This window comes from Pseudomonas sp. NY8896 (genome assembly GCF_039634505.1).
Genome location: NZ_CP132350.1, coordinates 1233339 through 1288867, shown reverse-complemented (window position 1 = coordinate 1288867; position 55529 = coordinate 1233339). Strand labels below are relative to the sequence as shown.

At 61.6% G+C, this 55529-nt stretch carries 56 protein-coding genes and 1 pseudogene (2 of these 57 cut by a window edge); 27 read left to right on the top strand and 30 right to left on the bottom strand.

Going from position 1 to position 55529, the window contains the following annotated elements:
- Positions 1-596 carry the 5' portion of an acyl-CoA thioesterase II gene (gene tesB, locus Q9451_RS05765; protein WP_012274301.1) on the bottom strand. The gene continues 274 nt to the left of window position 1, outside the view, so only the first 596 of its 870 coding nucleotides appear in the window; the start codon lies at positions 594-596; its stop codon lies off the left edge, out of view.
- Between the two features lie 147 nt (positions 597-743).
- Entirely contained in the window at positions 744-1313 is a 570-nt protein-coding gene (locus Q9451_RS05760) for a GNAT family N-acetyltransferase (protein WP_012274302.1), read from the bottom strand.
- 179 nt (positions 1314-1492) lie between these two features.
- Between Q9451_RS05760 and Q9451_RS05755 the strand changes: the two genes are divergently transcribed.
- The 3 genes from Q9451_RS05755 to Q9451_RS05745 all read left to right on the top strand — a co-directional run bounded on the left by Q9451_RS05755 (position 1493) and on the right by Q9451_RS05745 (position 4522).
- Positions 1493-2179: a phosphohistidine phosphatase gene (locus Q9451_RS05755; RefSeq protein WP_012274303.1), complete on the top strand. Its 687-nt coding sequence runs from the start codon at positions 1493-1495 to the stop codon at positions 2177-2179.
- Positions 2180-2217: 38 nt separating this feature from the next.
- Positions 2218-3132: a histone deacetylase gene (locus tag Q9451_RS05750; protein WP_012274304.1), complete on the top strand. Its 915-nt coding sequence runs from the start codon at positions 2218-2220 to the stop codon at positions 3130-3132.
- Between the two features lie 148 nt (positions 3133-3280).
- Complete coding sequence (locus tag Q9451_RS05745) at positions 3281-4522, top strand: TIGR03862 family flavoprotein (protein ID WP_012274305.1); 1242 nt, start codon at positions 3281-3283, stop codon at positions 4520-4522.
- A 108-nt stretch (positions 4523-4630) separates the two neighbouring features.
- Here Q9451_RS05745 and Q9451_RS05740 read toward each other — a convergent pair whose 3' ends face one another.
- The 5 genes from Q9451_RS05740 to Q9451_RS05720 all read right to left on the bottom strand — a co-directional run bounded on the left by Q9451_RS05740 (position 4631) and on the right by Q9451_RS05720 (position 9098).
- Positions 4631-5962 (bottom strand): DEAD/DEAH box helicase, encoded by a 1332-nt coding sequence (locus tag Q9451_RS05740; RefSeq protein ID WP_012274306.1) that lies wholly within the window; start codon positions 5960-5962, stop codon positions 4631-4633.
- A 55-nt stretch (positions 5963-6017) separates the two neighbouring features.
- Complete coding sequence (gene yedA, locus Q9451_RS05735; RefSeq protein WP_012274307.1) at positions 6018-6932, bottom strand: drug/metabolite exporter YedA; 915 nt, start codon at positions 6930-6932, stop codon at positions 6018-6020.
- 133 nt (positions 6933-7065) lie between these two features.
- Positions 7066-7671: a 3'-5' exonuclease gene (locus Q9451_RS05730; RefSeq protein ID WP_012274308.1), complete on the bottom strand. Its 606-nt coding sequence runs from the start codon at positions 7669-7671 to the stop codon at positions 7066-7068.
- 8 nt (positions 7672-7679) lie between these two features.
- Positions 7680-8159 (bottom strand): NYN domain-containing protein, encoded by a 480-nt coding sequence (locus Q9451_RS05725; protein ID WP_012274309.1) that lies wholly within the window; start codon positions 8157-8159, stop codon positions 7680-7682.
- A 180-nt stretch (positions 8160-8339) separates the two neighbouring features.
- Positions 8340-9098 carry a DUF2076 domain-containing protein gene (locus Q9451_RS05720; protein WP_012274310.1) on the bottom strand — a complete coding sequence of 253 codons (759 nt, stop codon included), beginning with the start codon at positions 9096-9098 and terminating at the stop codon, positions 8340-8342.
- Positions 9099-9264: 166 nt separating this feature from the next.
- Here Q9451_RS05720 and Q9451_RS05715 point away from each other — a divergent pair, with 166 nt between their 5' ends.
- Both Q9451_RS05715 and Q9451_RS05710 read left to right on the top strand, forming a co-directional pair.
- On the top strand, positions 9265-9921 hold the full coding sequence (locus Q9451_RS05715) for a YciC family protein (protein WP_012274311.1): 657 nt from the start codon (positions 9265-9267) through the stop codon (positions 9919-9921).
- Positions 9922-10008: 87 nt separating this feature from the next.
- Positions 10009-10500 (top strand): hypothetical protein, encoded by a 492-nt coding sequence (locus Q9451_RS05710; protein ID WP_012274312.1) that lies wholly within the window; start codon positions 10009-10011, stop codon positions 10498-10500.
- A gap of 18 nt (positions 10501-10518) precedes the next feature.
- On the opposite strand, the gene hrpB is transcribed toward Q9451_RS05710, so the two are convergent.
- On the bottom strand, positions 10519-13047 hold the full coding sequence (hrpB, locus tag Q9451_RS05705; protein ID WP_238045883.1) for an ATP-dependent helicase HrpB: 2529 nt from the start codon (positions 13045-13047) through the stop codon (positions 10519-10521).
- Positions 13048-13163: 116 nt separating this feature from the next.
- Between hrpB and Q9451_RS05700 the strand changes: the two genes are divergently transcribed.
- Entirely contained in the window at positions 13164-13583 is a 420-nt protein-coding gene (locus Q9451_RS05700) for a hypothetical protein (RefSeq protein WP_012274348.1), read from the top strand.
- A gap of 22 nt (positions 13584-13605) precedes the next feature.
- On the top strand, positions 13606-14478 hold the full coding sequence (locus Q9451_RS05695) for a cation diffusion facilitator family transporter (RefSeq protein WP_012274349.1): 873 nt from the start codon (positions 13606-13608) through the stop codon (positions 14476-14478).
- 34 nt (positions 14479-14512) lie between these two features.
- On the opposite strand, the gene Q9451_RS05690 is transcribed toward Q9451_RS05695, so the two are convergent.
- Positions 14513-15349 (bottom strand): DUF6515 family protein, encoded by an 837-nt coding sequence (locus Q9451_RS05690; protein ID WP_012274350.1) that lies wholly within the window; start codon positions 15347-15349, stop codon positions 14513-14515.
- Between the two features lie 391 nt (positions 15350-15740).
- Here Q9451_RS05690 and Q9451_RS05685 point away from each other — a divergent pair, with 391 nt between their 5' ends.
- Together Q9451_RS05685 and Q9451_RS05680 are read left to right on the top strand one after the other, a co-directional pair.
- Complete coding sequence (locus Q9451_RS05685; RefSeq protein ID WP_003249795.1) at positions 15741-16217, top strand: Lrp/AsnC family transcriptional regulator; 477 nt, start codon at positions 15741-15743, stop codon at positions 16215-16217.
- A 54-nt stretch (positions 16218-16271) separates the two neighbouring features.
- The gene (locus tag Q9451_RS05680; RefSeq protein WP_003249787.1) at positions 16272-16475 is read left to right on the top strand and encodes a DUF2788 domain-containing protein; all 204 of its coding nucleotides are present in this window, start codon (positions 16272-16274) and stop codon (positions 16473-16475) included.
- Between the two features lie 35 nt (positions 16476-16510).
- Here the strand turns inward: Q9451_RS05680 and Q9451_RS05675 are convergent, their stop codons facing one another.
- The 4 genes from Q9451_RS05675 to Q9451_RS05660 all read right to left on the bottom strand — a co-directional run bounded on the left by Q9451_RS05675 (position 16511) and on the right by Q9451_RS05660 (position 22492).
- On the bottom strand, positions 16511-17149 hold the full coding sequence (locus Q9451_RS05675) for a pseudouridine synthase (protein ID WP_012274351.1): 639 nt from the start codon (positions 17147-17149) through the stop codon (positions 16511-16513).
- 6 nt (positions 17150-17155) lie between these two features.
- Positions 17156-18619 (bottom strand): AMP nucleosidase, encoded by a 1464-nt coding sequence (gene amn, locus Q9451_RS05670; RefSeq protein WP_012274352.1) that lies wholly within the window; start codon positions 18617-18619, stop codon positions 17156-17158.
- Between the two features lie 105 nt (positions 18620-18724).
- Positions 18725-20377, bottom strand: coding sequence for an acyl-CoA dehydrogenase family protein (locus Q9451_RS05665; RefSeq protein WP_012274353.1), 1653 nt, complete (start codon positions 20375-20377; stop codon positions 18725-18727).
- Positions 20378-20503: 126 nt separating this feature from the next.
- The gene (locus tag Q9451_RS05660; RefSeq protein ID WP_012274354.1) at positions 20504-22492 is read right to left on the bottom strand and encodes a hybrid sensor histidine kinase/response regulator; all 1989 of its coding nucleotides are present in this window, start codon (positions 22490-22492) and stop codon (positions 20504-20506) included.
- Between the two features lie 265 nt (positions 22493-22757).
- Between Q9451_RS05660 and Q9451_RS05655 the strand changes: the two genes are divergently transcribed.
- From Q9451_RS05655 to Q9451_RS05640, 4 genes are all read left to right on the top strand, one after another.
- Complete coding sequence (locus Q9451_RS05655) at positions 22758-23555, top strand: hydroxymethylpyrimidine/phosphomethylpyrimidine kinase (RefSeq protein ID WP_012274355.1); 798 nt, start codon at positions 22758-22760, stop codon at positions 23553-23555.
- Between the two features lie 13 nt (positions 23556-23568).
- On the top strand, positions 23569-24192 hold the full coding sequence (thiE, locus tag Q9451_RS05650) for a thiamine phosphate synthase (RefSeq protein ID WP_012274356.1): 624 nt from the start codon (positions 23569-23571) through the stop codon (positions 24190-24192).
- Positions 24193-24208: 16 nt separating this feature from the next.
- Complete coding sequence (gene hemL, locus Q9451_RS05645) at positions 24209-25492, top strand: glutamate-1-semialdehyde 2,1-aminomutase (RefSeq protein WP_012274357.1); 1284 nt, start codon at positions 24209-24211, stop codon at positions 25490-25492.
- Positions 25493-25779: 287 nt separating this feature from the next.
- Positions 25780-26325, top strand: coding sequence for a tetratricopeptide repeat protein (locus Q9451_RS05640; RefSeq protein WP_012274358.1), 546 nt, complete (start codon positions 25780-25782; stop codon positions 26323-26325).
- 3 nt (positions 26326-26328) lie between these two features.
- Here Q9451_RS05640 and Q9451_RS05635 read toward each other — a convergent pair whose 3' ends face one another.
- A complete protein-coding gene (locus Q9451_RS05635) occupies positions 26329-26655 on the bottom strand; it encodes a DUF1820 family protein (protein WP_041166798.1) in 327 nt (108 codons plus the stop codon).
- Between the two features lie 188 nt (positions 26656-26843).
- On the opposite strand from Q9451_RS05635, the gene Q9451_RS05630 reads away from it, so the two are divergent.
- Genes Q9451_RS05630 through lnt form a run of 4 tightly spaced genes read left to right on the top strand, consistent with a single transcriptional unit; the run spans position 26844 to position 30699 of the window.
- Positions 26844-27842 carry a PhoH family protein gene (locus Q9451_RS05630; RefSeq protein ID WP_012274360.1) on the top strand — a complete coding sequence of 333 codons (999 nt, stop codon included), beginning with the start codon at positions 26844-26846 and terminating at the stop codon, positions 27840-27842.
- Complete coding sequence (ybeY, locus tag Q9451_RS05625; protein WP_012274361.1) at positions 27835-28308, top strand: rRNA maturation RNase YbeY; 474 nt, start codon at positions 27835-27837, stop codon at positions 28306-28308. Before Q9451_RS05630 ends, ybeY begins: the two co-directional genes overlap by 8 nt.
- A 25-nt stretch (positions 28309-28333) precedes the next feature.
- The gene (locus Q9451_RS05620; protein ID WP_003249762.1) at positions 28334-29173 is read left to right on the top strand and encodes an HlyC/CorC family transporter; all 840 of its coding nucleotides are present in this window, start codon (positions 28334-28336) and stop codon (positions 29171-29173) included.
- Between the two features lie 8 nt (positions 29174-29181).
- Positions 29182-30699 (top strand): apolipoprotein N-acyltransferase, encoded by a 1518-nt coding sequence (gene lnt / locus Q9451_RS05615; protein WP_012274362.1) that lies wholly within the window; start codon positions 29182-29184, stop codon positions 30697-30699.
- A gap of 126 nt (positions 30700-30825) precedes the next feature.
- On the opposite strand, the gene Q9451_RS05610 is transcribed toward lnt, so the two are convergent.
- Positions 30826-31587, bottom strand: a complete 762-nt coding sequence (locus Q9451_RS05610) for a YdcF family protein (protein WP_012274363.1) — start codon at positions 31585-31587, stop codon at positions 30826-30828.
- 133 nt (positions 31588-31720) lie between these two features.
- Positions 31721-32035, bottom strand: a complete 315-nt coding sequence (locus Q9451_RS05605) for a hypothetical protein (protein ID WP_012274364.1) — start codon at positions 32033-32035, stop codon at positions 31721-31723.
- 228 nt (positions 32036-32263) lie between these two features.
- Here Q9451_RS05605 and leuS point away from each other — a divergent pair, with 228 nt between their 5' ends.
- From leuS to Q9451_RS05580, 5 genes are all read left to right on the top strand, one after another.
- A complete protein-coding gene (gene leuS / locus Q9451_RS05600) occupies positions 32264-34870 on the top strand; it encodes a leucine--tRNA ligase (RefSeq protein WP_012274365.1) in 2607 nt (868 codons plus the stop codon).
- A gap of 61 nt (positions 34871-34931) precedes the next feature.
- Positions 34932-35537 (top strand): LPS assembly lipoprotein LptE, encoded by a 606-nt coding sequence (gene lptE, locus Q9451_RS05595; RefSeq protein WP_012274366.1) that lies wholly within the window; start codon positions 34932-34934, stop codon positions 35535-35537.
- A 39-nt stretch (positions 35538-35576) separates the two neighbouring features.
- The gene (holA, locus tag Q9451_RS05590; RefSeq protein ID WP_041166601.1) at positions 35577-36614 is read left to right on the top strand and encodes a DNA polymerase III subunit delta; all 1038 of its coding nucleotides are present in this window, start codon (positions 35577-35579) and stop codon (positions 36612-36614) included.
- A 108-nt stretch (positions 36615-36722) separates the two neighbouring features.
- Complete coding sequence (gene arfA, locus Q9451_RS05585; RefSeq protein ID WP_012274368.1) at positions 36723-36887, top strand: alternative ribosome rescue factor ArfA; 165 nt, start codon at positions 36723-36725, stop codon at positions 36885-36887.
- A 60-nt stretch (positions 36888-36947) separates the two neighbouring features.
- A complete protein-coding gene (locus Q9451_RS05580) occupies positions 36948-38264 on the top strand; it encodes a lytic murein transglycosylase (protein ID WP_012274369.1) in 1317 nt (438 codons plus the stop codon).
- A 90-nt stretch (positions 38265-38354) separates the two neighbouring features.
- Here Q9451_RS05580 and Q9451_RS05575 read toward each other — a convergent pair whose 3' ends face one another.
- The 13 genes from Q9451_RS05575 to Q9451_RS05515 all read right to left on the bottom strand — a co-directional run bounded on the left by Q9451_RS05575 (position 38355) and on the right by Q9451_RS05515 (position 50729).
- Positions 38355-39293 carry an LD-carboxypeptidase gene (locus Q9451_RS05575; RefSeq protein WP_012274370.1) on the bottom strand — a complete coding sequence of 313 codons (939 nt, stop codon included), beginning with the start codon at positions 39291-39293 and terminating at the stop codon, positions 38355-38357.
- 87 nt (positions 39294-39380) lie between these two features.
- Positions 39381-40397 carry a lipoyl synthase gene (lipA, locus tag Q9451_RS05570; protein WP_012274371.1) on the bottom strand — a complete coding sequence of 339 codons (1017 nt, stop codon included), beginning with the start codon at positions 40395-40397 and terminating at the stop codon, positions 39381-39383.
- A 2-nt stretch (positions 40398-40399) separates the two neighbouring features.
- Positions 40400-41047 carry a lipoyl(octanoyl) transferase LipB gene (gene lipB, locus Q9451_RS05565; protein WP_012274372.1) on the bottom strand — a complete coding sequence of 216 codons (648 nt, stop codon included), beginning with the start codon at positions 41045-41047 and terminating at the stop codon, positions 40400-40402.
- Complete coding sequence (locus Q9451_RS05560; RefSeq protein ID WP_003249736.1) at positions 41047-41322, bottom strand: DUF493 domain-containing protein; 276 nt, start codon at positions 41320-41322, stop codon at positions 41047-41049. The genes lipB and Q9451_RS05560 overlap by 1 nt, the downstream gene beginning before the upstream one ends.
- Before the next feature lie 73 nt (positions 41323-41395).
- Entirely contained in the window at positions 41396-42556 is a 1161-nt protein-coding gene (locus Q9451_RS05555; protein WP_012274373.1) for a D-alanyl-D-alanine carboxypeptidase family protein, read from the bottom strand.
- A gap of 222 nt (positions 42557-42778) precedes the next feature.
- Positions 42779-43780 carry a septal ring lytic transglycosylase RlpA family protein gene (locus tag Q9451_RS05550; RefSeq protein ID WP_012274374.1) on the bottom strand — a complete coding sequence of 334 codons (1002 nt, stop codon included), beginning with the start codon at positions 43778-43780 and terminating at the stop codon, positions 42779-42781.
- On the bottom strand, positions 43780-44790 hold the full coding sequence (mltB, locus tag Q9451_RS05545; RefSeq protein ID WP_345960891.1) for a lytic murein transglycosylase B: 1011 nt from the start codon (positions 44788-44790) through the stop codon (positions 43780-43782). The genes Q9451_RS05550 and mltB overlap by 1 nt, the downstream gene beginning before the upstream one ends.
- A 17-nt stretch (positions 44791-44807) precedes the next feature.
- Positions 44808-45911: a rod shape-determining protein RodA gene (gene rodA / locus Q9451_RS05540; protein ID WP_049773313.1), complete on the bottom strand. Its 1104-nt coding sequence runs from the start codon at positions 45909-45911 to the stop codon at positions 44808-44810.
- Between the two features lie 38 nt (positions 45912-45949).
- Positions 45950-47839 (bottom strand): penicillin-binding protein 2, encoded by a 1890-nt coding sequence (gene mrdA, locus Q9451_RS05535; RefSeq protein WP_012274377.1) that lies wholly within the window; start codon positions 47837-47839, stop codon positions 45950-45952.
- 16 nt (positions 47840-47855) lie between these two features.
- Positions 47856-48323 carry a 23S rRNA (pseudouridine(1915)-N(3))-methyltransferase RlmH gene (gene rlmH, locus Q9451_RS05530; protein WP_012274378.1) on the bottom strand — a complete coding sequence of 156 codons (468 nt, stop codon included), beginning with the start codon at positions 48321-48323 and terminating at the stop codon, positions 47856-47858.
- A 10-nt stretch (positions 48324-48333) separates the two neighbouring features.
- The gene (gene rsfS / locus Q9451_RS05525; RefSeq protein ID WP_009685825.1) at positions 48334-48753 is read right to left on the bottom strand and encodes a ribosome silencing factor; all 420 of its coding nucleotides are present in this window, start codon (positions 48751-48753) and stop codon (positions 48334-48336) included.
- A 43-nt stretch (positions 48754-48796) separates the two neighbouring features.
- On the bottom strand, positions 48797-49456 hold the full coding sequence (nadD, locus tag Q9451_RS05520; protein WP_012274379.1) for a nicotinate-nucleotide adenylyltransferase: 660 nt from the start codon (positions 49454-49456) through the stop codon (positions 48797-48799).
- Position 49457: 1 nt separating this feature from the next.
- Complete coding sequence (locus Q9451_RS05515) at positions 49458-50729, bottom strand: glutamate-5-semialdehyde dehydrogenase (RefSeq protein WP_060493402.1); 1272 nt, start codon at positions 50727-50729, stop codon at positions 49458-49460.
- A 294-nt stretch (positions 50730-51023) separates the two neighbouring features.
- Between Q9451_RS05515 and Q9451_RS05510 the strand changes: the two are divergent.
- The 5 genes and pseudogenes from Q9451_RS05510 to Q9451_RS05490 form a co-directional block, all read left to right on the top strand.
- A pseudogene (locus Q9451_RS05510) lies at positions 51024-51314 on the top strand (DNA-3-methyladenine glycosylase); the annotation flags it as partial.
- A 724-nt stretch (positions 51315-52038) separates the two neighbouring features.
- Positions 52039-52272 carry a hypothetical protein gene (locus Q9451_RS05505; protein ID WP_131727727.1) on the top strand — a complete coding sequence of 78 codons (234 nt, stop codon included), beginning with the start codon at positions 52039-52041 and terminating at the stop codon, positions 52270-52272.
- Between the two features lie 207 nt (positions 52273-52479).
- The gene (locus tag Q9451_RS05500) at positions 52480-54063 is read left to right on the top strand and encodes a replication endonuclease (RefSeq protein ID WP_060498522.1); all 1584 of its coding nucleotides are present in this window, start codon (positions 52480-52482) and stop codon (positions 54061-54063) included.
- A 407-nt stretch (positions 54064-54470) separates the two neighbouring features.
- Positions 54471-54683, top strand: a complete 213-nt coding sequence (locus tag Q9451_RS05495; protein ID WP_156342111.1) for a hypothetical protein — start codon at positions 54471-54473, stop codon at positions 54681-54683.
- 7 nt (positions 54684-54690) lie between these two features.
- Entirely contained in the window at positions 54691-55188 is a 498-nt protein-coding gene (locus Q9451_RS05490; RefSeq protein WP_131727726.1) for a hypothetical protein, read from the top strand.
- 45 nt (positions 55189-55233) lie between these two features.
- Here Q9451_RS05490 and Q9451_RS05485 read toward each other — a convergent pair whose 3' ends face one another.
- Positions 55234-55529: the 3' portion of a relaxase/mobilization nuclease domain-containing protein gene (locus Q9451_RS05485; RefSeq protein ID WP_345960890.1), read on the bottom strand. 1534 nt of this gene lie beyond the right edge of the window; the window shows 296 of its 1830 coding nt (coding positions 1535-1830); the start codon falls outside the window, past its right edge; the stop codon is at positions 55234-55236.

Sequence of the window (55529 nt, the reverse complement as noted above, 5' to 3'; positions counted from 1 at the left end):
AGCAGGTACTTGTGCAGGGCGGGTACGTCAGGCAGGTTGCCGTCGGCGCGGAACCAGGCGTACTTCACCGGGTCGCCGGGCTTGGGGTTGAACGGGTCACGCTCGGTGACCGGGCGGATCTCGATCGGCTTGGCGCACAGCACTTTGTCGCGAATGCGCTCGGGCAACTGGTCGGCCATGGCGCGGGCCAGTTCGACTTCGGTCGGCAGGTTTTCCGGGCCGACCACCTCTGGCATCTGCGCCTGGTGCTCGAACCCTTCCTCGTCGTACTGGAACGATGCGCTGCAGGTGAAGATGGTCTGGCCTTTCTGGATCGCCGTCACCCGCCGGGTGCTGAAACTGCCGCCATCGCGCACGCGGTCCACCGAGTACACCACCGGCAGGCTGGCATCGCCCGGGCGCAGGAAGTAGCCGTGCAACGAATGCACATGGCGCGCGTCCTCGACCGTCTGGCTGGCTGCCGACAACGACTGCCCCAGCACTTGCCCACCGTAAAGCTGGCGGAAGCCCAGGTCCTGGCTGCGGCCACGGAACAGGTTCTCCTCGATGGCTTCGAGGCTCAACAGGTCGACCAGGTCGTCCAACACATGACTCATCGGGGGTTCTCCGTAGGAGCGAGCTTGCTCGCGATGCGCCGCCCGAGCGGCGCTCGATCTCACAGGCGCTGAACGTGCAACATGCAGCGCCTTCCAAGTGGGCAAATAATACAGGGTTTGTCATTCGTGCCGGGCATGGCCATGCATTCAGGGGCGCAGGGTGCGCTCCCAATGGGTGCGGTCGATGCGGTACAGCACATGCGGGCGTAGCGGGTGGCCCTCAGGCAGGCGGGGGTGCTCGAAACTGCCCTGCGCGTCCTGCTGCATACCGATGGCTTGCATGACCTTCTGCGACGGCAGGTTGCTCTCGCTAGTGAACGACACGACTTCCTCCAGGCGCAATTGGGCGAAAGCACAACGCAGGCAGGTCCACGCCGCCTCGCTGGCAAAACCCAGGCCCCAGTGACGGCGGGCCAGGCGCCAGCCAATCTCCACAGCGGGGGTGAAATCGGCCTCGAAGCCCACGTGCAGCAAACCGGTCATGCCGATGAACGCGCCGCTGTCCTTGCGCTCAAGGGCCCACAAACCAAAACCGTATTCATTGAAGTGCCCGCGCACCCGACCGATCAATGCAGCGGCTTCCAGACGCGTCAGGGGCGCCGGGAAGTAGCGCATCACCTGCGGGTCGGCGCACAGCGCGGCGAACTCGCGCAGGTCGTCGTCGTGCCATTGGCGCAGCACCAGCCGTGCGCTTTCCAGTTCAAGGATGGGGGTCATGGGGCCTGCTCCGGTTTTGCCGCCTTGCAGTGTACAGCGTAGGCGCGGGCTCGGCTTTCACCCAACCGGTAGCCGCCGAATGCAATTTTCACACGCCCTTCACCGGCCCCCGACAGGCCCCTCAGCACAATCCCGCCATCTCTGCCGCGCCAGACGCGGCCATGCCAACGGAGCTACGCATGCAATCGAGCAATACCCTGGGGCACGCTGCCATTCACACCCGGCGCAAGCGGCGCCTGTCTCGCAAAGCCCTCGGTGCCGCCCTTGGCCTGTGCATGGTCGTGGCGGCGTTGACCACCTGGCTGGCGACGAGGACGCATATCGTGGACCTTGGCAACGAGCAACAACTGAGTGACAGCGGTTTACTGCAAGACTGGGCCGAAGGCGCGGTGATCGTGATGATCCGCCACGCCGAACGCTGCGACAGCGCACCCGGCCCCTGCCTGGACGACCCCACCGGTATCACCGTAAGCGGTAGCCAGGCCGCAACCCGTGTTGGCCAAGGGCTGAACCGGCTGGGCCTGCACAACGCCGACCTGCTGACCAGCCCGAAACTGCGCACCCGGCAAACCGCGCACTTCATCCTCGGTCAGGCGGTGGCCAGCGAAGGCTGGCTGGAAACCTGCGACAGCCAGTTCGCCAGCGAGGCGCTGGCGCGCAAACGTGCGGGGCACAACCTGGTGCTGGTGACCCACAACGGCTGCATCGACCATTTCGCCCGCCAGCAGAGCGTTGCCGGTGGCGAACGTCAAAGCAGCTACGCCAGCGCTTTGTTCGTGTCGGTGGATGGCGATGGCAAGGCGCGCATCCTAGGGCGCCTGAACGAGCCGGACTGGCAACGCGTATTGGCCAGCGCAGGACGATAACTGGCAAGATCAGCACTGGCCCCGATTGTGAACACCCCATGCCGCTGCCGCTGATCTACCACGAAGACTACAGCCCGGAGTTCCCCGCCGAACACCGCTTCCCGATGGACAAGTTCCGCCTGCTGCGCGACCACTTGGTCGACAGCGGGCTGACCACCGACCAAGCCCTGCTGCGCCCGGACATCTGCCCCAACGACATCCTCGCCCTGGCCCACGACCGCAGCTACATCGAGCGCTACATGAACGGCGAGCTGTCGCGCGAGGACCAGCGCCGCCTCGGCCTGCCCTGGAGCGAGGCGCTGGCCCGGCGCACCGTGCGCGCCGTCGGCGGCTCGCTGCTCACGGCCGAAATGGCCCTGCAGCACGGCATCGCCTGCCACCTCGCCGGTGGCACCCACCATGCCCATTACGACCACCCCGCCGGCTTCTGCATCTTCAACGACCTCGCGGTGATCAGCCGTTACCTGCTGGCGGCTGGCCGGGTACACCGGGTGCTGATTTTCGACTGCGACGTGCACCAGGGCGATGGCACCGCGCGCATCCTGCACGACACGCCAGAGGCCATCACCGTGTCGCTGCACTGCGAGCAGAACTTCCCGGCCCGCAAGGCGCAAAGCGACTGGGATATCCCCCTGCCCCGTGGCATGGGCGATACCGCCTACCTGAAGGTGGTGGACGACGCCCTCAATTACCTGCTGCCGTTGTATCAGCCCGACCTGGTGCTGTATGACGCCGGCGTCGATGTGCACAAAGACGACGCCTTGGGCTACCTGCAACTGACCGATGCTGGCGTTGCCGCCCGTGACGAAGCCGTATTGCGCCACTGCCTGGGCCGCGATATCCCGGTGGTGGGCGTGATCGGCGGTGGTTACAGCAAGGACCGCGCAGCCTTGGCCAAACGCCACGGCATCCTTCACCACAGCGCAGCACGCGTCATCGGTTGTTCACAATGACTGTGGAACCGCTTGTGGATAACCTGCGGGAAAGGCGCTACAGCCCTTTGATGGCAAGGCCTGCAGACTTCTGAGCATTTTTTGACCAGTGCTTCCATGGCCAGCGCTGCGCTAGAATGCGCCTCTTTTCCACAGCCTGCTGCCCACCATGCCCGATCTGAACCCCGCATCCTCTCCCCTCGCTGTCGTCATCGGTGGCGGCCCTGCCGGCTTGATGGCTGCCGAAGCACTGGCCCAGGCAGGCCTGTCAGTCGAGGTGTTCGATGCCATGCCTTCGGTTGGGCGCAAGTTCCTGCTGGCAGGCGTCGGCGGCATGAACATCACCCATTCCGAGCCCTACTCGGCGTTCGTGGCCCGCTATGCCGAACGCCAGGGCGAGATCGAGGCGTTGCTGCGCGACTTCGATGCGGACGCATTACGCCAATGGATTCACGGCCTGGGCATCGAAACCTTCGTCGGCACCTCGGGCCGGGTGTTTCCGACCGACATGAAAGCCGCGCCGCTGCTACGTGCCTGGCTCAAGCGCCTGCGTGACAACGGGGTAGTTATCCACACCCGTCATCGCTGGCTGGGCTGGAACTCCGATGGCGCGTTGCGGATTGCTTATCCACAGGGCGAACGGCTGGTGAAAGCCGCCGTCGTGGTGCTGGCACTGGGTGGCGCCAGCTGGGCGCGACTGGGCTCCGACGGCAGTTGGCAAGCGCTGCTGGCCGAACGGGCTGTGGATATCTCGCCTTTGCAGCCGAGCAACTGCGGTTTTGAAGTGGACAGTTGGAGCGCCTTGCTCAAGGACAAGTTCGCCGGCGCGCCGCTGAAGAACATTGCCCTCAGCGTACCGGGCAGTGCACCGCGCAAAGGCGAGTTCATCCTCACCGCGCAAGGTGTGGAGGGCAGCCTGGTGTATGCCTGGTCGGCACCGCTGCGCGAGGCCATCAACCGTGACGGCCGTGGGCTGTTGTTGCTCGACCTGCTGCCGGACAAGCCTGTGGACAAAATTGCCCAGGCACTGGCCAAGCCACGCGGTTCACGCTCCATGGCCAAGCATCTGCACAGCCAGTTGGGTATCGATGGGGTCAAGGCGGCACTGCTGCGGGAGCTGACCGATCACGCGAGCTTTGCCGACCCGCAGGCGCTGGCCCGATCGATCAAGGCATTGCCGATCACGTTGGTGCGTACACGGCCGCTGGATGAAGCGATCAGTAGCGCCGGCGGGGTGCGTTTCGAGGGGCTGGATGAGGGGTTGATGGTCAAGGGCATGCCGGGGGTGTTCTGTGCCGGCGAAATGCTGGACTGGGAGGCGCCGACCGGGGGGTATTTGCTAACGGCGTGCTTTGCCAGCGGCTTGCGCGCCGGGCGAGCGGCGGCGGATTGGATTAAGCCGGTTTCCTGAAAGATTGCAGGGGCTGCTGCGCAGCCCTTTCGCGACACAAGGCCGCTGCCACAGGTACGGCGCGGGCCTGAACTGTGTCGCGATGGGCCGCAGAGCGGCCCCGAAATCTCAGGGCTTACGCTTGCGCGGCCCACCATTGAAACTCGGCACCTTGCGCACCGCCTTGACTGCCGGCTCGGAATTACCCGCCTCAGAACTGTCCATCCAACGGCCCAGCCCGCGCTTGGCGCTGTTTTCTTTCGGCTTCTTGGGCTTCTTCGGTTTCTTGATCACCTGGCCACTGGCATCGGTCAGCGGCACCCGGTGATCAGGGATAAAATCAGGCTCTTCATGACGCGGCAGGGTCTGCCGGGTCAGCACTTCGATAGCCGCCAGCAGTTGCACTTCATCCGCGCACACCAGCGAAATCGCCTCGCCCTTGTTGCCCGCCCGCCCGGTACGGCCGATGCGGTGCACGTAGTCCTCGGCAACGATCGGCAGGTCAAGGTTGACCACCAGCGGCAAATCATCGATGTCCAGGCCACGGGCTGCCACATCGGTGGCCACCAGCACCTGCACTTCGCGGGCCTTGAAGCTGTCCAGCGCGCGCTGACGGGTAGCCTGCGGGCGGTCCCCATGAATGCCGTCGGCGTTCACACCTTCGGCCAGCAAACGCTGCACCAGTTGGTCGACACCGTTACGGGTCTTGGCGAACACCAGCACCTGGGTCCAGCGCTGCTTGCGCAGCAGGTGGCAGAACAGGTCTTCCTTGCGCTTTTTATCCACAGGCACCAGCCACTGCTTGACGCTGGTCGCGGTGGCGTTGCGCGGGCTCACTTCGATACTGAGCGGGTCATTCAAGGCCAACCCCGCCAGCACGCGAATCTGATCGGAGAAGGTGGCGGAGAACAGCAGCGTCTGGCGCTTGCGGGGCAGCGCCGCGTAAACCGATTGCAGCTCCTCGGCAAAGCCCAGGTCGAGCATGCGGTCGGCTTCGTCCAGTACCAGGGTCTGCACCTGGTTGAACTTCACCGCGTTCTGCCGGAACAGGTCGAGCAAACGACCCGGGGTGGCCACCAGCAGGTCGACACCACGGCGCAGGCGCATCATCTGCGGGTTGATGCTGACGCCGCCATACACCGCGTAGGTGCTCAGCGGCAGGTTCTCGGCGTATTCGCGCACGTTGTTGTGCACCTGCTCGGCCAGTTCGCGGGTAGGTACCAGCACCAGCGCACGGATGGAGTTGCTGGCCACCTTTTCGCCTTCCAGCGCCAGGCGCTGCAGCACGGGCAAGGCAAAGCCTGCGGTCTTGCCGGTACCGGTCTGGGCTGCGGCCATCAGGTCGCGGCCGGCCAGCACGGCGGGGATGGCCTTGGCCTGCACCGGGGTCGGGGTGGTGTAGTCCAGCTGCTGCAGGGTACGCAGCAGCGGTTCGATCAGGCCGAGTTTGGCGAAATTCATGGCAATACCGTCGGGGGGTTCAGCGAAGGCGGCAAGTTTACCGCATCACCCCTGCCTACTTGCAGATTTCGCCTTTCAACGGCTGCGCAGGCGCCTTGCGCCACTGTGGAAGGCCAATCAGCACCACCGCACCGATAATCACCGCCATCGCCACGCACTCTTCGGCGCCAATCTGTTCGCCGGCGAAGACGATGCCCAACAGCACCGCCACCGCCGGGTTGACGTAGGCGTAGCTGGTGGCGGCTGCCGGGCGCACATGTTTGAGCAAATACATGTAGGCACTGAACGCCAGGATCGAGCCGAAGAACACCAGATAGGCCAACGCCCCCCAGCCGGCAGCGGTCGGCATCTGCGTCATACGCTCGCCCGACAGCACACTGCCCAGCAACAGTACCGCCCCCCCCACCAGCATTTCTGCCGCGCTGGCCATAGGCCCCTGGGGCAGCGGCAAGGTTTTGCTCCACACCGAGCCGAACGCCCAGGACGCCGCTGCGAACAGGATCAGCGCTGCACCCATCGGGCTTGCCTGCAGGTTGGAGCCCAGGTTCAGCAGGCCGATACCCACCAGCCCCAGGGCAATGCCCGCCCACTCCAGCTTCGAATTGCGGTGCCCGAACAACAGGCCGAACAGCAGGGTGAACAGTGGCACTGTCGCCACGGCCAGCGCCGCTACGCCCGACGCCACGCCAGCATGCTCGGCCACGGTCACACCACCGTTGCCACAGCTAAGCAGCAAAAAGCCAATCGCCCCTGCCGCCCGCCACTGCGGCCAGGTCGGCGCGGGCACACCGCGCCAGCGCAAAAAACCGTACAGCAGGCCGCCGGCAATCAGAAAGCGCACCCCGGCCATGAGCATCGGAGGCCAGCTCTCCACGCCGATACGAATGAACAGATAAGTGGAACCCCAAACCAGGTACAAGGCCAGGAAAGCACCAATGAGCAACAGCGGGAAGCGACGGGCGGCAGGCATGGGAAAACTCGAAATCCGTTTACGGGTGCTTCAGTTTAACGGCCTGCCTGGGCGAAGATACGTTACAGAACGGGCTCAAATGAGCGGCACACTTTTGGTGCGTTCGGCTTGAGCCCTGTATTGCCGGCCAGCCCTAACGGTACTTGGCCAGCGTGTCGCGCACCTTTGCAGCCGGGACTTTCTGCAACCGACAAAGCAGGCCGTGCGAAAGTTGCTGTAAACCGTGGTCCTGGCGCAACACGCCAGTCAGGTGTTGCAGCAGGTTGGCGGCCATTTCGGCATCGGCCATGGCCCGGTGCGCGGTCCCGGTGTCCGGCAACCCAGCCCAACGTGTCAGAGTACCCAGCTTGTGGTTCGGCGCCGCCGGCAGCAGGCGCCGTGACAGCAGCAGAGAGCAAGCGAACGGCTGGCTGCGGCTGCGACCGATGCGGCTCAGTTCGTAGTCCCAGAACTTCTGGTCGAAGGCCGCGTTGTGCGCCAGCAATGGGGTGCCACCGACAAACTCGGCCACCTCGTTCATCACTTTGTCCACCGGCGGCGCAGTGCGCAACATGGCGGTGGTGATGCCGGTCAGGCCGGCGACGAAGGCCGGCACTGGCACGCCCGCGTTCATCAGGCTCTGGTAGCGTTCGACAATGCGCCCGCCTTCGAGCATTACCACCGCCACCTCGGTGGCGCGGCAACCGGCACCGGGGGAAACACCGGTGGTTTCAAAGTCGATGACAGCGATACGTTCCATGAAAAACCTTAGTGTTTGAGCAACAGTGCGCCCTCGATGGGCACATAGCGGGTGGCGGCACGGATCAATGACAGCGCCGTCAGCCCCGGCACGCCATACACCACGGCTTCGGTGCCATGGCGCTGGATCACCCGCTCCAGCAGCAGGTCGAAATCACCATCGCCAGAAGCCAGCACTACCTGGTCGACCCTGCTTGCCGCGTCGATTACATCCAGGGTAATGCCCACATCCCAGTCGCCTTTGGCCGAGCCATCGCTGCGCTGGATGAAGGGTTTGAGACGCACGTCGAAACCGAGGTTGCGCAAAATCTGCTGGAACTGTTGCTGCTTGGCGTCGCCACGGTCGATGGCATAGGCCACGGCTTCGACGATCTGGCCTTCGCGGCTGACGTCGGCCCAAAGGGCGGTGTAGTTGAAATGGCAGCCATGGGCCTGGCGCACGGTGTAGTAGAGGTTCTGCACATCGGCGAACAGCGCGATCTTTTTCACCTGGGAACCTCGTGTCCGGTCTGGGATTTTGGGGCTGCGTTGCAGCCCTTTCACGACACAAGGCCGCTCCCACAGGTCGGGCAATGCGTGTGAAGCCTGCACTTTACCTGTGGGAGCGGCCTTGCGTCGCGAAAGGGGCGCACAGCGCCCCTCAAAAATGCCAGCAGTATGCCAGACCTGTCAGACGTACGAGTCGTCGTCCGAGAAGAACCCGCCATCATCGCTGCCATAATCGCTGTCGGCGTAACCACCCTGGTCACTGCCCCAACCGCCATTGTCAGCCACTTGCTGCTGACCGCCCTGGTCGTTCCAGCCGCCGCTGTCGCTGGCCGGTGTCGGTTCTTCCTTGATCACCTCGACCACTTCTTCCGGCTGCGAGTTGTGGTTGAACAGGCTGCTGATACCCTGCGCCAGCAACACACCACCGGCCACACCGGCAGCGGTCTGCATGGCCCCACCGAGGAAACTGCTGGCGCCGCCGCGCGCCGGCGCGGCGGCAAAGCCAGGTTGCTGTGTTGGCGGCTGGGAGAAGCCCGGTGCCGAAGGCTCGCGCCAGCCACCACCCGACGCCACCGGGGCAGCAGCGGGACGCTGCGGCTGCACCGCCGGGGCCGCGTTACGCCCACCCGAACCAAAGATGCTGGACAGGAAACCACCCCCGCCATTGCTTGGCGCGCTGCTGGCGGCTTGTGCGGCCTGGGCCTGGGCGCGGGCCTGCTGCAGTTCGGCCTCCAGCTGCTTGTTCTGCTCGTCGAGGCGCTTGATCGCAGCCTCCTGCACCAATATGGCTTGTGCCATGTAGTAAGGCGCCGCCGGCTGTTGACGCAGATGTTGCTCGATGCACGCCTGGGCCTGCGGATCGCGCGGCTGGCTCGGGTCTTCAGCTTGCTTGATGCGGCCGAACAGGCCGTCGATCAGGGTTTGTTCTTCAGTGTTCATGGGCGACCTCGTGGGGTAGCGGGACAACGGACAGCGTCAAAGATGGGGCGTACGGACGCGGGATTCAATCACCGGCGCGGTGAAACTTTTTTCAGCAAGTGACAGCCCCAGGCCTGCTTTGGGCTAAAGTTAGGCCCCTGTTTTTACTGCCATGCGATGTTGACTGATGAATCCGCTGAGCGTTCTGCGCGACTCCCTGTACTTCTTCCGCCGCCACCTGCCGAACATTGTCCAACTGTGCCTGCCGCTGGTGGTGCTGGAAGCCCTGCTCACTCAGTTGCTGTACCGGCAGTTGGGCGACCAGGCATCGCCTGCCTACGGCATGCTCGTCAGCCTGCTGCTCTACCCGCTGTACAGCGCCGCGCTGATCCTTTACCTCGATACCCGCAGCAAGGGCCAGGAAATCGCCAAGCGCGACCTGTTCGCCCGCGCCCTGCAGCTCTGGCCACAACTGGCCCTGCTGATTCTCATCAGTTCGCTGCTGATCATGGCGGGCCTTGCCTTGTTCGTCTTCCCGGGCGTATGGATCATGATCAATCTGGTGTTCGCCGAGTACCTGCTGGTGCTGCGCGGCCGCCCGGTGGTGCAGGCGATGCGCGAAAGTGCCAGCATGACCACCGGTCACTTCATGCGCATCATGTTCTGTGTGGTGGCTGTGCTGGCACCGATCTGGCTGATCGACGGGCTGCTGCTGATGGCTTTCCCAGAACCCTCGCCTGGCATGGAGCTGGCCATGGACAGCCTCAGCGGCTTCCTGCAGCTGTTCAGCACCGTGGTGCTGTACCGCCTGTTCATGCTGCTGGAAGGTGAAGCCGGCGCCTGAGGCAACCGGGGAAAGTCTTCGATCTGCCTGGGCGTCGCGCTTGGGCATTAGGGTGCGAAACCTTCAATGCCAACCGAGGAAAGCACCATGCACGAAGACATCAAAGCGGAATTTGCCAGGTCGTTTCGCGGCAGGCTGTACATGCGCGCCGTCAACCGGTACATCCCACTGCGCCTGAGCCGCAGCAGTGACAAGTTCAGCTGGGGGGTTACCCCTGAGGATGACTGGCTACAGGTTGGGGGAAAGCAGGACTCGCCGGTGATGGACTTTCATTACCACTCGCAGACCGACGATCGCCTGCATCACCACATCAGCATCCCTGGGCGACCACAAGCCAAGAAACTGGGCATCAGCCGCAATGGCTACCTGGGCTTCTACTGGCATGCCGACGTCACTGACTACTGGAAGATCGAGCCACTGGAGCTGACCGAGGACGGCCTGGTCTGCCATCTGCGCGACCACCGAGGCCACAGGGTTGGCATCATCAAGGATACGCCGCACAAAAGCGGCGACTGGGTGGCCTTGCTCAATGTCGAGGAAGGTGAAGTGTTCACCTTCCTGCTCGTACCGCTCGACTGACAGCCGCCCCGGCCACGCTCAGGTCCCCCGAGGTTTGGCTCGCGCCGTAGCCTCGGCCACCAAGGGGTCGTCAGGCCAGTAATGCTTCGGATACCGCCCCTTCAAATCCTTCTTCACCTCGGCGTAGGTGGTGCGCCAGAAGTTCGCCAAGTCCTGGGTCACCTGCACCGGCCGGCGTGCGGGTGACAGCAGGTGCAGCTTGACCTGCTGCCGGCCGTTGGCGATGCGTGGGGTGTCGGCAAGCCCGAACAGCTCTTGCAAGCGCACGGCGAGGACCGGCGGGCTCTCGCTGTAGTCCAGACGAATGTTCGAGCCGGACGGCACCGCCAGGTGCGCGGGGGCCTGTTCGTCCAGGCGCTGTGGCAGCGGCCAGGGCAACAGGTTGCGCAACAGCGACGGCAGGTCCAGCGCGGCAAAGTGGCTAAGGCGCGACACTTTGCCCAGGTAGGGCTGCAGCCAGTCTTCCAGGTTGGCGAGCAGGGCCTCGTCGCCCAGGTCGGGCCATTCGCTGTGGCCATCCTTTTCCAGGTCCAGCTGGCGCAGCAGTGCCACCCGTGCCTGCCACTGGCGCAGTTCCGGCGTCCAGGTCAGCAGGTTCAGGCCCTTGCGCCGAACCAGGCCAAGCAGCGCCCTGGCCTTGGCCTCGTCATCCAGGCCGGGTAGCGGCTCACGGCTGAGGACCAGTTCGCCAACCTTGACCTGCCGCTCGGCGCGCAACACCTGCTCGCGCTCGTCCCAATCAACGATATCGACCCGCTCGACCTGCTCGGCCAGCACGCCATCGAGCAACGCCGGATCGAATTCGGCGGCCAGGTAGATGCGCTCCTCACGCTGCCCCTGGCGGCTACCCAGGTCGGCGACTACCAACCAGGGGCACTTCATCAACGCGTCAACCTCGGCAAACAGCGCCGCACGGCCGTTGGCCAACCGATACTCCGCCCCGCCCTCGCGGCGCTGCAGGGCGACGCGGTCGGGATAGGCCAGCGCCAGAAGCGCGCCCAGCCAGCGCGCGTGGTCGGGGTCGGCGACCGGCGCACCGGCCTTGCCTCGCAACAGACCACGGTACTGGCGGGCCAGCTGACGCGCCCGCTGCACACCACCCTGGCCGCCACGCGCCGCCTTGCTTTCGCCACTGACCAGCGCCAGCCGGTTGTGCAAGTCCGCACCACCCCCACGCTGGATATCCCGCTCCCCCAGCAGCGCAGCCACATCGCAGGCCATCTGTGCCAGGCCCAGGTCCTGGCCACGCAGCAGCAAATGCGCGATGCGTGGGTGCGCCGGCAGTTCGGCCATGGCCTGGCCGTGTTCGCTGAGGTTGTCACGGCTACCAGGCTTGAAGGCATTGAGCCGCACCAACAGGTCTTGGGCCTGGGCGAACGCGGCAGCCGGCGGTTGGTCAAGCCAGCGCAACTGCTCGGGGGTAACGCCCCAGCGCGCCAGTTGCAGGGCCAACCCGGCCAGGTCGGCCTGGAGGATTTCGGCGCTGCCATGGGCGGCCAGTTGCTCATGCTGGGCTTCGGACCACAGGCGGTAGCACACGCCGGGCTCCAGGCGGCCGGCCCGGCCGGCGCGCTGAGTGGCGCTGGCGCGGGAGATACGCTGAGTGTCCAGGCGGGTCATACCGCTGCCAGGGTCGAAGCGCGGCACACGGGCCAGGCCGGCATCGATCACCACACGCACGCCATCGATGGTCAGGCTGGTTTCGGCGATGTTGGTGGCCAGCACCACCTTGCGCAGGCCCTTGGCCGGCGGGTCGATGGCGGCACGCTGGGCATTGAGATCCAGTTCGCCATGCAGTGGGCAGAGCAGAATTTCGGGCCGATCGCCCAAGGCCTCCTGCAGGCTCTGGTGCACCCGGCGGATCTCGGCCTGCCCAGGCAGGAATACCAGCACGCTGCCGGCTTGGTCTGCCAGCGCCTGCAGCACGCTGTCCACCACCCGTGGTTCGATGAACTCGCCCGGCTGGAACGCTCGCCCCCAACGGATATCCACCGGATGCATGCGGCCTTCGCTGCTGACCACCGGCGCATCGTCCAGCAACCGCGACAGGCGCTCGCCTTCCAGGGTGGCGGACATCAGGAGAATCTTCAGCGGCGGGTCGTCACGCAGCAACTCGCGGCCATTGAGGCTCAGCGCCAGGGCCAGGTCGGCATCCAGGCTGCGCTCTACGAATTCGTCGAAGATCAGCAAGCCCACACCCTCCAGTGCCGGGTCGGCCTGCAGGCGGCGGGTGAGGATGCCCTCGGTCACCACTTCGATACGGGTTTTAAGCCCGACCTTGCTGTCCAGGCGGATGCGGTAACCCACCGTTTCCCCCACCTGCTCGCCCAGCTCGCTGGCCAGCCGCTCGGCGGCCGCCCGCGCCGCCAGGCGCCGTGGCTCAAGCATCAGGATGGTCTGCCCGGCCAGCCACGGCTCGTGCAGCAGCGCCAACGGCACGCGGGTGGTCTTGCCAGCGCCGGGCGGCGCTTCAAGCACCGCTTCGTCACGGTTTGCCAGGGCCTGGCGCAAAGCGGGCAAGGCCGCATCAATGGGTAATGAAATCATGGTGGTCCTCGAACAGTCTGGCGAGTATAACGGCGAACCCAGCCTGCTCTATCATGGTCTTAGCATCAGGCGCAGGCGCTTCGCTTGCCCTGCTGAACACCTTCTCGGAGATTTACATGCGCATCTCGACCCGCGTCATCGGTGGCGCCCTCATTGCCACCCTGCTGACCCAACTGACGGCCTGCGGCACCATTTTCTACCCGGACCGGCGCGGCCAGATCGGCGGCAAGATCGACCCTGTGGTTGCCGCAATGGACGCCATTGGCATCCTGTTCTACGTGATCCCTGGGCTGATCGCCTTCGGCATCGACTTCGCCACGGGCGCCATCTACTACCCAGGTGGCCGCACCGCCCAGGTCGACCCAGCCAAACTGCAAGAAGCCGTCAAACCAGATGGCAAGGTCGACAACCTCAAGTTGCAGGCCATTCTCGAAAGCGAACTGGGCCAGCGCCTGCCATTGGACGACCCTCGGCTGATCCAGCACCGCGGCAGTGTCGAGCAGTTGGCCAGCCTGGGCCTGGTGCCAGCCGCCTGAGCCACAAGGACACCGACCACGGATGATCACCACCCCGGCTGAACACCAGCGCCTGCTACGCCTGGCCACGCGCGCGTCATTGGCGGTGGCCAGTATTCTGGTGCTGAGCAAGGCGCTGGCCTGGTGGCTGAGCGGTTCGGTGAGCCTGCTGGCCGGGCTGACCGATTCGGCACTGGACGCTGTGGCCTCGTTCCTCAACCTGCTGGCGGTGCATTATGCGCTGCGCCCGGCAGACGACGATCACCGGTTCGGCCATGGCAAGGCCGAGGCCCTGGCCGGCATGGCGCAGGCGCTGTTCATCGGGGTCAGTGCAGTGCTGATCGGCGTGCAGGCGGTCGAGCGCCTGCACACCCCGCAACCGCTGGGTGATACCGCCATCGGCATCGCGGTGATGCTGCTGTCGCTGGTGCTGACCGTCGCCCTGCTGGCCTTGCAGTACAAGGTCATCCGCCTGACCGGCTCTACCGCGGTGCGGGCCGACTCCCTGCACTACCGCTCGGACTTGCTGCTAAACAGCAGCATCCTGCTGGCCCTGCTGCTGGCGCGTTTCGGCTGGCCCCAGCTGGATGCGCTGTTCGGCCTGGGCATCGCCTTTTACATCCTCTGGAGTGCCTTGCAGATTGCCCGCGAAAGCACGGCAATCCTGATGGACAAGGAACTGCCCAGCGATGTCGGCGAAGACATGGCCACGCGGGTACTGGCCATTCCCGGCGTCAAGGGCGTGCACGACCTGCGTACGCGGGTGTCGGGCAACCAGTGGTTCGTGCAGTTGCACCTGGAGCTACCAGGGCAGCTACCACTGCATGAAGCACACGGATTGTGCGTGGAGGCCTCACGGGTGATCCGCCAGCGTTATCCACAGGCGGATGTGATGGTGCACGCCGACCCGGTATAGATATTCTTCAGGCTAACAGGCCGCGCCTACCGCTTTAGTTGATGCTGTATCCCCGGCCACTGAAGCAGGCACCCAGCGCCCGCCGATAATTGTCGAGCACATTGGCTGGCGGTGCGTATGTCGCCGTCGCCGGGTCGAAGCCGGATTGGCTCACTGCCCAGCGATGGCACTGGTAACGGTCCTGTTCCTGCTGTTCCTGCCCCTGGCCATACATCGGGTAAGCCACCACGTCATACCCACCGTTCGACGGTGCCACCGGTACGGGCGCCGGCACGCCGACCGGTGGGTTGACCACCACGTACTCCTGGCTGTCCGCCAGGTACTGGTAGTAGGTATCGGCTACCAGGAAGAACAGCCCACCCCCCAGCCACACTTCCCGCGCATAAGGCGGCAGGTAATTGACCCGCACGCCATAGGGCGGCCTCACCACGATGTAGCTGCCACCATGAGGGCGGTACCAGTAGCCGCCGGAGTAGAAGTAGTCAGCACCACGGTAAGGCACTTTCCAGTAGCGGTCGGGAAAATGGTCGACTGTGTGCCCGGGGCGATACTGCGGCCCAGGCCCCCAGCCATTGCCATGTCCATCTGGGCGCCCTTGCCAGTCACCACCGGGCCGTTGCCCAGGGCCACCGGCTTGCCAGTGATGGTCATCACCGTGGCGGCGGGGAATGTCCTGGTAATAACCCTGGCGCGGGGGCTGGGTCTGGCGCACTTCGTCGCGCGAGTTGAGCGAGCGGCCAGGCACGCCCTCACCTTGCACCTGCTGGCCGCGTTCGCCATGCCCCTCGCCCGGCCCTTCGGCCATGGCCCCGAGGCTGATGCTCAAACCCAGCAAACCAACACCTGCCAACTGCCAGATGCGCGACTTCATGGTATTCCTCTCGGTAGAAAACTGCGCCCGCAACCAGTCTACCGCGCCCATCACGCAGGCCAATTAAATTTCCGGACAGAAAAAAGGAGGCCACAAGGCCTCCCTTCAGGAATTGTCGTCCGTGCTCGGCACTTGTGGCGCCGGCTCACCTCACACCGTCTTCTGGAGGGTGTGTAGCCCGGGGGCCTGCAGATCCTGTTGGATGGCTGGCCGCGACCGCCCGCCTAGGGCGCGTCGCCGTGGACTGATGTCCGGGCAGTGATTCTGGTGATAAAGATACCGGACGGCTTGCGACAGATGATTGCGAAGATTGCTCAGATAAATAGCACTTGCGCAATTTTTCACCCTGGATTGATAATTCGCCGCAATACGAACAGAAAAGGCAAATGCCATGAGCAAACTTGACCGTTACGACCTGAGCATCCTCGCCGAATTGCAGCGCGATGCGCGCATTTCCAACCAGGAGCTGGCCGAACGCATCGGCCTGTCACCTTCGCCATGCTCGCGTCGGGTCAAGCAACTGGAGGACGATGGCTACATTTCGCGCCAGGTTGCGCTGCTCGACCGCAAGAAGCTGGGCCTGAGCCTGACGGCCTATGTGCTGATCGGCATGGACCGCCACACCCCTGAGCGTTTCGAAACGTTCGAGGCCGCCATCCGCAACCTGCCGCAGGTGCTGGAATGCAGCCTGGTCACCGGCATGGATGCCGACTACCAGCTCAAAGTGGTGGTGCCCGACATGGACCACTACCAGAAACTGCTTCTAGGCAGCCTGACCCGTATCGAAGGCGTCACCAGCGTGCGTTCGAGCTTCGTGCTCAACCAGGTACTGGCCAGCACCGAGCTGCCATTGACCCACCTGCGTTAAACCCTCACGCCAGCCAGCGTATAATCGGACGCTCAACCCGCCTGGAGAACACCGATGGATCCCGCCGTATTCGAAGAGTGGATGATGATCATCCTGGTCACCGTGCTGATCGGTTTCATGGGCTTCATCGTCTGGGACCTGGCAAAAAAATCCAAGGCGGGCAAGTTCGGGACGCTGATCCTGTTCTTCGTGCTGGGGCTCGGGGTGCTGGCCTTCATCATCAAGAGCGTGGTGGTGGGGTTTCTCGAAGGGGTGTAAGGCTCAAGGCTGCCGGGAGCGTGCTGCGGCCCCGGCTAGCGCTTTAATTTTGCCGGGACTTCGCGCCAGCAACCCTGCTCCAGCCCATCCAGCGCCCAATCGCCAATCCTCACCCGCACCAGGCGCAAGGTCGGCAACCCCACCGCTGCCGTCATCCGCCGCACCTGGCGGTTACGCCCCTCCCGGATCACAAGTTCCAGCCAGCTGGTCGGCACGCTCTTGCGAAAGCGTACAGGCGGGTTGCGCGGCCATAGCTCGGGTTCTTCCAGCCGCCGCGCCTCGGCCGGCAAGGTCGGCCCATCGTTCAGTTCCACACCGTCACGCAAGCGCTGCAACTGCTCGTCGCTCGGTTCGCCCTCCACCTGTACCCAGTAAGTCTTGGCCAACTTGTGCTTGGGGTCGGCAATCCGCGCCTGCAGCCCGCCATCGTTGGTCAGCAACAGCAGGCCTTCACTGTCGCGGTCCAGCCGACCGGCCGGGTACACGCCCGCGATGTCGATGAAGTCTTTGAGGGTCGCGCGCCCTTCGCAGTCGCTGAACTGGGTCAGCACGTCGAACGGCTTGTTGAACAGGATCAGGCGCGGCTCGGCCGGTGGCGCCTTGGCCTGGCGACGCGGGCCGGTGGCAGGCCGCGCCTGGGGACGGCGCGGCTTGTTACGGGGTGGCAGTGACATGAATCCTCAGCGGAACGGCGGCTCATCGAAGCTGCGCAGTTTACGCGAGTGCAGCGAGTTGAGCTCGGTGCGCAGCAGGTCGAGAGCAGCAATGCCGATTTTCAGGTGTTGGCTGACCGCGCGGTTGTAGAAGGCGTTGGCCGAACCCGGCAGCTTGATCTCGCTGTGCAGCGGCTTGTCGGACACACACAGCAAGGTGCCGTACGGCACGCGCAATCGGTAGCCCTGGGCAGCGATGGTGCCGCTTTCCATGTCCACCGCCACCGCACGCGACAGGTTGATCAGCGGGCGTTCCTGAGCCCAGCGCAGCTCCCAGTTGCGGTCGTCGTAGGTGAGCACGGTGCCGGTGCGCAGGCGCTTCTTCAGCTGTTCGCCACGCTCGCCAGTGACCTGCGCGGCGGCTTCCTGCAAGGCCATCTGCACTTCGGCCAAGGCCGGGATCGGGATATTCGGCGGCACAACCCGGTCGAGAATCCCGTCGCGGCGCATGTAGGCGTGGGCCAGCACATAGTCGCCAATGGTTTGCGACTGCCGCAGGCCACCGCAGTGGCCGATCATCAGCCAGCAGTGCGGGCGCAGTACCGCCAGGTGGTCGGTGATGTTCTTGGCGTTGGACGGGCCGACACCGATGTTGACCAACGTAACACCGTCGCCGTCGGCGGCGATCAGGTGGTAGGCCGGCATCTGGTAGCGGTGCCAGACCACGCTGGCCACCAGGGCCTGGGTTTCGCCGTGGTCCATGCCCTTTTCGATCACCACGTTGCCCGGTAGCACCATGCGCACGAAGCGCGGGTCGTCACGCAGTTGCTCCAAGCCATGGCTGATGAACTGGTCGACATAACGGTGGTAGTTGGTCAGCAGGATCCACGGCTGCACATGGCGCCAGTCGCTGCCCGTGTAGTGCACCAGGCGGCGCAGCGAGAAATCGACCCGCGCGGCATCGAACAGCGCCAGCGGCAGCACTTCGGCACGGTCCCAGTCGTACAGACCATCGGCGATATTGTCGGTGGCGGCCGACAGGTCGGTGCTGGGGAACACCCGCGCCAGCTGCGCGGCGGTAATGCCGCTGCCGGCCAGCTCGTCGCCCTGATCGACCACGTAGGGGTACGGGATGTTCTGTTCACTGACGCCGACTTCTACCGTGACGGTGTAGTCGTGCATCAGCGGGCGCAGTTGCTCCAGCAGGTAGCCACGAAATGCAGCAGGCTGGGTGACGGTAACGCTGTAGGTACCGGCTACCTGGACCTTGGCGTAGGCGCGCGTGGTGGCGGCGACCTCACCGTGGCTGATGTAGGTCAGGCGCAGTGCCGGGTAGCGGAACAGGTCGCGCTCCTCGGCGTTCGGCTCGGTACGGTCCTTCAGGTAACGCTTGAGGGCCTGGCTAAGGGCCCCGGTGGCCTGTTCATGCAGGGCCGCCAGACGGTCGACGGCCTGTTCGGGGGTATCAACGACTACAAAAGCTTGGCTCACACTGTGCTTCCTGTCTGGACATGCATGTGAACCATCTTGCCTGCCTTCTGGGTTAAATACACCCCCATTGATCGGTGCTGGATTCATTCGCGGGCAAGCCCGCGCCTACAGCGGCCAGGCGGGCGTAGCCCTTGTTACCAGCGCCTCGACATCAACCCCCCGCGGCAATGCCCCGTACGCCCTCCCGCTCCCGGCCAGGCGGCTGCCGATAAACGCATCGCTGACCACCGCATTCCCCGCCTCCAGCAACAGCTTGGCCTGCAACGCCAAGGCTATATCTTCGGTCAACTGCCGCGCCCGGTACTGCATGTCGCCGGTGTCGGCAAACGCACCCTTGAGGTTGCCGATGTGCGCCGCCAGGCGCGGGTCGCCATGGCCATCGCCCAGTTCGGTGAACAGCGCATCGAGCACACCCGGCTCCTTGGACAAGGCCCGCAGCACATCCAGGCACTGCACATTGCCCGAGCCCTCCCAGGTCGAGTTGACCGGCGCCTCGCGGTACAGCCTTGGCAGAATGCTGTCTTCCACATAACCGGCGCCACCCAGGCATTCGGCAGCCTCGTTGATCATGGCCGGCGCACGCTTGCAGATCCAGTACTTGCCCACCGCCGTGACCAGCCGGGCGAAATGCGCTTGCTGGGGGTCGTCCAATTGCTCCAGCGCCTGGCCCATGCGCAGGCTCAGGGCCAGTGCCGCCTCGCTTTCCAGGGCCAGGTCGGCCAGAACGTTCTGCATCAGTGGCTGCTCGTTCAGCACACGGCCACCGACCTTGCGGTGCGCACAGTGGTGGGCGGCTTGGGTCAACGCCTGGCGCATCAAGGCGCTGGAGCCGACCATGCAGTCGAAACGGGTCATGGCCACCATCTCGATGATGGTCGGTACGCCCCGCCCTTCTTCGCCAATCATCCACGCCAGCGCCCCACGGAACTCCACCTCGCTGGAGGCGTTGGAACTGTTGCCCAACTTGTTCTTCAGGCGCTGGATATAGAACTGGTTGCGGTTGTCATCCGGGCGGTGGCGCGGCAGCAGGAAGCAACTCAGGCCTTTTTCGGTTTGCGCCAGGGTGAGGAAAGCATCACACATGGGCGCCGAGCAGAACCACTTGTGGCCGACCAGCTCATAGGCCTGGCCAGGGCCTGGTGCACCGACAGGGTAGGCCCGCGTAGTGTTGGCGCGCACGTCGGTACCGCCCTGCTTTTCAGTCATGGCCATGCCCAGGGTGACCCCGGCCTTGTGCCGGTCGCCGACGTTGCGCGGGTCGTACTCGCAGGCAAGAATTTTTGGCAGCCAGTATTCGGCCAGCTCAGGTTGCAAGCGCAGCGCCGGCACAGCGGCGAAGGTCATGGTCAGCGGGCAACCGGTGCCAGCCTCGGCCTGGCTGTGCAGGTAGGTCATCGACGCCCGCGCCACATGGGCGCCTGCGCGGGGTTCTGCCCATGGCAAAGAAGGTAACCCGTGCTCGACGGCGGTGCGCATCAGCACGTGGTAGGCCGGGTGAAACTCAACCAGGTCGATGCGATGGCCATAGCGGTCGTGGCTGCTGAATTCAGGCTTATGCGCGTTGGCCAGGAAGCCCGCCTGCATCAGTGGGCCGCCGGCCAGGGCACCGTAGGCATCGATCCGCGATTCGGCCCAGCCCGCGCCAAAACGCCGGGACCATTCTTGCAATGGCAAGTCGAGGCGGTACAGGTTGGCACCGTCGAGGGACGGCGGCTGGTTGGTGACTTCGTGGGTTTCAGCGTACTGGTGCAGGTTCATCGGGGGGCTCCTGGATCCGGGTAGGCTTGAGAGACCCAGTGAAGCACTCCCTGCGGGGCAGTCAAAGTGGCATTCATGACTAAACGTGTGGCGGTGGGAGCAAACGCGCGCCGTAGGCCATGAGTGCTACAGCGAGCGCCGTGACTGCAGAATACTCGGACTCATCTGCACCTGCGAAATAGCCATGTTCAAACTGAGTTCAAACCGGCTGCCCAACCCGCGCGTCGACTCATGCGCCAACCTGGCGCCCAGCAATTCCCCCATCTGCCGGCAAATCGACAACCCGATCCCCAAGCCGCCGTAGCGCCGGGTCATCGAACCATCCACCTGGAAGAACCGCTGGTACAGGGTCGACTGGTCCAGGTCATCAAAGCCGATACCGCTATCACTGACCGTGAAGGTCAACGCCAGATCGTCCGGCCCCACGCGGCGGCCGCGCACCTGAATCATCACCCCACCCTGATGAGTGAACTTCAAACCGTTGTCCACCAGGCAGCCCAGGCAGTGCGCCAGTTTCTGCCCGTCACCGAGCAACCCGTCCGGCAGGTCGGCCGGGATATCCAGGCTCAGGTACAAACCTTTGCCCAAGGCCTGCCCGGCATAACCGGCGCGCACCCCCTGCAACAGGGCGCGCAGGCTGAACGGTGCTGGCTGCGCCCGTAGGCGGCCGGCCTGCAGTTCGGACAGAGTGAGGATCGCATCCACCATGTCCATCATGCCCTGGGCAGACCCCGCCGCCGTGCGATGGTACTGCGCCATTTCGGCCTCCATCGGCAGGGTGTGCATCAGCTCCAGCGAGCCAATCACGCCGTTCATCGGGGTACGCAGTTCATGGGTGACGCTGGCCAGAAACTCGTCCTTCAGACGGTTGCTCCTGGCCAGTTGCAGGTTCAGTTGCTCCAGTGTGCGCCCGGTTTCGCGCAAGGTCTGCGCCTGCTGCTCACGCAGGCTGTTGATACGGTCGGCCAGCGCCAGCGACAGCAAGGCCACCTCCAGCGCAGAACCCAACTGGCTGGCATACATGGTAATGAACACATTTGGCAGGTAGCCCAGCACCATCAAGGTGTTGACCAAGCCACCGAGCAGGAACGCAGTCCAGGCGATAATGAACCAGCGCGCCACGCGCAAGCCACGCCACCAGGCGTACAAGCCGGCGCTGAAGATGCTCACGGTAAACAGCAATGCCAGCAGCGTGGCCATGCGCAGGGCAATGCCGTAGGGCATGCTCACCGCCAGCACCATGACCAGCGCGCCGCCCAGCATCAGTAGCTGCAGCAGCCGGTCGAAACCACGGCTGGTGTTGCCCAGTTGCAGGAAGTGCCGGGCGAACTGGCAACCGAACAGGCCGGAGGCACCAATGAACAGTGGCGTGGATGCATTCGCCCACCAGGGGCTGTCCGGCCAGAAGTAGGCCACGCCCGCACCGTTCACCGACACCTGGTACAACCCGAACGAGGCAATATAGAGGATGTAGTAGAGGTAGCTGACGTCGCGCACGCTGAGGTAGATGAACAGGTTGTACACCAGCATCACCAGCAACACGCCGTAGATCATCCCCAGCACATACAGGCGTGTGGGCTGCTCCTCCATGTAGGCCTCGGCGGACCACAGCGCCAACGGCACCTGCACCGAACCCTGGCTGTGCAGCCGCAGGTAGGCGGTGGTCACCTTGCCAGGGGGCAACTGCAGTTCGAACAGGTAATTGTTCTGCAGGATCTGCCGGCTGTCGTAGGGCAAGGCATCACCGGTGCGTTGCGCCAGGCGGTACAAGCCGCTGCTGTCAGGCAAAAATAGCTCAAGGTGATCCAGCGGCGGGTAGGCCAGCTCCAGCAGCCATTGCCGTGGGGCCGCGCCAGGCGCGGCAAGCGGGCGCAGCTCGACCTTGAGCCAGAACACCGAGGTGGAGTAACCGGCGTTCAGCACGTCTTCATGGTGGGCTTGGAAGTGTTTGGCGAACCCAGGGGCACTGACCTGGGCAATGCTGGCACTGCCATCGAGGTCTTCATAAACCTGCATGGCCTTGCCCAGTGGAAGATGCCGGGTAGCGTCGTCGAAATCGACCGCTCCGGCCAGCACGGGCAGCAAACCCAGAAGCACAATCAGCAAATAGCGCATACAGCCCCAGCATGGCCTGTCCGGTCGCGTCGCGGTAGCCTCCCATCCGTTTGAGACGACGTGATCCTGCAGAACCCGTTTGTCGAGTTATCCGAGCACTCTAGCATAGCTTCACAACCTGGTAATCGGCCATATAAAAACACAAAGAAAAGGCTCTAACTCAATGCTTTCAGAAGAAAAACAAAATCTAATCTGACCGTTCGATCAACAAATCTCGTTTGTCGGACGATCCGCCCAAACAGGTTTGGTGGTAAGCTCGCCGACCATGAATACCTACAGCTCCCGCCCCGTTGTCCTCTGTCTCTCCGGCCACGACCCCAGTGGCGGCGCCGGCTTGCAGGCAGATATCGAAGCCCTGATCGCCCAAGGCTGTCACGCTGCACCTGCAGTGACCGCCCTGACCGTGCAGGATACCGTCAACGTTTCCGACTTCCGCGTGCTCGACCGCGAGTGGGTGCTGGCCCAGGCCAACGCCGTGCTGGCCGACTCCACGGTGGCCGCCGTCAAGCTGGGCATGCTCGGCTCGATCGACATGGTCGACACCGTCGCCGAACTGCTGGCTGCCCACCCGCACCTGCCGCTGGTCTGCGACCCGGTGCTGCGGGCCGGTGGCGGTGGCCGCCTGGGCAAGGACGAAGTGGGTTATGCCCTGCGCGAACGCCTGCTGCCGCTGGCGACCATCGCCACGCCGAACCTGCCCGAAGCACGCATCCTCGCCGAGCTGCCTGAAGGCACCGCCGACGAATGCGCCGAAAAACTGTTGCCGTTCTGTAGACACCTGCTGATTACCGGCGGTCACGGCGACGAAGTCGAAATTCACAACCGCCTGTACACCCAGGACGGCCAGCAACACACCTGGACCTGCCAGCGCCTGCCAGGCAGCTACCACGGTTCGGGCTGCACGCTGGCCAGCGCCCTGGCGGGCCGCCTGGCCCTCGGCGAACAGCTGGAAAGCGCCGTGCGCAGCGCCCTGGACTATACCTGGCGCACCCTGCGTGATGCCGAGCAGTTGGGCAAAGGCCAGTTCGTGCCGCGCCGCCTGCCCCTGGACTTCTGCTCCTGATACGAGGCCTTCAATGAAGCTACGCGGTCTGTATGCCATCACCGACAGCCAGCTGCTCGCCGGCCGTTTCCTGTCCCATGTCGAGGCGGCCCTGGACGGCGGCGTGTGCCTGCTGCAGTACCGCGACAAAAGTGACGACGCGGCGCGCCGTCTGCGTGAAGCCGAAGGGCTTATGAAGCTCTGCGAGCGCTACGGCACCCAACTGCTGATCAACGACGACGCCGAACTGGCCGCACGCCTGGGCGTCGGCGTGCACCTGGGCCAGACGGACGGCCCGCTGACCCCGGCCCGCACCCTGCTCGGCCGCCAGGCGATCATCGGCTCCACCTGCCACGCCAGCCTCGAGCTGGCCGCCCAGGCCGCCAGCGAAGGCGCCAGCTACGTGGCCTTTGGCCGCTTCTTCAACTCCGTCACCAAGCCGGGCGCGCCCGCTGCCAACGTCGACCTGCTGGAGCAGGCCCGCGCCCAGGTGAAACTGCCGATCGCGGTGATCGGCGGCATCACCCTCGACAACGCCGCCCCGCTGGTCGCCCATGGCGCCGACCTGCTGGCGGTGATCCACGGCCTGTTCGGTGCCGACAGCGCGCAGGAAGTCACCCGCCGCGCCCGCGCCTTCAATGCCTTGTTCGCATCCTGATTTCGAGAGAACTTCCATGTCCCGTTCCGAAGACCTGTTCGCCAAAGCCCAGAAGCACATCCCCGGTGGCGTCAACTCGCCGGTCCGCGCTTTCAAGAGCGTTGGCGGCACGCCGCTGTTCTTCAAGCATGCCGAAGGCGCCTATGTCGTTGACGAGGACGACAAGCGCTACGTCGACTACGTTGGCTCCTGGGGCCCGATGATCCTCGGTCACGGCCACCCGGACGTGCTGGACTCGGTACGCAAGCAACTGGAGCACGGCCTGTCCTATGGCGCACCGACCGCCATGGAAACCGACATGGCCGACCTGGTCTGCTCGCTGGTGCCGTCCATGGAAATGGTGCGCATGGTCAGCTCGGGCACCGAAGCCACCATGAGCGCCATCCGCCTGGCCCGTGGCTACACCGGCCGTGACGCCATCATCAAGTTCGAAGGCTGCTACCACGGCCACTCCGACAGCCTGCTGGTAAAAGCCGGCTCCGGCTTGCTGACCCAAGGCGTGCCAAGCTCGGCAGGCGTGCCGGCGGACTTCGCCAAGCACACCCTGACCCTGCCGTTCAACGACATCGCCGCGGTCGAGAAGACACTGGCAGAAGTCAGCCAGACCGTGGCCTGCATCATCGTCGAGCCGGTGGCTGGCAACATGAACTGCGTCCCCCCGGCGCCGGGCTTCCTCGAAGGCCTGCGCGAGCAGTGCGACAAGCATGGCGTGGTGCTGATCTTCGACGAAGTGATGACCGGCTTCCGCGTCTCGCTCGGCGGTGCCCAGGGCCACTATGGCATCAAGCCGGACCTGTCCACCTTCGGCAAGATCGTCGGCGGCGGCATGCCGGTCGGCTGCTTCGGCGGCAAACGTGAAATCATGGGCTGCATCGCCCCGCTCGGCCCGGTCTACCAGGCGGGCACCCTGTCGGGCAACCCGCTGGCCATGGCCGCCGGCCTGACCACCCTGAAGCTGATCAGCCGCCCAGGCTTCCACGCCGAACTGACCGACTACACCAGCCGCATGCTCGACGGCCTGCAGCAGCGCGCCGATGCGGCTGGCGTACCATTCGTCACCACCCAGGCCGGCGCCATGTTCGGCCTTTACTTCAGCGGCGCTGACGACATTGTCACCTTCGAAGACGTGATGGCCAGCGATGCCGAACGCTTCAAGCGCTTCTTCCACCTGATGCTCGACGGTGGCGTGTACCTGGCGCCGAGCGCGTTCGAGGCGGGCTTCACCTCCATCGCCCATGGCGACAAGGAGCTGCAAATCACCCTGGATGCGGCTGAAAAGGCTTTTGCAGCGCTGAAATAAGCAGCTGCTCCCCTTTGTGGGTGCAGCCTTGTGTCGCGATTGGGCCGCAAAGCAGCCCCAGCGATTGATGCATTTTTGCTGAAAATTATGGGGCTGCTCCGCAGCCCTTTCGCGACACAAGGCCGCGCCCACAGCGGCTGGTAGAGGCAACAAAAGACCGCGCACAATCAGCTAACGCCCCAAACCAAGCAGAAATTCGAGTAAAACTTTGTAAGGTTGGCGCTGCTTATCCCATAATGTGCCACCAGAGACATTGGCCGCAGCTTTGCAGAGGTAAGTCGATCCCCATGAACCGCACCGGCCGCGCCCTGACCCTGGGCTGCCTGTTGCTTCTTCAGCCCCTGCTGGCCTTGGCGGAGGGCGGTAACTCGTTGCTGATTCCGGCGACGGGCCGCTGCACCTTGAACGTTCAGCCTGAAGACCTGGCAAACGCCCTCAAGGCCTGTGAGCAGACGGCAACCGCGGGGGATGCCCAGGCGCAGTTCGAACTGGGCGAGTACTACTACACGCAAACGCCAAAAAAACTCGACAAAGCCCTGGACTGGTTCCAGAAGGCTTCGCTGCAAGGCCAGGCTGATGCCCAGTATCGCCTGGGTGCCATGTTCTTCCATGGTGAAGGGGTCAAGGCCAACAACGTACAGGCCTACATTCTGCTGAAGATGGCCGCGGTCAATGGCGCCGAAGATGCGCTGGACATGGCCGACGAAGTGACCGAGCAAATGCCCCGCGACGAGCTGGAGCATGCCACCCAGGTGCTCGGCCAGATCTTCCGCAAATACCTGCTGGAACTGCAGAACGCCGAAGGCCGCACGCCGTTCTCGCCACTCCCCTGAGGGTTACTTTTCCGGCATCGGCATCGGGAACGGCATGACATTGCCGCCACCCTTGGCTTCGCTGATTTTCGCCGTACCCAGTCGCTCCACCTCATCGATGCGCACAATCGCATGCATCGGCACGAAACTGCGGATAACGCCCTCGAACTGGCTCTTGAGCTTCTCCTCGCTCGGGTCCACCACCAGTTGCGAGCGTTCGCCGAACACGAACTCCTCGATTTCCAGAAAACCCCATAGGTCGCTCTGGTAGATCTGCTTGGCGTACATCTCGAAGACCTGCCCCTGGTTGAGGAAGATCACTTTATAGATGGCAGGTTCGCGTTTGCTCATGTTCGACGGGATAACACATGCGTAAGAAAAGGCGGGCATCATAGCAGTGCCGGCCTGCTCGCGGGTAAACCCGCGACGAGGCCGGAACAGGCCGCACATACCGTTGAACGTTTCAGTGCTTTCGCCACTGCCATTCAAGGGTTATTCTTGAGTTCACATCCATCGCCGTCGAGCGGCTAAAAACGACCTTGAACGCACCCATAGAACCCCATCGTTTCATCCTCGAGCCCTTCGAGGCCAACCGTTTCGCCAACTTGTGCGGCCAGTTCGACGAGCACCTGCGCCTGATCGAACAGCGCCTGGCCATCGAAATCCGCAACCGCGGCAATCAGTTCGAACTGATCGGCGAACCCAGGACCACCTCCGCTGCCGAACAGCTGCTGCGCCGTCTCTACCGCGAGACCAAGGCCACCGACCTGTCGCCGGAAACCGTGCACCTGTACCTGCAGGAATCGGCTGTCGAGAACATCGACAACCCGGCCGTCAACGAGGTCAGCGTGTCGTTGCGCACGCGCAAGGGCAACATCCGCCCGCGCGGGCTCAACCAGCAGCGCTACGTGAAGGAAATCCTGGCCAACGACATCAACTTCGGCATCGGCCCGGCCGGTACCGGCAAGACCTACCTGGCCGTGGCCTGCGCCGTGGACGCGCTGGAGCGCGAACAGGTGCGCCGCATCCTGCTGGTGCGCCCGGCGGTCGAGGCGGGTGAAAAGCTCGGCTTCCTGCCCGGCGACCTGGCACAGAAGATCGACCCGTACCTGCGCCCACTGTACGACGCGCTGTACGAAATGCTCGGCTTCGAACACGTGGCCAAGCTGATCGAACGCCAGGTGATCGAGATCGCCCCGCTGGCCTACATGCGTGGCCGCACCCTGAACAACAGCTTCATCATCCTCGACGAAAGCCAGAACACCACGCTGGAACAGATGAAAATGTTCCTCACCCGCATCGGCTTCGGCTCCACGGCGGTGATCACCGGTGACATCACCCAGGTCGACCTGCCACGGGGCACCAAGTCGGGCCTGGCACACGTCATCGAGGTGCTCGAGGACGTTCCGGGTATCAGCTTCACCCACTTCCAACCCAAAGATGTGGTTCGTCACCCACTGGTGCAGCGCATCGTCGAGGCCTACGACCGCTTCGAAGGCCGCCAGAACAAGCCCGAGGCGCCCGGCAAAGATGCTTGAACTTGATATCCAACGGGCCACGGATGCCGCCGCCCCGGATGACGCCGCCTTCCGCCGCTGGTGCGAACTGGCCCTGCGCCAGCGCACCGCCGACTCTGAAATGACCATTCGCCTGGTCGACGAAGCCGAAGGCCGCGAACTGAACCACACCTACCGGCACAAAGACTACGCGACCAACGTGCTGTCGTTCCCGGCCGATGTGCCCGATGACCTGCTCGATATCCCGCTACTGGGCGACCTGGTGATCTGCGTGGCGGTGGTCGAGCGCGAAGCGGCCGAACAGGGCAAATCGCTGGAAGCGCACTGGGCACACCTGGTCATGCACGGTTGCCTGCACCTGCTCGGCTACGACCACATCGAGGATGAGGAAGCCGAGGAAATGGAAGGCCTGGAACGGGAATTGCTGGCAGAACTGGGTCACCCCGACCCGTACGCCGACGATGAAACCGACACAATCACACACTGATACACGAAGGATCACGAGAACCGCCATGAGCGAAGATCGATCGAGCAACGGGCAGAAGTCCTGGTTGGGTAAACTGACCCAGGCTTTTGCCCATGAGCCGAAAAACCGCCAGGAGCTGCTTGAGCTGCTGCGCGAAGCCCATCAGAACAAACTGCTGGACAGCGAAGCACTGACCATCGTCGAAGGCGCCATCCAGGTCGCCGACCTGCAGGTGCGCGACATCATGGTGCCGCGCTCGCAGATGAACAGCATCAAGGCAGGTCAGTCGCCACGCGAGTTCCTGCCGGCGGTGATCGACGCCGCGCACTCGCGCTACCCGGTCATCGGCGAAAGCCATGACGATGTGCTCGGGATCCTGCTCGCCAAAGACCTGCTGCCGTTGATCCTCAAGGAGAACGGCGACAGCTTCAACATCAAGGACCTGCTGCGCCCGGCCACCTTCGTGCCCGAGTCCAAGCGCCTGAACGTGTTGCTGCGCGAGTTCCGCGCCAACCATAACCACATGGCCATCGTCATCGACGAATATGGCGGTGTAGCGGGCCTGGTCACCATCGAGGACGTGCTTGAGCAGATCGTCGGCGACATCGAGGACGAGCACGACGTCGAGGAAGACAGCTACATCAAGCCGCTGCCCAGCGGTGATTTCCTGGTCAAGGCGCTTACCCCGATCGAGAACTTCAACGAGTTCTTCGACAGCGAGTTCTCCGATGACGAGTTCGACACGGTCGGCGGCCTGGTGATGAGCGCCTTTGGCCACCTGCCCAAGCGCAACGAAACCACCGAGATCGGGTCTTACAAGTTCCGTATTCTCAACGCCGACAGCCGGCGGATACACTTGCTGCGCCTGACCCCGATCACCCGTTAAGGACAAACATGCGTTGGATCACCCGCCCCGGCTGGCCCGGTAACCTGCTGGCCCTGGCGGCCGGTGCTTCCACCCTACTGGCCTTGGCGCCGTTCGACATCTGGCCGCTGGCCGTGCTGTCCATCGCCATGCTCTACCTCGGCTTGCGCGAGCTCAGCCCGCGCCAGGCCATGTGGCGTGGCTGGTGGTTCGGTTTTGGCCTGTATGGCGCTGGCACCTGGTGGATCTACGTCAGCATGAACACCTATGGCGGCGCCTCGCCGCTGTTGGCCATTCTGCTGCTGTTGGCGTTTTTCGCCGCCCTGGCGTGGTTCTTTGCCCTGCCCACCTGGTTATGGGCGCGCTGGCTACGGCGCAACGAAGCGCCACTGGCCGACGCCCTGTGCTTCGCCGCCCTGTGGCTGCTGCAAGAGGCCTTCCGCGGCTGGTTCCTGACCGGCTTCCCTTGGCTCTACGCCGGCTACAGCCAGCTGGACGGCCCACTGGCCGGCCTGGCACCGCTGGGCGGCGTGTGGCTCATATCCTTCACCCTGGCCCTCACCGCTGCCCTGCTGTGCAACCTGCACCGCCTGCGCGCCCGTCCCTCGTTCCTGGCGGTGGCCACTGTACTGCTACTGGCCCCTTGGGTGCTGGGCCTGGCGCTCAAGGGCCATGCCTGGACCAAGCCGGCTGGCGACCCGCTGAAAGTGGCGGCAATCCAGGGCAACGTGGAGCAGGACCTGAAATGGGACCCGGCACACATCGACGCGCAACTGGCGCTGTACCGCGACCTGAGCTTCAGTTCCAAGCCGGTGGACCTGCTTGTCTGGCCGGAAACTGCGGTGCCGGTACTCAAGGACCAGGCGCAAGGCTACATCGACGTAATGGGCCGCTTCGCCGCCGAGCGGCATTCGGCGCTGATCACCGGCGTACCAGTGCGTGAAGAAGTGCACCACCAGCGCCGCTACTACAACGGCATCACTGCCACTGGCGAAGGTGACGGCACCTACCTCAAGCAAAAGCTGGTGCCGTTTGGCGAATATGTACCGCTGCAAGACCTGCTGCGTGGCGCCATCGAGTTCTTCAACCTGCCCATGTCGGACTTTGCCCGCGGGCCGGAGGACCAGCCGCTGCTGCAGGCCAAGGGTTACCAGATTGCGCCGTACATCTGTTACGAGGTGGTCTACCCCGAGTTCGCCGCCGGCCTGGCCGCGCGCAGCGACCTGCTGCTGACCATCAGCAACGACACCTGGTTCGGTAAATCGATCGGCCCCTTGCAGCACCTGCAAATGGCACAAATGCGTGCGCTGGAAGCCGGCCGCTGGATGATCCGCGCCACCAACAACGGCGTGACTGCGCTGATCGACCCATTTGGCCGCATTACCACGCAGATTCCGCAGTTCCAGCAAGCCGTGCTGTATGGCGAAGTGGTGCCGATGCAGCAACTGACGCCTTACCTGCAATGGCGTTCGTGGCCGCTGGCGATTGTCTGTGCGCTGCTGCTGGGTTGGGCGTTGCTGGCAGGCCGCATAGCCAAGACTGTTTAAGTTCTCCTGCACTGGCCTCTTCGCGGGTAAACCCGCTCCCACAGGTACACCACCGCCCGAGAAACCCGTGCGGCTTCTGTGGGAGCGGGTTTACCCGCGAAAAGGCCGGTACAGGCGACAGAAGGCTCAATAGAACACCCGATACCCCACCAACCCCACCACTTCATTGAACAACTGCCCGCTTTGCCACATCGCCCGGCTCTCGGGCAACAAGCCCGCAAACGGCCGCGCATGATCGCGCCCCAGGAACCCCACCGGCGCCGGCACCACCTCGAACCCCGCCTGTTCAAAGCTCCAGCGCGAGCGTTGCATGTGCCAGGCCTGGGTTACCAGCACCACCCGGCGAATCCCCAACGGCTGCAGCACCTTGGCCGTCAGCTGGGCATTTTCCCAGGTCGTGCGGCTGGCCTCTTCGCGCCACTTCACCGCGACAGCGAAGTCTTCCTGCAGGCGATCAGCCATCAGCCGAGCCTCACTGGGCGGCGTGCCGTAATGCAGCCCGCCACTGGTCAACACTGGCAGGCCCGAGGCCTTGGCCAATCGCGCAGCAAAGCGCATGCGCTCAAGTGCCGTGGCGGTGGGCTGGTCACTGCCGCCCCAAGCCGGGTCACCGCGTTCGCGCCCCGCGCCCAGCACCACAATGGCATCGGCCCGGCTCGCCAGGCCTGCCCAGTCGTCCACCACCAGTGGCGGCTCGGTTTCCAGTTGCCGAGCCGTTTCCTGCACCACCAGCGGCAGGCTCATCAACCATAGGCCACCCAACCCCACGGCAAAGCACAGCACCGCCAGCCGTGGCCGCCGCGTACGCAGCCACCAAGCCGCAAGCAGCAGCAGGAACAAGACGCCCGGAGGCATCAGCCATTGTTTGATGAAAAATCGGATCGGCATCGGCCACACCTCCTTGGCAGGCGTGCAGCCTAGAAGGATCGACGCCGGTCAACAAGTGCGCTCCGGCGTCGATCTGAGTTGTGTGATATTGAAGAACCGGCGCGCGATGGCCTGCGCCTGGCGTCCTGAACGGCTAGCGATGTGGCAGCGTCCTGGATCTCGCCGTACTGGCGGGGCGTTTCTTGTCCTTGAGCCAAATGATCTTGGCCGATGTCGGCTCCGCTTGTGGGTAACTGCCAACAGAGGCATTGTGGCGCTCCGGGAGGGATTCCAGGTAGGCCCTGATCACTTCGAACTCTGCGTGGCTCAGGCCACGCAACTCCAGCTCGGCTGGCATCTCGTCGCGCAATCGTACCGAGGTCCTGGCCACTTCCAGTGCCAGGCCAAGCCGGTCGATCAGGCGTTCGTAAAGCTCCGGTTTCATTGCGGGTAGCTGCGTCTCTCCCATCCGTTCACCTCATTGAAGATAAAGAATATCTCCCCCCACACCTGAGCTTAGCGGCGCTATGAAAAGCAGCCGGACGCCGCGACCAGCGGGCATTCGCAACGAAGGTTTCCCACGATGCACAGCGCTGCTGTATGCTACGGCGTTCACTCTAAACGACACCGGAGTGCCGGACGCAGCGAGGTTCCGCTGCCTGGAACAAGGTCTCTTCTCTCTCAGCCAAAAGTAGCCATGCACGAACAATACACGCCCCGTGATATCGAAGCCGCCGCCCAGAAGTTCTGGGACGAGCAACAATCGTTCGCTGTTACCGAACAGCCAGGCAAAGACACTTACTATTGCCTATCGATGTTCCCGTACCCGAGCGGCAAGCTACACATGGGCCACGTGCGCAACTACACCATCGGTGACGTGATTGCCCGCTACCAGCGCATGCTGGGCAAGAACGTCCTGCAGCCGATGGGCTGGGACGCTTTCGGCATGCCCGCGGAAAACGCGGCGATGAAAAACAACGTCGCCCCGGCCAAGTGGACGTACGAAAACATCGACTACATGAAGACCCAGCTCAAGAGCCTGGGCCTGGCCATCGACTGGGCACGTGAAGTCACCACCTGCAAACCCGACTACTACCGTTGGGAGCAGTGGCTGTTCACCCGCCTGTTCGAGAAAGGCATCATCTACCGCAAGAACGGCACCGTGAACTGGGACCCGGCGGACCAGACCGTACTGGCCAACGAACAGGTCATCGACGGCCGTGGCTGGCGTTCGGGCGCGCTGATCGAAAAGCGCGAAATCCCGATGTACTACTTCCGCATCACCGACTACGCCGACGAGCTGCTGGAAAGCCTCGACGAGCTGCCGGGCTGGCCTGAACAGGTCAAGACCATGCAGCGCAACTGGATCGGCAAGTCGCGCGGCATGGAAGTCCAGTTCCCGTACGACCAGGCCAGCATTGGCCATGAAGGTACGCTGAAGGTCTTCACCACCCGTCCCGACACGCTGATGGGCGCCACCTACGTCGCCGTCGCCGCTGAGCACCCGTTGGCCACCCAAGCCGCCCAGGGCAACCCGGCGCTGCAGGCGTTCATCGACGAATGCAAGAGCGGCAGCGTTGCCGAAGCCGACATGGCCACCCAGGAGAAGAAGGGCATGGCCACTTCCCTGCTGGTCGAGCACCCGCTGACTGGCGAGAAGCTGCCGGTATGGGTCGCCAACTACGTGCTGATGCACTACGGCGATGGCGCGGTCATGGCCGTGCCAGCCCACGACGAGCGCGACTTCGAGTTCGCCCACAAGTACAACCTGCCGGTCAAGGCCGTGGTGCGCACCAGCGCTGGCGATGAAGTCGGCAGCGAGTGGCAGGCCGCCTATGGCGAGCACGGCCAACTGATCAATTCCGCCGAGTTCGACGGCCTGGACTTCGCTGGCGCCTTCGACGCCATCGAAGCAGCCCTGATCCGCAAGGAACTGGGCAAATCGCGTACCCAGTTCCGCCTGCGCGACTGGGGTATCAGCCGTCAGCGCTACTGGGGCTGCCCGATCCCGATCATCCACTGCCCGTCCTGCGGCGACGTACCGGTGCCGGAAGACCAGCTGCCGGTCACCCTGCCGGAGAACGTGGTGCCGGACGGCGCCGGCTCGCCACTGGCGCGCATGCCTGAATTTTACGAATGCACCTGCCCGAAATGCGGCACCGCGGCCAAGCGCGAAACCGACACCATGGACACCTTCGTCGAGTCGTCCTGGTACTTCGCCCGCTACGCCTCGCCAAACTACGACAAAGGCCTGGTCGACCCGAAAGCCGCCAACCATTGGCTGCCGGTGGATCAGTACATCGGTGGCATCGAGCACGCGATCCTGCACCTGCTGTACGCGCGCTTCTTCCACAAGCTGATGCGTGACGAAGGCCTGGTGACCTCGAACGAGCCGTTCAAGAACCTGCTGACCCAGGGCATGGTGGTCGCCGAGACCTACTACCGTGTGGCCAGCAACGGCGGCAAGGACTGGTTCAACCCGGCCGATGTCGAAATCGAGCGCGATGCCAAGGCCAAGATCATTGGCGCACGCCTGAAGACCGACGGCCTGCCGGTGGAAATCGGTGGCACCGAAAAGATGTCGAAGTCGAAGAACAACGGCGTCGACCCGCAGTCCATGATCGAAGCCTACGGCGCCGACACCTGCCGCCTGTTCATGATGTTCGCCTCGCCGCCCGACATGAGCCTGGAGTGGTCCGACTCCGGCGTCGAAGGCGCCAGCCGCTTCCTGCGCCGTGTCTGGCGCCTGGCTCAGGCTCACGTCAGCCAGGGCCTGCCAGGCAAGCTGGATGTTGCCACTCTGGACGACGCGCAAAAGGTCATCCGCCGCGCCATTCACGCTGCCATCAAGCAGGCCAGCACCGACGTGGGCCAGTTCCACAAGTTCAACACCGCCATCGCCCAGGTGATGACCGTGATGAACGTGCTGGAAAAGGCCCCGCAAGCCACCGAACAGGACCGCGCCCTGCTGCAGGAAGGCCTGGAAGCCGTCACCTTGCTGCTGGCGCCGATCACCCCGCACATCTCCCACGAGCTGTGGCAGCAACTGGGCCACGCAGGGTCGGTGATCGATGCCGCCTGGCCGAGTGTCGACGAACAAGCGCTGGTGCAGGACACCATTACCCTGGTGGTTCAGGTCAACGGTAAACTGCGCGGCCAGGTCGAAATGCCTGCCGCTGCCAGCCGCGAAGAAGTCGAGGCCGCTGCCCGCGGCAACGAGAATGTCCTGCGCTTCATTGATGGTCTGACCATCCGCAAGGTCATCGTGGTACCGGGCAAGCTGGTCAACATCGTCGCCAACTGATGAAAACGCCCACCCGCATTGGCTGCGGGTGGGCGGAACAGGCCCACAAGGGAGCAACAACATGATCAAACGCAATTTGCTGGTAATCGGCCTGGCGGTCATGCTGAGCGCCTGCGGTTTCCAGCTGCGCGGCACCGGCTCCACCGAGCTGAGCGTGAAGGAAATGGACGTCAGCGCACGCAATGCCTACGGCCCGACCGTGGTTCAACTGCGTGAAGTACTGGAACGTAGCGGCGTCAACGTGCACGCAGGTGCACCGTATCGCCTGGTGCTGACCAACGAACAGGAGCGTGAGCGCTCGGCCACTTACAACAGTGGCAACCGTACCGCCGAGTACGAGCTGACCACAGAGCTGAACTACAGCATCCAGGGCCTGAATAACCTGGAGCTGATGAGCGACAAGCTGGAAGTGCGCAAGATCTACGTGCGTGACGGCTCGAACATCACCGGTTCCGAGCAGGAAGCCAACCGCGCCCGTGAAGAAATGCGCCGCGACCTGGTCAACGGCATGGTCGTGCGTTTGCAAATGCTGACCCCGTCCCAGCTGGACGAGCTGCAGCGTAAAGCCGACGAGCGCGCCAAAGCCGAAGCTGCCGCGTTGGAGGCTGCCCGCCGCCAGCAAGCCGAAACACCTCAGCAATCGCCACTGGAAGTACCGGGCAACTAAGCCCGTGCGGGGCGCCCTCGGGTGCCCCGCCTGTTCCCCATGAAGCTCGCCCCCGCCCAACTCAACAAGCACCTGCAAGGCGCCCTGGCACCGGTCTACGTGGTCAGCGGCGACGACCCGCTGCTGTGCCAGGAAGCCGCCGACGCCATCCGCAATGCCGCGCGGCAGCAAGGTTTCGACGAACGCCAGGTATTCAGTGCCGACGCCAACTTCGACTGGGGCACGCTGCTCCAGGCTGGCGCCAGCCTCTCGCTGTTCGCCCAACGCCGCCTGCTGGAACTGCGCCTGCCCTCGGGCAAGCCCGGTGACAAGGGCGCCGCCGCGCTGATGGAGTACTGCGCCAACCCTGCCGAAGACACCCTGCTGCTGATCAGCCTGCCCAAGCTCGACGGCAGTGCGCAGAAGACCAAGTGGGGCAAGGCATTGATCGAAGGCGCCCACTGCCAGTTCATCCAGATCTGGCCGGTGGATGTGCACCAGTTGCCGCAGTGGATCAACCAGCGCCTGCAACAGGCCGGTTTATCAGCACAGCGTGACGCCGTCGACCTGATTGCCGCCCGTGTGGAAGGCAACCTGCTGGCAGCCGCGCAGGAAATCGAAAAGCTCAAATTGCTGGCCGAAGGCAGCCAGATCACCGTGGAAACCGTGCAGGCCGCCGTGGCCGACAGTGCCCGCTTCGATGTTTTCGGCCTGGTCGATGCCATTCTCAACGGCGAAGCTGCACATGCGCTGCGCATGCTCGAAGGCTTGCGCGGTGAGGGTGTGGAGCCGCCAGTCATCCTCTGGGCCCTGGCCCGCGAGCTGCGTCAGCTGGCTGGGTTGGCCCAACAGTTCAGCCAGGGCGTGCCGCTGGACAAAGCCTTCAGCCAGGCCCGCCCGCCTGTCTGGGACAAACGCAGGCCGCTGGTCAGCAAGGCCCTGCAGCGCCTCTCGGCGCAGCGCTGGGCGCAGTTGCTGCAGGACGCCCAGCGCATCGATGCGCAAATCAAGGGCCAGGCCGAGGGATCGCCCTGGACGGGCCTGGCGCGGCTATCACTGTTGATGGCTGGGCAGCGCCTGACCCTCCCCCCTGAGTAATGGGGCTGCTTTGCAGCCCTTTCGCGGCCATAAACACAATCAATTGGCCCCACCCCGCACCACGCCCTACAGTGCGCCCCGAAACCCACCCAACCGGGGAACCCCGCCATGAGCAAAAAGCCGAAAAAACACGGCCCCAACAAGGCCAAGTCGATCATCGCCCAGCCCCTGTTCCGCTGTCGCCAGGAACAACCCGACAAGGGCAAAGGCAGCTACCGCCGCGAAGCCTTCCAATCGAGAGATTGGGAGGCTTCCTACTTTTTGGCGGCATGAAAGCATCGCAAGCGCAGGCATGGTATGGTCGTCACCTGACCTGCAATTCTGGATCTGTGCATGCTCTTCCGTCTTCTCCCCCGTTGGGAAACCCGCCAGCTGATCGCGGCCTCCAGCTTCATCCTGCTTGTGGCCTGCGCGGAAAAACCCACCGCCGCCGACGCACTGCCGCTGGCCCCTGCCCAACCCGCTCCAGTGGTGACTGTGCCCGGCACAACGCCTGACGTCAGCACTGAAATCCAGCCTCTGCAAACCTTCGCCCAGTGGCAGGCAGGCTTCCGCCAGCAAGCCCTGCAAGCCGGCATCTCGCCGAGCACCTTCGACCGAGCCTTCCTCGGCGTCACCCCCGATATGGACGTGATCAAGGCCGACCGCAGCCAGCCGGAGTTCACCCGCCCGGTATGGGAATACCTCGAAGGCGCCCTATCGCCCCTGCGCGTGCGCAACGGCAAGAAGCTGCTGGAGCAGAACGCCGAACTGCTGACCCGCCTCGAACAACGCTATGGCGTCGACCGCCAGGTGCTGGTCGCGGTGTGGGGCATGGAAAGCAACTTTGGCCAGTTCCAGGGCAACAAGTCGGTGATCCGCTCGCTGGCCACCCTGGCCTATGAGGGCCGCCGCCCGCAGTTCGCCCAGGACCAGCTCATCGCCGCGCTACAGATCATTCAGCATGGCGACATCCAGCCCGAGGCCATGCGCGGTTCGTGGGCCGGCGCCATGGGCCAGACCCAGTTCATCCCGACCACCTACAACACCCATGCCGTGGACTTCGACGGTGATGGCCGCCGCGACATCTGGAACAGCACACCGGACGCCCTGGCCTCGACCGCGCATTACCTGCAAAGCTCGGGCTGGAAGCGTGGTCAGCCGTGGGGCTTCGAGGTACAGGTGCCGGCTGGTTTCGACTTCTGGCAGGCTGATGGCGCGCTGCGCAAACCGGTGAGCGAATGGCTGGCGATGGGCGTGAAACTGCCAGCAGGCACCCAGCTGCCGGCCGGTAGCAACCAGCTGTCTGCCGCCCTGCTGCTGCCGGCTGGCGCGCGCGGGCCGGCGTTCCTGGTACTGGACAACTTCCGCGCCATTCTCAAGTACAACAACTCGTCGTCCTACGCGCTGGCAGTGAGCCTGTTGGGTGACCGCTTTAGCGGCTGGGGCTTCATTGCCGGCGCTTGGCCGAAGGAAGACTTGCCGCTCAGCCGCAGCGAGCGCATGGAGTTGCAGAACCTGCTGAACAGCCGTGGGCATGATGCGGGCAATGCCGATGGCATTATCGGCGCCAACACCCGCAAGGCAATCCGTAATGCCCAGCAGGGGCTGGGGTGGCCGGCGGATGGATACCCGACCCACAAGCTGCTCGAGAGCTTGCGCCAGCAGTGAGATTGCCCGGGCCGCTCCCACAGGAGGATCGCATCGCTCTGGTGGGAGCGACCTTGTGTCGCGATGGGCTGCAACGCAGCCCCGGCAATCTCAAGCCTTGTACAAGTCCTGCTCCAGCACCAAGCTCTGCCGATCACTGTCCAGCCTGACCCGAGCCCCCAGCGGCAAACATACATTCGGGTCGCAATGCCCACTGCGCCACCCCGCCAGCACCGGCACACCCAGCGGCGCGAAAGTGTCCTCCAGCAACGGCGCCAACGCCGCCGTGGTAATCCCGGCAAAGTCCCCCACCAGCACACCTTTCACCCCTTCCAGCTTGCCTGCCAGACGCAACTGGGTCAGCAACCGGTCCACCCGGTACAACGGCTCGTTGACGTCCTCGATGAACAGGATGCACCCCTGGGTATCCAGTTCGGCAAGGGTCCCCATGGTCGCACCCAACATAGACAGGTTGCCGCCCAGCAGCGGCCCGCTGGCCGCTCCCGGCAACACACTGCTCAAGGCATAGTCCGCCGGGTGCGCGATCTGCTCGCCTGCCCGCACATGCCCGCCCAATTGCGCCAGCAACGACGACTCGGTCGGTGGCAACTTCGCCCCCAACAGGTCGGCATTGAGCATCCCCCCATGGAAGGTAACCAGCCCGGCATGCCGGTAGATCGCCGTGTGCAACGCAGTGATGTCGCTGTAACCGATCAACGGCTTAGGGTTGCGCCGAACCAGCTCGAAGTCGAGCTGGTCGAGCAAGCGCATGCTGCCGTAGCCCCCACGCATGCACAGGATGGCGTCGATGGACGGGTCGGCAAAGGCATCGTGCAGGTCCTGCAGGCGCTGTTGGTCCGGCCCGGCCAGGTAACCCTGGGCTTGCAGGGCACCTGGGTAGATACGACAACGGTAGCCACGGTCAGCGAACCACTGGCTGACCTTGTGCGTATCCAGACGCGCCGCGCCCGCCGGGGCGACAATGGCAAAGCAGGCGTTGGCCGGCAGTGCGGCTGGCAGGCTGGGTTGAAAGGTTTCGGCGCAATTCATCGCGGCTCCTTGCAGCGCGTGTGGCACAAACAAAAATGCCGATGCCGCCTTACGGCGTGCATCGGCATAGGTCGCTCTGCGCTAGGCTCAGAGCTTGATCTTGGCTTCGTGAGCCTGTTGGTCGGCGTGGTACGAAGAGCGCACCAGCGGGCCGGAGGCAACGTTCTTGAAGCCCATCTTGTAACCTTCTTCGGCGAACCAGGCGAAGGTGTCCGGGTGCACGAAACGTTGTACCGGCAGGTGGCTGCGCGATGGCTGCAGGTACTGGCCGAGGGTGAGCATGTCGATTTCATGCTCACGCATGCGGTGCATTACCTCGATCACTTCTTCGTCGGTCTCGCCCAGGCCGAGCATCAAGCCCGACTTGGTCGGTACGTGCGGCACCATCTGCTTGAACTTCTGCAGCAGGTCCAGCGACCAGTCGTAGTCCGAGCCTGGGCGTGCGGCCTTGTACAGGCGCGGTACGGTTTCGAGGTTGTGGTTGAACACATCTGGCGGCTCTTGCGCGGTGATCTCCAACGCAACGTCCATGCGGCCACGGTAGTCCGGCACCAGGGTTTCCAGTTGCACACCCGGCGACAATGCGCGGATTTCGCGGATGCAGTCGGCAAAGTGCTGGGCACCGCCGTCACGCAGGTCGTCGCGGTCCACCGAGGTGATCACCACATACTTCAGGCGCAGGTCGGCAATCGCGACAGCCAGGTTTTTCGGCTCGTCCAGGTCCAGCGGTTTCGGCCGGCCGTGGCCAACGTCGCAGAACGGGCAACGACGGGTGCAGATGTCACCCATGATCATGAAGGTAGCGGTACCACCGGAGAAGCACTCGCCCAGGTTCGGGCAGGAGGCCTCTTCGCACACGCTGTGCAGCTTATGCTTGCGCAGCAGTTGCTTGATGCGGTCTACCTCGGGCGACACCGGGATCCGCACGCGGATCCAGTCAGGCTTTTTCGGCAACTCGTCGGTAGGGATGATTTTTACCGGGATGCGCGCCACCTTGTCGGCGCCACGCAGCTTGACCCCAGCTTCCACCTTCTTTGGCGCTGGGCGCGGGGTGGCATCCTGGGTAGGTATCAGGTTCGGCACGGCTTCTTGCACAGTTGTCATATTCAGTCGATTCCGCCCGTGAGGGTCGTCTGCTCAGCGTAGTCGAGGTGCTTGACCAGCTGTCCGCGCAGCCTTGTCCTGACCTCGTCGAGTTCGATCGGGCCTGCCAGATCGCGCAGCTGGGTCATGGCCAGCCCCGCATAGCCGCAGGGGTTGATTCGGCGGAATGGCGCAAGGTCCATGTCCACGTTCAGGGCAAGGCCGTGGAACGAACGGCCGTTGCGGATTCGCAGGCCGAGGGAGGCGATTTTCGCTCCATCGACATAGACGCCCGGAGCATCGGGCTTGGCCGATGCCTGCACGTCGTAACTGGCGAGCAGGCCGATCAAGGCCTGTTCGATACGGCTGACCAGCTCACGCACGCCAAAGCCCAGCCGGCGCACGTCCAGCAGCAGGTAGGCCACCTGCTGACCGGGGCCATGATAGGTCACCTGGCCACCGCGGTCAGTCTGCACCACCGGGATGTCGCCCGGCACCAGCAGGTGCTCGGCCTTGCCAGCCTGGCCCTGGGTGAAGACCGCGGGGTGCTCGACCAGCCAGATTTCATCCTGGCTGTCCGGGCTGCGCTGCTCGGTAAAACGGCGCATGGCCTCCAGCACCGGTTCATAGGGCTGCAGGCCAAGCTCGCGAAAACCGAGGCAAGCGGACATCAGAGCACCATTTTCACGATGCCGGTAGCGCGCAGGGCGCTGTTGATATCGTGCAGCTGGTTCTCGCTTTCGGCAACGATGTGCAATTGCACGGTGGTGTACTTGCCTTCCTTGCTCTGGCGTTCGGCCAGGGTGGAAAGGTCGACTTTGGCGTGCTTGCTGAGAATCTCGATGACCGTGTCCTTGAAACCGACAACGGTATCGCCGATTACCTTGATCGGGTAATCGTCGCAAGGGAATTCGATCTTATGCGACTTGACGTCTGGTTCGCTCATGGCGGAAACGGCCTCGTAAGCCGTGGCAACAACAACGCCCCCGCGAGATACGCGGGGGCATGCAGGTCACGTATCAGTTGAACAACCCGTAGAAGAATAGACGGATGCTATCCCACATACGGCGGAAGAAACCACCTTCCTCGACGCCATCGAGGGCGATCAGGTCGGCGCTGTGAACCACTTTCTCGTCCAGTTTGACTTCCACTTTGCCGATCACGTCACCTTTGGCGATCGGTGCGGTGAGCTGCGGGTTCATGGTCATCGAAGCCTGCAGGCGCTTCAATTGGCCTTTAGGCATAGTCATGGTGAGGTCGTCAGCCAGGCCAGCCTTGATCTGGCCGGTGGCGCCCTTCCAGACCGGAGCCTGGGTCAGCTCGGTGCCCTTCTGGTAGAAGGTCTGGGTTTCGAAGAAGCGGAAGCCATAGGTCAGCAGCTTTTGGGTCTCGGCAGCACGCGACTGCTCGCTGTTGGTGCCGAACACCACGGCGATCAGGCGCTGGCCGTCACGAACGGCCGAAGCCACCATGCAGTAGCCGGCTTCGTCGGTGTGGCCGGTTTTCAGGCCATCGACGGTCTTGTCACGCCACAGCAGCAGGTTGCGGTTGGGCTGCTTGATGTTGTTCCAGAAGAACTCTTTCTGCGAGTAGATCGCGTAGTGAGCCGGGTCGACGGTGATGATCGCGCGGGCCAGGGTCGCCATGTCGTGCGCCGACGAGTAGTGCTCCGGGTTCGGCAGGCCAGTCGGGTTCATGAAGTGGCTGTTGGTCATGCCCAGGTCGGCAGCCGTCTTGTTCATCATGTCGGCAAACGCATCTTCGCTGCCGGCGATGTGCTCGGACAAGGCGACCGAGGCGTCGTTACCGGACTGAATGATGATGCCGTGCAGCAGGTCGCTGACAGTCACCTGGCTGCCAACCTTGATGAACATGCGTGAACCGCCGGTACGCCAGGCGTTTTCGCTGACGGTAACCGGGTCGTTCTCACCGATTTGGCCACGGCGGATGTCCAGGGTGGCGATGTAGGCGGTCATCAGCTTGGTCAGGCTGGCTGGCGGCAGGCGCTCGTCACCGTTGTTCTCGACCAGCACGTTGCCGCTGGACGCGTCCATGAGTACGTAGGACTTGGCTGCCAGTTGTGGTGGCGCCGGCGTCATCTGCTCTGCCGCGAAGGCGGCAGGCGTGATCATCAGCAGTACAGGCAGGCAAAGTCGTTTGGCAAGGTTGGTGATGTTCATCCGTCTCTCGAAAATCGCTAATGGTCTGAGATGTTCCCTGGGCAAGATCATGTGCCCAGCGCCAGTCAGTCTAGTTTTATGGCCGGTGGCCTGGCCCGCGAACGTGCGGCTTTATGTCGCTGCGGGCAAAAGCCGTCATTGTACATGGGCGCGCCCGGCAATTCATGACAAAACCGACAGTTTGGAGTTGCCCTGCGGGACCGGGCAAGCCCGCTTCCACAGTCAGTCAGCTGTGACCAGCTTGGCCTGCCCCAAGTTCGCCAGGCGGATGCTGTCTTGTGCTTGCTGGATCTCACCTTGGCTGCCAATCGGCCCCAGGCGCACGCGGTGCAGGGTCTGCTGGTTTCGCACGATCGAGCTGATGAACACCGGCGCGCTGACCATGGTGCTGAGCTTGGAGCGCAGCAACTCGGCAGCGTCCGGGTTGGCGAAAGCGCCTACCTGCAGGAAGCTGCCGCCGTTGCCGCCGGGTACATTGTTGCCACCTACCTGAACCGGCACCACCGGCGCCGCATGCTGCTGTGGCGGCGGGGTCCATTGCTCGACGCGCCCGGTGCTGGCCGGGATCGCTTGGGTCTGCGCCACTTGTGGCTCTTTCAGCACCATCGGCGGCGTCTGGCCACGCTGGGCCCACCACTGCTGCGGGTCGATACCCTCGACGCGCACGTGCGCGGTGCCGATCTCCGCATAGCCGAGCTTTTTCGCCGCGGCATAGGACAGGTCGATGATGCGGTCGGAATAGAACGGGCCACGGTCGTTCACCCGCAGGATCACGCTACGGCCGTTGGCCAGGTTGGTCACCCGCACATAGGCCGGCAGCGGCAGGGTCTTGTGCGCCGCGCTCATGCCATACAGGTCGTACAGCTCGCCGTTAGCGGTGTTTTGCCCGTGGAACTTGGTGCCATACCACGACGCCGTGCCCTCGGCGCGGTAGTTGCGCGAGTCCTGCATCGGGTAGTACGTCTTGCCCAGCACCGTGTACGGGTTGGCCTTGTAGTTGCCGGTATGCACGGTCGGCGTGGCATCGGGGATCTTGTTCACATCCACGTCCCACCACGGTGCGCCGTCCTTGTGCGCCCGGTTGATGTCCAGGCCCGGCTGGCTGCGCACGACATTGCCACTGCTTTGCTGGGTCGGACGGCTGGAAGAGCAACTGGCCAGCGCCACGCCGACGGCGAGGCAGGTGAACAGCTTGAAAGCGTTGCCAGAGATGATTGCACGCATTACTTGACGCCCCGTACTTGAACCAGCTGTTCCGCGAGCTGATGCACCGCCATGGCATACATCACGCTGCGGTTGTAGCGAGTGATCGCATAGAAGTTCTTCAGGCCCATCCAGTACTCGGGGCCGTTGTCGCCCTCGAGACGGAAGGCGGTAACCGGCAGATCATCGCGCAGCGAATCATGAACCGACCAGCCAAGCCCGCGCAACTCCCCTACCGTTTTCACCGGCTCGATGCCTGTAGTCAAGCCTTCGTCTGCGCGCTCACCTTCGATCCAGGCACGGCTGACCACACCCTCACCAGCCACCCAGCCGTGGCGCTTGAAGTAGCTGGCCACGCTGCCGATGGCATCGTCCGGGTTGTTCCAGATATTGATATGACCGTCGCCGTCGAAGTCCACCGCGTAGTTGCGAAAACTGCTTGGCATGAACTGCGGCAAGCCCATGGCGCCGGCGTACGAGCCCTTGAGCATCAAGGGGTCGAGCTGTTCCTCACGCGCCAGCAGCAGGAACTCGCGCAGCTCCTTGCGGAAGAATTCGGCCCGTGGCGGGTAGTCGAAGCCCAAGGTCGACAGGGCGTCGATCACGCGGTAGTTGCCGGTATTGCGGCCGAAGAAGGTTTCCACGCCGATGATCGCGACAATGTACTGCGCCGGTACGCCGTATTCCTGCTCGGCACGCGCCAATACCGCCTCATGCTGGCGCCAGAAATCTACACCGCGGGCAATGCGCGCATCGGTGAGGAACATCGGCCGGTAGTCCTTCCACGGTTTTACCCGTTCGGCCGGGCGCGAAATGGCGTCGAGGATCGACTGCTTGCGCTGTACCTCACGGAACACGCCCATCAGTTGCTCAGGGGCAAAACCATAGTCGCGGCTCATTTCGCCAACGAACTCGGTTACCTGCGGCGAGCCCTCGTAATCACCGGCATGGGCCAGCTGTACAGCGCCGAACAGGCCCACCGCACCGATCCACGGCGCACAACGGGCAGCCCAGTTACGCACTGCTTGCATGAAATTGTTCACCTTATTCAAACCTGCGCGATCCATTTGCGGTGCGTATGGATCGACATCAGAACGCCAAACGCTGAAAGCAGCGTCACCAACGATGTTCCGCCATAACTGATGAAAGGCAGCGGCACGCCCACCACGGGCAGAAGGCCGCTGACCATTCCGATATTGACGAACACGTATACAAAGAAGGTCATGGTCAGGCTGCCCGCAAGCAGCTTGCCAAACAGGGTCTGTGCCTGGGCGGTGATCATCAGGCCACGGCCGATCAGCAGCAGGTAGACGATCAACAGCAGGCAGATACCGACCAGGCCGAATTCCTCACCAAGCACGGCGATGATGAAGTCGGTGTGGCTTTCCGGCAGGAAGTCCAGGTGCGACTGAGTGCCGAGCAGCCAGCCCTTGCCGAACACGCCGCCCGAGCCGATCGCCGCCTTGGACTGGATGATGTTCCAACCGGTGCCCAACGGGTCGCTTTCCGGGTCGAGGAAGGTCAGCACCCGCTGCTTCTGGTAGTCGTGCATGACGAAGAACCACATCGCCACCGCCACCGGCACCGTCGCGGCCAGCACGCTGAGGATCCAGCGCCAGCGCAGGCCACCCATGAACAGCACGAAGGCGCCGGAGGCGAGAATCAGCAAGGCTGTGCCCAGGTCGGGCTGACGCACGATCAGGATGAACGGCACGCCAATCAGCACCAGGCTGATTGCCACGTGCTTCAAATGCGGCGGCAAGGTGCGTTTGGACAGGTACCAGGCGATGGTCGCCGGCATGATGATCTTCATGAACTCCGAGGGCTGGAAGCGAATCACCCCGGGGATGTTGATCCAGCGCGTGGCGCCCATGGCGTTGTGGCCCATCACGTCCACCACTACCAGCAACAGCACCCCGGCCAGGTAGGCCAGCGGCACCCAGCGGGCCATGAAGCGCGGCTCCAGCTGGGCGATGACGAACATCGACACCAGGCCGATGCCGAACGAGGTGGCCTGCTTGAGCAGCAGGTCCCAGTTCTTGCCACTGGCCGAGTAAAGGACGAACAGGCTGCCAGCCGCAAGGGTCAGCAGAATGATCAGCAGGGGGCCGTCGACATGGATGCGCTGCAGAAAGCTGGCGCGCCGACGCATCACATCCTCGCTGGAGAGCATGCGATCGAAATTGTTCATCACAGAGGCGATTCCTGGGTAACGGTGGCAGGCGCGAACTCGGGCTTGAGCCGGCCATTTTCATCGAGCAGCCAGGCGTCCATGATCTGGCGTACCACCGGCGCGGCGACGCCAGAGCCGGACTCACCGTTCTCGACCATTACCGACACCACGATTTTCGGGGCCTCGGCCGGGGCAAAGGCGACGAACAGCGCGTGGTCGCGGTGGCGCTCCTGGAGCTTGTTGCGGTCGTACTTTTCGCCCTGCTTGATCGCCACCACCTGGGCGGTACCGCTCTTGCCGGCAATGCGGTACTGAGCACCGGCGGCGGCCTTGCGCGCGGTACCACGGGCGTTGTGCATCACCTGCTCCATGCCATGGGTGACCTTGGCCCAGTCGGACTTGTCACGCAGCACGATGTCTTCCATCGGGTTGTCGTCCACCGGTGCCTGGCCTTCGATGGTCTTGGCCAGGTGCGGGCGGTTCCACACGCCTTTGTTGGCGATCAATGCAGTGGCCTGGGCCAGTTGCAGCGGCGTGGCCTGCATGTAGCCCTGGCCGATGCCGAGAATCAGGGTTTCGCCGGGGAACCAGGCCTGGCGACGGGTAGCACGCTTCCATTCGCGCGAAGGCATCAACCCGGCGGACTCCTCGAACATGTCGAGGGAAACCCGCTGGCCGATGCCGAACTTGTTCATGTAGCTGGACAGCCGATCGATGCCCATCTTGTGCGCAAGGTCGTAGAAGTAGGTGTCGTTGGACCGCATGATGGCGGTGTCCAGGTCGACCCAGCCATCACCGGAACGGTTCCAGTTACGGTATTTGTGATCGTAGTTGGGCAACTGGTAGTAGCCCGGGTCGAACACCCGGCTGCCCGCATTGACCACACCACTGTCCAGGCCAGCAATGGCCACCGCCGGCTTGATGGTCGAACCCGGTGGGTACAGGCCGCGCAGCACGCGGTTGAACAGCGGCCGGTCTATCGAGTCGCGCAGTTCGGCATAGGCCTTGAAGCTGATGCCGGTAACGAACAGGTTGGGGTCGAAGCTTGGCTGGCTGACCATCGCCAGCACCTCGCCGGTCCGAGGGTCGAGCGCCACCACCGCGCCGCGTCGGCCACCCAGGGCAGCCTCGGCAGCCTCCTGCAGCTTGATGTCCAGGCTCAGCACAATGTCCTTGCCCGGTTTAGGGTCGGTACGCTTGAGCACCCGCAGCACACGGCCACGGGCGTTGGTCTCGACTTCCTCGTAACCCACCTGGCCGTGCAGGGCATCTTCGTAGAAACGCTCGATGCCCGTCTTGCCGATATGGTGGGTGCCGCTGTAGTTCACCGGGTCGAGCGTTTTCAGCTCTTTCTCGTTAATCCGCCCTACATACCCCACCGAATGGGCGAAATGCGCGCCCTGCGGGTAATGCCGCACCAACTGGGCCACCACTTCCACGCCCGGCAGGCGGAACTGGTTTACCGCCACCCGGGCGATCTGCTCTTCGTTGAGCTCGAACAGAATCGGCACCGGCTCGAACGGCCGGCGGCCCTGGCGCATGCGCTTCTCGAACAGGGCGCGGTCGTCGTCGGTCAGCTCCAGCACTTCAACGATGGTATCCAGCACTTCCTGCCAGTTACCCGCGCGTTCGCGGGTCATCGACAGGCTGAAGCTGGGCCGGTTATCGGCGACGATCACCCCATTGCGGTCGAAGATCAGCCCGCGGGTCGGCGGGATCGGCTGCACGTGCACCCGATTGTTTTCCGACAGCGTGGAGTGGTAGTCGTACTGGATGATCTGCAGGTAGTACAGCCGCGCAATCAGCACGCAAATAAGCAGCATGATCGCCACCGCGCCGACCACGACGCGGTTGCGCACCAGGCGGGCGTCTTTCTCGTGGTCCTTGAGACGGATCGGCTGCGACATCGGACTGCTTACAGGCTCATTTGTGGTAAGGGTGCCCGGACAGCACGGTCCAGGCGCGGTAGATCTGCTCGCCGATGAGTATCCTTACCAACGGGTGCGGCAACGTCAGCGGCGACAGCGACCAACGTTGCTCGGCGCGCGCGCAAACCTCGGGCGCCAGGCCTTCCGGGCCACCCACCATCAAATTCACCGTGCGCGCATCCAGGCGCCAGCGGTCCAGCTCGGTGGCCAGCTGCTCGGTACTCCAGGGCTTGCCATGGACCTCGAGGGTGACAATGCGTTCCCCAGGCTGCACCTTGCTCAGCATGGCTTCGCCCTCCTGACGGATCAGGCGAGCGACGTCGGCATTCTTGCCACGGGTATTCAGCGGGATTTCCACCAGCTCCAGCGACAGCTCGGTGGGCAGGCGCTTGGCATATTCATGCCAGCCTTCCTCGACCCACTTGGGCATGCGCGAGCCGACCGCAATCAGGCGCAGACGCACAGCGCTTTCCTTATTCGCGGTCTTTGAGCTTGTCGGAGTACTCGTGAGCATGGTCCGGGCTGTGGTGCTTGCCATCGGCGGCACGGCTTTGCTCGGCACCCTGCCACAGACGCTCCAGGTCGTAGAACTGACGGGCAGCGGCGGTCATCATGTGCACGATGACGTCGTTCAGGTCCAGCAGCACCCAGTCGCTGTCGCCTTTGCCTTCTTCACCCAGTGGCTGGGCGCCCTTGGCCTTGACCGCTTCACGGACCTTTTCGGCCATCGCGTTGATCTGGCGGTTGGAGGTACCGGTGGCAATGATCATGTAGTCGGTCAGGCTGTGCTTTTCGCGCACGTCGATGACCTGGATGTCCTGGGCCTTGACGTCTTCCAGCGCTGCCTTGGTCACTGCGACCAGTTCTTCGCCGTAAATTTTCTGCTTGGTCATATAAAACTCGTTCAACTCGTTGGATGAGGCGCCAGAGGCACCGTCAGTTGGGCGCACGATACAGTTCGTGCGCCTCGATATAGGCCAGTACGGCGTCCGGCACCAGGAACCTCACCGATTTGCCGCTGGCCAGCAGCTGTCGGATCTGTGTAGCCGACACCGCAAGCGGCGTCTGCCAGACGAACGAAATATTTCCCGCCGGGCCGGACATGGCGGTGGGATCGCTCTCCGAGCGCGCAGCCAGCAGGTTGCGCAGCTCGTCAGGGGGTTCTACGTCGGCATCCGGGCGTTGCAGCACCAGGATGTGACAGTGTTGCAGCAACTCTTCCCAGCGGTGCCAGGCAGGCAGGCCACAAAAGGCATCCCAGCCCAGCACCAGGAACAGCTGGTCGTTGCCGGCCAGTTCGGCTCGGATCGATTCCAGCGTATCGATGGTGTACGACGGCTTGTCGCGCTCCAGCTCGCGGGCGTCGACGCTCAGGCAAGCAACGCCCTGCACCGCTTCACGCACCATGGCCAGGCGATCCTGCGCGGCCACCTGTGGCGTGTCGCGGTGTGGCGGCCGGGCATTGGGCAACAGGCGCAACTCATCCAGCCCCATGAGCTCGGCCACTTCCAGCGCGCTGCGCAGGTGGCCGATATGCACGGGGTCGAAGGTGCCGCCTAGAATGCCGATGCGCCGGACTGCCTGGGCCTTGCTCAACTCAGCAGGTCCCCTGGCCGCGCAGCTGGCCGTCACCGATTACCACGTACTTCTCGCAGGTCAGGCCTTCCAGGCCGACCGGGCCACGGGCATGCAGCTTGTCGGTGGAAATACCGATTTCCGCGCCCAGGCCGTACTCGAAGCCGTCGGCAAAGCAGGTCGGGGTGTTGAGCATGACCGACGCCGAATCGACTTCAGCCATGAACTGGCGGGCTTCACCCTGGTGTTCGCTGATGATCGAGTCGGTGTGGTGCGAGCCATAGTGGTTGATGTGCTCGATGGCCTGGTCCAGGCCATCGACGACGCGGATCGACAGGATCGCGTCCAGGTACTCGGTGTGCCAGTCGTCTTCAGTGGCCGGTTTGGCCTCGACCAGCGCGCGAGTACGCTCGCAGCCACGCAGCTCCACGCCCTTCTCCTGGAAGCGGCGGGCCATTTCCGGCAGGAAGCGCTCCGCCACCCGCTGGTCGACCAGCAGGGTTTCCATGGCCCCGCAAATGCCGTAGCGGTAGGTCTTGGCGTTGAAGGCCACATTCCAGGCCTTGTCCAGGTCGGCATGCTGGCTGACATAAACGTGGCAGATGCCGTCCAGGTGCTTGATCACCGGTACGCGGGCATCGCGGCTGATGCGTTCGATCAGGCCACGGCCGCCGCGCGGCACGATGACATCGACGAATTGCGGCATGCTGATCAGCGCGCCCACGGCTTCGCGGTCAGTGGTCTCGACCACCTGCACCACGGCTGCCGGCAAGCCGGCTTCGGCCAGGCCACGCTGGATGCAGGTGGCAATGGCGCGGTTGGAATGGATGGCTTCGGAGCCGCCACGCAGGATGGTCGCGTTACCCGACTTCAGGCACAGGCTGGCGGCATCGATGGTCACGTTCGGGCGCGACTCGTAGATGATCCCGATCACCCCCAGCGGCGTGCGCATTTTGCCGACCTGAATACCCGATGGGCGGTAGCTCATGTCGCGGATGGCACCGACCGGGTCCGGCAGGCTGGCCACCTGGCGCAGGCCGGTGATCATGCCGTCGATGCGTGCCGGGGTCAGCGCCAGGCGGTCGAGCAGCGCTGGCTCCAGGCCATTGGCGCGGCCAGCGGCCAGGTCCAGCTCATTGGCAGCAGTGAGCTCGGCACGGGCGGCGTCCAGCGCATCGGCGGCGGCTTGCAGGGCGCGGTTCTTCTGCGCGGTGCTGGCACGGCCGATCACCCGGGAAGCCTCACGGGCGGCGCGACCCAGGCGGGTCATATAGTCAAGAACGGACTCAGTCATGGGTTCGGTGTCTTGGCGAAGGGGAAATCGGCTGATTATAACTGCCGCGCAGGTGTACGCCCAGCGGCGGGTGGCGGATGGTAGAAAATGGCTGGGGCAATGGACGGGAAAGATGTAACCAGGGTTATCGAAAAATTCACCACCCGTTGTGGCCTTTTCGCGGGCACGCCCACGCCCACAGGGCTTTCATAAGGCCTGCCCCCTTACAACGACACTGCCAACATCACGATCGATTCAGCCTCGATTAAGCCATTCATTGCTATCATCCCGCCTCCCCAGCCACGAACCGTCCGCATGCCAGCCCTGCCCGACAGCTTTTTCGACCGTGATGCCCAAACCGTGGCCAAGGGCCTGCTCGGCAAGGTTATCCGCCATCGCCACGGCGACCTGTGGCTGGCTGCGCGCATCATCGAGACCGAGGCCTACTACCTCACCGACAAAGGCAGCCACGCCTCGCTCGGTTACACCGAAAAGCGCAAGGCGCTGTTCCTTGATGGCGGGCATATCTACATGTACTACGCCCGCGGCGGCGACTCGCTGAACTTCAGCGCTCACGGGCCGGGTAACGCGGTGCTGATCAAGTCGTCCATATTTTACCTGTAGGAATCGTCTGCATTCGCCGCCATTTTACTCAAGGTCGATTTTTGTGGTTGAACTTGTTCAAGCATGAAAATTGAGCACATATAAAATTTTATATAAAAGCACCGATTAAGGTCGAACGCTAATTTTTAAATTTTGACAATTACTATCCAACCTTAAATATATTTTCAATTTGCTATTGACACGATATTTAGTTGATTTTAAGCCATTTATTGACTGCCCTCAAAACTTAAAACTCAAAAAAAGTTCATAAAAAAAGAAAATAACGTCGAACTTAATTTTCAATGAACTAACGGAATCGGACAAAATACGCTACGTTTTTATTATCGGTATTGTTATACACGAAAGAAATTTCAAGCTCTAAAAAGGGCTATTTTATGAATTTTAATTTTTAGAAAAATTACTAGCCTTGATGACTTTTGAAGCACCAAATTCTTTTGAGGCTCGGGGACATATCCCCGAACCAAAGAACAGTTATAAAATTGACTTTCAGGAATGTTACTAAACATCGACGCCATGGTTTTAATTAGCGAACAAAGTTCGCAATACCCAGATGCTTTTGACTTTGATGCTTTTGAATATTACTTATAGTTACATGCGATTTGATTTTTTATAAAAAAATGCTATATTGATAGCAAGGCAATATATATATAACAATATGAGAAGAAAAGCAGTAATTGACAGATTGATAAATGAAAAAGAGAGATTGATGCAGGATAATCCACAACTGAAATTTTACGAAAGACAAAAAGGTTTGCTTTTTAATGTGAAGCCGCAAGATATTGATACTGCGGGATATTGGAGATTAAATAATAGAAAAGTAAAGGCTAATGCCAAGCCTATTGCTTATGTTGTTAGTGGAAGGGGTGGAACACGAAACGGAACGAAATTTTTAACGCATTTCGTTGCTGCATATCACATAACCCAAACAGAAATAATTTAAACAAACCAGCAAAATGCTGGTTTTTTTTTGCTTTTGATTTTGATTTTGCTCTCCTTGGATAACTCTTAAATAAGTGTCGCAAGCTGATTTTATGGGATAATTTAACTATTTTGCTTCTTGAAAATATAAGCTGCATTAAATATATACTTCTATTGACAAGATTTTGTCCTGTGGTAAATGTATATATATGAAACCACATTTTAAACTATGATATTTATTCCGCATCGCATAACACTTGAAAATCTCACTGCTAAATTATTCTTTGCAGAATGCGAGGCACAGTATGTTTATGAGCGAGCTATCGAAAAGAAACTGACTTCGAAGGAATATTATCAAAACAAGTTAAACAATTCATCAGAAAGAAACCATAAAGCATTAGTCAAAGAAATACGAAATCTTGAGCAAAAAAAGACTTGGGTTGCAAATTGCGAAGAATATAAATGTTGGAAGATACAGCATAAATATGCTCTCGATGGCGATTTGAACGAAATCGTCAAAAATATCACGTTTGTTTTCAAGAGAATTCAAGAAAATCTCATTATTAAGAAAAGAAATCTCAAAAATGACGAGTGCGGCGAAAACGTGCTCTCACATATAAATCATAACTGGAATATTGGCTACAACATCAAAATTAAAGATATCAAAGGGTCAACTATAAAAGACAAGCTAATCAATATTACTGATGAGAAAAAGCTCAAATCACAAATAAAAAGGATACAAAAGCAACGAAGCGAACTTTCAAAGATGCACTCAGGTTTAATTGGTTCGGGTCAAGCATATGAGATTTGTAGTGATGAAGTTGTTCGCAATAGAGAAACTGACGAACAAAAACAATATGAATACATATTGAGCAAATACGTTGTCTATGCAAACAACAAGAAAATCCCGCTATCAAAAGTAGCAAGCACTGAAAAACAAAGATTTGCTGAGATATATATTCAAGTTATGTCATTAGACGCATACGCAAAGAGACTTGACTACAAGCCTCTTTTCATAACTTTTACCGCTCCGGCAAGGTTTCACCCAATGCCGTCAAAAGGCGTTAGTTCTTGGGATGGTTCAACGCCAAAAGAAAGCAATGACTATTTAAAAGGTTTGTGGAATGCTTTTAGAAAAGACATCCATAGACATAAGATTGAGATGAATGGTTTCTGGGCTGTCGAGCCACACAAAGACCAATGTTTTCACAAGCACGCTTTAATGTATGTAAACAAAAAGCATTTTGACGAATTAGTCATATTGATTAACAAACATTTTAGGCATTCTGAAAATGCCGTTAGAATTGAAGAAATTGACACAAAGAAAAGCAAGGCAACATCATACGTGATGAAATATCTAACTAAGTCATTCAATATGGATTTCGAGTTGAAGGGCGGCGTTCTAAATATAGATAAGTTGGAAATTTCAAATCACAAAAAAGTTAGAGCTGTTCAAGCTTTGTGGGGTGTGCGTAGATATGCAATGTTCGGCGTTAAAAACACGCTTTCATTATGGAGAGAATTAAAAAGAAAACCATTTTTTAAAGGTAAAAATGAAAACCTTGATAAAGCATTCATGTTTATTGAGAAAAACGACTTTATTGGCTTCTCGATGTTTGTTAATGGAAAGCTAAAAATAATGAGGGTCTTCAATGAAATACAAATCATGAAAGATGATTTGCTGGGCGATGTATTTGGAAAAAGTCTAGCAGGTAAATACATAATTGATTTGGTGACTGATGAAGTAATTGATATCAAATCAACTTGCAAGATAGTAGATGTTTCATTGTTTGATACTGCAGCCGGAAAATAAATATATATTTATCTATTGATTATTTATAATCGCATGTTACATTGTAACTAACAAACTGGAGAACAACAATATGAAATTAATACTAGTGGCTAGCGGAAAGAAAGAAGTCTTAAAGTCTATTAAAAAATTTGGCATAGATGGTATGTATGAGAATATTAAGAGCATACACAATGATAGCGAGTGCGACTTATTTTATGATACCGTTGACGGCGAATTTAAAGCCTTGGTAGACCAAAGTAAGGTTCCTTATGAGTATTGGGACAACTGCTTAAAGGTCTAATCAATCTGAACTCTGTCAGCCAGCTAACGCTGGTTTTATTACGCCAACTTAAATAAAAGTATATACATCTATTGACAAGTTGCAATTGCATGATTTAATGGATGTAATACTAGAACAAAGGTGTTATATGAAAAGGAAGGTTAAGGTTTATTTATTGAAATCTGAGCAAGGGCTAATGAATGAGGCATTAGAAATCACAAAGAAAAACGATTTTTCATTAGCAAGTTTTCTAAATGCTTGCATAGAGCAATATGTGAAAAGTTACAGGATTAATGGTTTTGAAACCAACATACATCTTGATGTTGAGATAAAGAAATACAAGAGAACTAATAAGCAATGAGGGATATATGAATGGAGTTAAATACTTAGTAATAGCAATCGCAATAGCAACAACATTTAATGCAAATGCTGAATATATTGTTAAAATCCCAATCGAGCAAGCATCTGGTGGTTTTTTAACTGATGACAGTATCACATTCACAAGACCGAGCGATGTGGGTTCAAATCCTGTCGATCCAGTAACGCCTGAAAATCCTGACAGCTCAAATGAAACTCCAGTTGAAAAAACTGGTGCTGAATTGTGTGATGACAGAGTGCAACCAACGATAAATTTTTTAGCGATGAATTATTCCGAAAGCTCTTACAAATCACATGAATTTAGTGATTTATATGTTGCGATAATTGACCCTGTTCACAGGGACGGTTGCAAGGTTTTTGTCAGTATCCCTAAATCAAAAACTTATTCTTGCGTAAAAAATAATGATTATGCGGAAAGATTAGTCAGTGACCTAAGACAAAAGGGTTTTGATGGCGTATATCTTGAATCGTATGGAGCATGTCAGTAAACAAGAGAACTTGAAAGAATTAACAAATAAAAAGCCCTGATAGGGCTATTTTTTTAACTGTGGCTTTAAGTCAAACGTTACTGCTCTTTTGTTTGCCATATGTGCTTTAAATGCTTGTTCAAGCTGTTTTGCTGCTGCTGGGTCTCTTTCCTTAATTTCATCAAACACTTCATAAAAGTCCTGCCTCAAATCATATTGGCGTTTCACCTCGCCCTTTCTTTCATAGATTAGATTTTGTCTGTCCACGTATCTATGTCCGGCAATATCACTTTTGCTGGTTCCAGTGAAGAGTTTCTTATCAAGTTTTTTCTGTATGCCTTCAAACGCTTCAACAAGTTCAT

Excerpts from the sequence above, each read along its gene's own strand:
- Q9451_RS05760 (WP_012274302.1), bottom strand. The coding sequence starts at position 1,313 with ATGACCCCCATCCTTGAACTGGAAAGCGCACGGCTGGTGCTGCGCCAA.
- Q9451_RS05755 (WP_012274303.1), top strand. The coding sequence starts at position 1,493 with ATGCAATCGAGCAATACCCTGGGGCACGCTGCCATTCACACCCGGCGC.
- Q9451_RS05750 (WP_012274304.1), top strand. The coding sequence starts at position 2,218 with ATGCCGCTGCCGCTGATCTACCACGAAGACTACAGCCCGGAGTTCCCC.
- Q9451_RS05745 (WP_012274305.1), top strand. The coding sequence starts at position 3,281 with ATGCCCGATCTGAACCCCGCATCCTCTCCCCTCGCTGTCGTCATCGGT.
- Q9451_RS05740 (WP_012274306.1), bottom strand. The coding sequence starts at position 5,962 with ATGAATTTCGCCAAACTCGGCCTGATCGAACCGCTGCTGCGTACCCTG.
- yedA (WP_012274307.1), bottom strand. The coding sequence starts at position 6,932 with ATGCCTGCCGCCCGTCGCTTCCCGCTGTTGCTCATTGGTGCTTTCCTG.
- Q9451_RS05730 (WP_012274308.1), bottom strand. The coding sequence starts at position 7,671 with ATGGAACGTATCGCTGTCATCGACTTTGAAACCACCGGTGTTTCCCCC.
- Q9451_RS05720 (WP_012274310.1), bottom strand. The coding sequence starts at position 9,098 with ATGAACACTGAAGAACAAACCCTGATCGACGGCCTGTTCGGCCGCATC.
- Q9451_RS05715 (WP_012274311.1), top strand. The coding sequence starts at position 9,265 with ATGAATCCGCTGAGCGTTCTGCGCGACTCCCTGTACTTCTTCCGCCGC.
- Q9451_RS05710 (WP_012274312.1), top strand. The coding sequence starts at position 10,009 with ATGCACGAAGACATCAAAGCGGAATTTGCCAGGTCGTTTCGCGGCAGG.
- hrpB (WP_238045883.1), bottom strand. The coding sequence starts at position 13,047 with ATGATTTCATTACCCATTGATGCGGCCTTGCCCGCTTTGCGCCAGGCC.
- Q9451_RS05700 (WP_012274348.1), top strand. The coding sequence starts at position 13,164 with ATGCGCATCTCGACCCGCGTCATCGGTGGCGCCCTCATTGCCACCCTG.
- Q9451_RS05695 (WP_012274349.1), top strand. The coding sequence starts at position 13,606 with ATGATCACCACCCCGGCTGAACACCAGCGCCTGCTACGCCTGGCCACG.
- Q9451_RS05690 (WP_012274350.1), bottom strand. The coding sequence starts at position 15,349 with ATGAAGTCGCGCATCTGGCAGTTGGCAGGTGTTGGTTTGCTGGGTTTG.
- Q9451_RS05685 (WP_003249795.1), top strand. The coding sequence starts at position 15,741 with ATGAGCAAACTTGACCGTTACGACCTGAGCATCCTCGCCGAATTGCAG.
- Q9451_RS05680 (WP_003249787.1), top strand. The coding sequence starts at position 16,272 with ATGGATCCCGCCGTATTCGAAGAGTGGATGATGATCATCCTGGTCACC.
- Q9451_RS05675 (WP_012274351.1), bottom strand. The coding sequence starts at position 17,149 with ATGTCACTGCCACCCCGTAACAAGCCGCGCCGTCCCCAGGCGCGGCCT.
- Q9451_RS05665 (WP_012274353.1), bottom strand. The coding sequence starts at position 20,377 with ATGAACCTGCACCAGTACGCTGAAACCCACGAAGTCACCAACCAGCCG.
- Q9451_RS05660 (WP_012274354.1), bottom strand. The coding sequence starts at position 22,492 with ATGCGCTATTTGCTGATTGTGCTTCTGGGTTTGCTGCCCGTGCTGGCC.
- Q9451_RS05655 (WP_012274355.1), top strand. The coding sequence starts at position 22,758 with ATGAATACCTACAGCTCCCGCCCCGTTGTCCTCTGTCTCTCCGGCCAC.
- thiE (WP_012274356.1), top strand. The coding sequence starts at position 23,569 with ATGAAGCTACGCGGTCTGTATGCCATCACCGACAGCCAGCTGCTCGCC.
- hemL (WP_012274357.1), top strand. The coding sequence starts at position 24,209 with ATGTCCCGTTCCGAAGACCTGTTCGCCAAAGCCCAGAAGCACATCCCC.
- Q9451_RS05640 (WP_012274358.1), top strand. The coding sequence starts at position 25,780 with ATGAACCGCACCGGCCGCGCCCTGACCCTGGGCTGCCTGTTGCTTCTT.
- Q9451_RS05635 (WP_041166798.1), bottom strand. The coding sequence starts at position 26,655 with ATGAGCAAACGCGAACCTGCCATCTATAAAGTGATCTTCCTCAACCAG.
- ybeY (WP_012274361.1), top strand. The coding sequence starts at position 27,835 with ATGCTTGAACTTGATATCCAACGGGCCACGGATGCCGCCGCCCCGGAT.
- Q9451_RS05620 (WP_003249762.1), top strand. The coding sequence starts at position 28,334 with ATGAGCGAAGATCGATCGAGCAACGGGCAGAAGTCCTGGTTGGGTAAA.
- lnt (WP_012274362.1), top strand. The coding sequence starts at position 29,182 with ATGCGTTGGATCACCCGCCCCGGCTGGCCCGGTAACCTGCTGGCCCTG.
- Q9451_RS05610 (WP_012274363.1), bottom strand. The coding sequence starts at position 31,587 with ATGCCGATCCGATTTTTCATCAAACAATGGCTGATGCCTCCGGGCGTC.
- Q9451_RS05605 (WP_012274364.1), bottom strand. The coding sequence starts at position 32,035 with ATGGGAGAGACGCAGCTACCCGCAATGAAACCGGAGCTTTACGAACGC.
- leuS (WP_012274365.1), top strand. The coding sequence starts at position 32,264 with ATGCACGAACAATACACGCCCCGTGATATCGAAGCCGCCGCCCAGAAG.
- lptE (WP_012274366.1), top strand. The coding sequence starts at position 34,932 with ATGATCAAACGCAATTTGCTGGTAATCGGCCTGGCGGTCATGCTGAGC.
- holA (WP_041166601.1), top strand. The coding sequence starts at position 35,577 with ATGAAGCTCGCCCCCGCCCAACTCAACAAGCACCTGCAAGGCGCCCTG.
- arfA (WP_012274368.1), top strand. The coding sequence starts at position 36,723 with ATGAGCAAAAAGCCGAAAAAACACGGCCCCAACAAGGCCAAGTCGATC.
- Q9451_RS05580 (WP_012274369.1), top strand. The coding sequence starts at position 36,948 with ATGCTCTTCCGTCTTCTCCCCCGTTGGGAAACCCGCCAGCTGATCGCG.
- Q9451_RS05575 (WP_012274370.1), bottom strand. The coding sequence starts at position 39,293 with ATGAATTGCGCCGAAACCTTTCAACCCAGCCTGCCAGCCGCACTGCCG.
- lipA (WP_012274371.1), bottom strand. The coding sequence starts at position 40,397 with ATGACAACTGTGCAAGAAGCCGTGCCGAACCTGATACCTACCCAGGAT.
- lipB (WP_012274372.1), bottom strand. The coding sequence starts at position 41,047 with ATGTCCGCTTGCCTCGGTTTTCGCGAGCTTGGCCTGCAGCCCTATGAA.
- Q9451_RS05560 (WP_003249736.1), bottom strand. The coding sequence starts at position 41,322 with ATGAGCGAACCAGACGTCAAGTCGCATAAGATCGAATTCCCTTGCGAC.
- Q9451_RS05555 (WP_012274373.1), bottom strand. The coding sequence starts at position 42,556 with ATGAACATCACCAACCTTGCCAAACGACTTTGCCTGCCTGTACTGCTG.
- Q9451_RS05550 (WP_012274374.1), bottom strand. The coding sequence starts at position 43,780 with ATGCGTGCAATCATCTCTGGCAACGCTTTCAAGCTGTTCACCTGCCTC.
- mltB (WP_345960891.1), bottom strand. The coding sequence starts at position 44,790 with ATGCAAGCAGTGCGTAACTGGGCTGCCCGTTGTGCGCCGTGGATCGGT.
- rodA (WP_049773313.1), bottom strand. The coding sequence starts at position 45,911 with ATGCGTCGGCGCGCCAGCTTTCTGCAGCGCATCCATGTCGACGGCCCC.
- mrdA (WP_012274377.1), bottom strand. The coding sequence starts at position 47,839 with ATGTCGCAGCCGATCCGTCTCAAGGACCACGAGAAAGACGCCCGCCTG.
- rsfS (WP_009685825.1), bottom strand. The coding sequence starts at position 48,753 with ATGACCAAGCAGAAAATTTACGGCGAAGAACTGGTCGCAGTGACCAAG.
- Q9451_RS05515 (WP_060493402.1), bottom strand. The coding sequence starts at position 50,729 with ATGACTGAGTCCGTTCTTGACTATATGACCCGCCTGGGTCGCGCCGCC.
- Q9451_RS05505 (WP_131727727.1), top strand. The coding sequence starts at position 52,039 with ATGCAGGATAATCCACAACTGAAATTTTACGAAAGACAAAAAGGTTTG.
- Q9451_RS05500 (WP_060498522.1), top strand. The coding sequence starts at position 52,480 with ATGATATTTATTCCGCATCGCATAACACTTGAAAATCTCACTGCTAAA.
- Q9451_RS05495 (WP_156342111.1), top strand. The coding sequence starts at position 54,471 with ATGAAAAGGAAGGTTAAGGTTTATTTATTGAAATCTGAGCAAGGGCTA.
- Q9451_RS05490 (WP_131727726.1), top strand. The coding sequence starts at position 54,691 with ATGAATGGAGTTAAATACTTAGTAATAGCAATCGCAATAGCAACAACA.